Here is a 56,335-nt window from a genome sequence, read left to right as displayed (position 1 = left end):
CGTACCTGCAAGGAGTGTGCGCTGCTCATACGCACGCTGCTTGCACGAAGAACTGCAATATTTCCGCTTGCGGCCACGCCCCTGGTTGATTTCAATCTCTTTACCGCACCACGCGCAAACGTTTGTAGTCTCGTTTACTCTCCGCTTCCTGATCTTCACGGCGGCAAGTCTATTACAGGTGTCAAGCCTGGGTGAGGTCAGGGAACAAAACGAATTAGTGGACCGTTATACTTGAGCGATTGCTGGGCAACCGGGCAATAACGACGACAAGGATGGAGACAACATGGCTGATCGAGTGCTACGCGGTAGCCGCATGGGTGCCGTGAGCTACGAAACTGACCGCGACCATGATCTCGCGCCGCGTCGCATGGCGAAGTACCAAACACCCAATGGTGAGGTGTTTGAGGTTCCGTTCGCCGATGAGGCTGAGATCCCCGAAGAGTGGATGTGCAAGAACGGCCAGACCGGCACGCTCATGGAGGGCGAAGGCGTCGAGTCGAAGCCGACAAAGCCGCCGCGTACCCACTGGGACATGCTGCTGGAACGTCGCAGCATTGAGGAGCTCGACGTGCTGCTTGAGGAGCGCTTGGAGCAGCTCCGGAAGCGCCGTCGCACCGCGGCCCGCCTCGCTAAGGAGCAGGCCGCGCAGAAGGAAGGCTAATTCCTTACTTCGAACCGGAATTGAATACGTGAAGGACCTGACGCACGGTTTCCGTCGTCAGGTCTTTTGCCGTCTGGGCACCTTCAGCTACGCGACGGCCAACCCTATCCAGGTTCTTGCCGGAGAGCTCGTACTTGGTCAAGGAAGCAACCTCGTTAGCCAAGTCAGCTACCTGCGACGGAGCCTTGGTCGCACGATTTGGAAGATCTGCAAGCTTTGAGTTGGCGGCAGCGTACTCAATCTGTCGCCAGGTTTCGCTCGCCAGGTTGCCCACGAAGGAAGCCTTTTCCTTCGCTCCCCACTTGGTTACCTCCGCAAACGATGCGGCAGCGAAGCTTGCATCCAGCTTCGACTCGCCAAGCTTGCGGTCTTCAAAAGTGATGGGGACTTCAACAACCCCGAATCCAGCGTCTGCGACCTTGTGGGCAATCTCCACCTGGAAGATGTAGCCCTTGTTGGACAGCGCATCCAGGTCGAGTTCTTCCAAGACTTCGCGGCGGAACGCACGGTAGCCAGCGGTCATGTCCTTGACATCGTCGCCAAGCGCGATCGAGATGTACTCATTGCCCAGCTTGGACAGCAGGTAGCGGCTGCGCGGCCAGTTCTTTACTTCCCCACCGTCGACGTAGCGCGAACCGATTGCCAGATCTGCGCCGTTGGCTACTGCGTCGAGCAAACGCACGAGTTCCTCAGGGGCATGCGAGCCGTCTGCATCCATTTGAACGATGACCTCGTACTCGCGCTCAAGGGCCCATTCGAAGCCGGCACGGTACGCAGCCAGCAGGCCGTCTTTTCCGGTGCGGTGGAGCACGTGAACTTCATCATGAGTAGCTGCGAGCTCGTCAGCCTTTGCTCCGGTGCCGTCAGGCGAGTTGTCATCGACCACAAGGACGTCCACATCCTTGTTGGCATCCAGCACGCGTCCAACGATAAGCGGGATGTTTTCCACTTCGTTGTAGGTCGGGATAATCACCAGGGTTGTATTCGCCACGGTGCTACGTCTCCTCGTTGTCACACTTATTTATTCCTTGGTGCAGCATACCCGTGCGCCCGGGTACGTGCGGAAACGCCTGCCACAGCCATCAGCATGATCCCTGCCGCGACAAGCAACCACTCCAGAATCTTTCCAAATCGCACAGCCGGGGTGACAGAATCGCGCAGCGGCAGCTTTTCGACGAGATGATCTGCCGTGAAGATTTCCGTCTGCTGCGATACTGAGCCGTCGGGATGGACGATGGCGGAGACACCCGAGGTGGCTACAACAACCACTGCGCGATCGGTCTCCAGTGCACGCATGCGGCTCATCGCCAATTGTTGATACGTCATGCCGGTGAATCCAAACGTGGCGTTGTTCGTCGGTGTGCTGAGCAACTGGGCGCCGTTGCGAATCGCCATCCGGTAGGCCTCGTCCTCCGCCACCTCGTAGCAGGTCGCCACACCGACTGCGATGTTGCCGAGGTGCACCACACCGTTGCCGTCACCAGGTTTGAAGTTGCCAGCCAGGTCAACCATGTCGGAGAACCTCCGGAAAAAGTCACGCATGGGCATGTACTCGCCGAACGGCTGGAGGAACCGCTTGTGGTGGTACTCCCCTGGCCCATCCTCTGGATCGAAGACGACCATGGTGTTGCGGGACCCAACGTCGTCACGTGTGAGTGTGCCAACGAGCAACGGTGCGTCGATGCCGCGCACGGCGACGTCGATAAGCGCTCGTGCTTCCGAGTCGGTGAACGGATTGACGTCAGAGGAATTCTCTGGCCAGAAGACGGCGTCGACATCCATGTTTTGCGCGCGGAGGTCGTCGCGAAGCGCAAGAGTTTCGTTGACGTGATTGGCCAGCACCGCGCGGCGTTGCGCGTTGAAATCGAGGCCCATGCGAGGGACGTTGCCCTGTACCGCGGCAACGGTTGCTTCGCCCACTGTCGAGGCAGGGTTATTGACCCCGATCTGCGCCACGGTGCCGAGACCGAGGGGCAGTACTGCGGCTACAAGGCCGGCCCAGCGTTGCGTCCCACGCTGCAGAATGGCCACGGTGAGACCTGCCCCTGCCAGCGCCACCGCAAGTGAGATCAGCGCCGGACCACCCCAAGGTGCGAGAGCAGCTAGTGGAGCATTGATTTGCCCCCACGCCAGGCGTACCCAGCTAAACCCGCCGAAAGGAAACGACGAGCGGCAATACTCAACCGCAAGGTAGATCAGCGCAAACGCGAGGAAGCCAAAGCGCCAGCGCGCGACGATCACACCAAACACACCTGTAGCGATGCCGTAGAGCGCGAGGAAGATCGACAAAGCGACATACGGCATTGCGCCGACAAACTCCCCGATCCACGGCAGCAGGTAGAGGTAGCAAAACGCAGCCTGCGTAAAGCCCAGTAAGCCACCGAAGACTGCGGATGGACGATCAGTACCCGGCCAGCGTTGCCACGGCATGAGCGCAAGATAAAACACGGATATGCCGACGATGGCGGAGAACCAGTGTCCGTGCGGTTCGTACGAGAAGAACACCAGCCAGCCAGAGCAGGCCGCGAGTACGAACCGGAGGAAGCGGGTAAGGGCCGTCACCTACTTCTCCCCCGGCTCATTGCCGCTGTTGCGGAACCATTCCTCCAACTCGTCGGCATCAATAACGACGTCGTCAGCATCCGCTCCTTTCTGCGGAGAAGGCTGGTTGGGGTTCGTAAACGAACCGTAGGAGGTGGTGAACTGCGACATCGGGGTGGCCTCGTAGAGGCGCGCGCCGAGGTCCTCCATGCTGCGACGGGCGCGTTTGGTCATCGAACGACGCGCGATTGCTCGTGTCGGACCGAACACTAATAGCAGGCCGATGGCCGAGCTGACGAAGCCGGGGACGAGGCTCAGCGCCCAGCCGGCCATCAGCAGTGCGGAATCGCCAGCCAACTTGCCAAGGCTGGTTCGTCCGCGAGCCATCTGCATGAGTTCACTGCGAAGCGACATGCTGGCGGCGAAGCCGCCGAAGATCATCAGTGCAAAAATTGCCAACAGAGCCCAGCCGACACCAATCCACTTGGCAACGAGAAAGAACGCGATCGCTTCAACAACGAAGTAGGACAACAGGAGCACAGGCATGGGCCAGAGACTACCCGTTGAGCCGATCGAGCAACCAACCCACGTCAGTTGCAGCGTAGAGAAAATACGGGCCGAAGTGGTTTGTGCCAGTCCTGCCACGGATACGCCTGGCCGTACGTGAGAGGAACTCCACTCCCCAACTCTCTGCCAAGGCTGCGACATCTGAGTGCGGGACAAGGTCGTCGTATGGCGAACTCCACAGACGAATCGGAATACCTAGCGGGCGTTTGGTGCCTAGGCGTGTTGCATCAAGGTGGCTGCTGGTCAATGGGAGGTCGTCGAGAAGAGATGCCATGCTCACTCCGGTGCTCGTCCAAGAGCGAGTATGCGACCATGGGCGATGCAACACTGCCCCTAAAGCACACGTGCGCGCCCCGTTCGCAATGGCCGCAACACCTCTTGGGCTCAAGTGCGGAGCAATCTCGGCAGCAATTGCGTCGTCGCTGGCCATGAGACCCGCGACCGCGTAGAGGATCACTACGGAGGCAAGCGCGCCATCGACATGGTGGAGCATGCTGACCATGTCCACTGGCGGAGCTGCGACCACAGCTGCCAGCAGTTGGAGATCGGGTGCGTACTCAGGTTCCTCGAGCCACGCTGCGGCGGCTCCCCCGCCCTGGGAGAAACCCCACAGGCCGAGTTTGGCTGTTCCTACGCCGAGATTGGTGCTGGCGCGCACGGCATCGGCGAGGGAGCGTGCTGCCGCAACGTGGTCGCAATAGAGCTCCACATCGTCCCCGGGGTCGCGTGGGTAATCGGTGATGACTACGTCGGCGCCGGCTGCAAGGAACAAGTTGATTACGGGTTGTTCATACGCGGCGATCAAGTCGATGGGCTTAATACGTGGTCCGATGCCCACGGTGCATGAATATGACGGGTCGCAACGCCGTGCAACGCCCTGCGTTGATGGCGCAAACGCGATCGTGGGCCGATCACCTTTCCCCGTCCACGGCGTACGAGAGCGAAACACTGCGCCTGTCGCGGATAAGATCCGGCCTTGAGTATCGCTCGTGGCGTATTCGATTCGCCAGGAGTCTGAGGGGTTCAACAGTCCGCTTGCTCCTACCGGTCGGATCCGTACGGCCTTGAGAAGGGACCCCGGCGTCACGCCCATAAGCCAGGTAGCTCGGCCGAAGTCTGGCCCGGTTCGTTGAGCAGGACGAACTAAGTCAAGGCCGAGCCCGACAAGGGAACGCACACGAGGAAGGAGCAACGACGCCATGATCTACCTCGGCATGTGACGCCAGATTGGACGTGGAACCAAGCGCATAATCATGGCCAAAACAGTGAGGCGACGCGGGATCCACACTGTCGTGCTCCGTCCCTTGGCCGCAGCGTCAACGACAGCATCTGCGACGACATCCGGGGTTACCGACATGACGGCGGGCTTCATCCCCTCAGTCATCGCACCGATGACAAAGCCCGGGCGCGCCAGGATTAGGTTCAGGCCTGTCCCATGGAGTTTGTCGGCGAGTCCTTGGCAAAACGCGTCGAGGCCTGCCTTCGTCGATCCGTAGACGTAGTTGGCGCGACGTGCCCGCCAGCCAGCGATGGAAGAAAAGGCGAAGATCTCGCCGCGTGCCATTTCGTCGGCAAGGACGGTGAGCATGTTGACCTGTGCCACGTAGTCCACCGTGGCAATGCGAGCGGCCTCGCGTTCATCGCGCTCTGCCAGTTCCTGATCGCCCAAAATGCCGAAGGCCACGATGGCGGACGTGACCTCCCCCGCCTCGCGGACGATGCGGCGATGCGAGTCGAGGTCGGTAGCGTCAAAATTAACGGCTCTGACAACAGTCGCGCCCGCTGCAAGCAAACGACGTTTCACGTCGTCGAGGCCGTCGCTGCCACGCGCTGCGAGTACGACTTCACGACCACTGCAGATGCGCACAGCGATCTCGCCGCCGATGTCGCTGCGAGCACCAAGCAGGAGCACTGTTCCGGGGTTAGCCACGCGCTGCATCCAGGTCGCGGCGAGTGGTGTTAAAGGTCTTCATGCCGGTAGCAGTCAGCGTCACGATGTCTTCGATGCGCATGCCCCACTCACCTGGCTTATAGATGCCCGGCTCGATGGAAAAAGCCATTCCCTCGCGCAAGATAACGTCGCTACCTGCGATGATGAACGGCTGCTCATGGCCCGACAATCCGATACCGTGACCAAGACGGTGGGTAAACCACTCGCCGTAGCCGGCCTCCTCCAGTACGCCTCGTGCGACGGCGTCGAGTTCACCTGCGGTAATGCCGGGTCGGGCTGCGTCGCAGGCCGCCTGGAATGCGCGCTGAAGCGCGTCGTACGCCTCCAGGAAGTCTGGCTTCGCCTTGTTCCTGCCACCCACGACGTGAGTACGGGTGCAGTCCGATTGGTAGCCAGATGGCAGCGCACCGCCGAGGTCTACGACCACCGGGTCGCCCTCCTCGAGCACACGGTCTGAGAAGTCGTGGTGGGGATTCGAGCCGTTTGGTCCCGAACCGACGATGACGAAGGCTACCGTCTCGTGCTCTTCGAGGATCAGCGCGTTCAGTTCTGCAGCGACCTCGCGTTCCGTACGGCCCGGCTGAAGCAGCTCCGCAGCACGTTCGTGCACACGGTCGATTGCCCTGCCTGCGGCCTCGAGTTGTTCAAGCTCTGCAGGGTCTTTCACCATGAACAATTCCGCGACCTCAGTCGCAGCCAGATCTGTACGTGGCAGCAGGTCTTGGAGTGCGAACACGTGGTCGGCGGTTAAAGAGGAGCCGAGACCGACCGGGCCATCCGGAAGCGAGTCAGCAACGAGGCGGTACGGGTTCTCACCATCGCGCCAGCCGATCACCTCGACGTCGTCCGCGCCGTCGAGCCCCAACGAAAGCAGGTCTGTCATCGGTGCGACGACACGCGCGCCATCGGCGGAGATGACGAGGGCGGTGAGGCGTTCGTGGGAGGACGCCCAGGAGCCGGTGAGGTAGGCAAACTCTGCACCAGTCCCGATCACCAATCCGCTCAAGCCACGTTGCTTTACCAAGTCGGCAGCCATTTGTCGGCGCTTCGCGTACACACTTGCATCAAACGTCATGCTGGCCATGGTAGATCGATACCATCGCTGCTGTGTCTGAATCCCTCGCACGATCAATCGCCCGCATCAGTATGCCTGGACGTAGTTACTGTTCAGGCGCGCTGATCACGCCCGATACGGTGCTCACGTGTGCGCATTTCTTTCGCGGTGTGGATGAATCGAAGGTGCGTGTGCGTATCGACGACACCACGTACCGCCTCAAATCCGCCGCACCGATTCCCGGTACTGATATTGCATTGGCAAGGCTCACCGAACGCTCATCGGCTCCGCTGCTTGCGATTGGGGCTCCTCCGAAGATTGGCGCATCGACGCTGACGGTTGGCTTCGGCGGACGTGCGGAAACTCCTCAGGGAAAGCCAGGTCTCTACCTGGGCAAGCTGCCGTTTTCTGCGTCACGGTCGTTTGCCACGCGTATCCGCCCCGCGGGCTTGGTCTACGCCTCTCCCCCGGCGATCAAAGGAGACTCTGGCGGGCCGGTCTTTGCACACGGCAAGGTGTTCGCAGTGCAGTCGCTCATCATGGATCCGATGAACCGAAACCTGCGCATCGCCACCGTGTCGCTATTGCCCGCTAGTTACCGATAGCCACCACACCGCGGCGGATCGCGTCGACCGCACGGTTGGCGTTATCACGAATCTGGTCCGAGTAGCCGGTCTTCTTAATCTGCTCGAGCAGGTCGATGACTTGGCGGCACCAGCGCACGAAGTCGCCAGGTGTCAGTTCTGCGCCGGATTCTGCCGCAGCTGCGAGGGCGTAGCCCAAGGGGGCACCCGCGGTCCACTGATGCATGGACAGGCTAAACCCGGCATCCGGAAGGCGTGTTGCGGGAAGATTATGGCGTTGCTCATCAGACACCAGTTCTCCATAGATGCGCATGGTGTCGTTCATCGCATCAGCCATCGCGTCGGTTGCCGCCTCCGGCGAACCCTGGGTCGCACGACGGTTTTCGAACACCACCATGGATGCGACACCGGCGAGTTCCGCTGGATCTAGCTCGTCCCAGATGCCGCGCTTGAGACACTGTGCGACCAGAAGGTCTGAGACGTTGTGAATACGCGATAGACGCTCGCCCTCGTCGGTGACGTTGGGTTCGCCGTCGACTAGTTCGACGTAGTCCATCTCCGTGAGCAGCCCGATGATGCGCTCAAAGGTTCGGCCGAGGGAATCAGTCGACGAGTCGACCCGGCGTTCAAGTGAGGCAAGTTTGCGTTCGTCGCGCACGATGTCTTCAGCGGTCCGGGCAAGAAGCTCGCGGTCGTGGGTTGGCCAGTGATGAACCGGGTGGTTGCGAAGCGCCTCTTGAATCGCCAGCACCTGCTTGTTCGGACGGGTCCTTGCCTTCTCACGCAGTCGCTTCGGCGCGTTGAAGTGGCCACGGTGCAGCATGTCTGCCACCTTGCGTGCGTGTTTTCGTGGCTGTTGCTGCATGTGACGTGGCACCTTGATGCGGCCGACGACCATGGGTGGGTTGCGGAACGAGGCGGCGTCGATACGCGCCGACCAGCCGCGCTCTGTGGTCACCCAGGGACGCGGGTCGTGCTGCTTCGCCGCGGGTTGCACCACAGCGGCCAGTTCCGGCTTCCGCTTGCCTGGCAGCGCGATCACCTCGCCGACTTGAAGGCGGGCAAGGATTTTCACCGTCTCCGTGTGACGGTTCTCAATCGCTTCGCGGCGCGCCTTCTTCTCCGCATCATTGAGGTCACGACGCAGCCGCGAGTACTCCACAAGCTCCGCTGCGGGATCTTCGGACGGCGGCGCGAACGCGGAGATGTCGCGCTCCAACTTCTCGCGCAACGTCCGCACCTTAGCCTGCAGGCGCTCAATGTCACGGACCTCGCCCACCACGGAGCGGTCCGTTTGGAACTGGGCGAAGGACTGCTCGATAAGCCGAATCGAATCGTCGAACCCATTCATGGCCAGCATGTTGATGGCCATGTTGTAGCCAGGCTGAAATTGCGAAATCAGCGGGTATGTGCGGGTCGAGGCCAACCCGGCAACCGCATGGGGGTCCAGCGCCGGTGCCCACTGCACGACGGCGTTGCCGATGTGGTCGATGCCGCGGCGCCCCGCACGCCCGGTCAGCTGCGTGTACTGGCCAGGAGTCAGATCGACATGGGCCTCGCCGTTGAACTTGACCATCTTCTCCAGCACGACCGTGCGCGCCGGCATGTTGATGCCCAACGCAAGCGTTTCGGTTGCGAAGACCACCTTGACTAAACCGCGTACAAAGAGCTGCTCGACGATGTGCTTAAACGCTGGCAGCAGACCTGCGTGGTGGGAGGCAAAGCCACGCATCCAAGCGGTGCGCAACTGTTTAAAGTTGAGCACTTCAAGGTCTTCGTCGGGAATGCCTTCCACGCCGTCGTCGATAATCTGCTCGATTTCGGAGCGCTCCTCCGGAGTCGTCAGTTCTTTGCGGGAACGCAGGCACTGGAACAGTGCGCCGTCGCAGCCGGCGCGGGAGAAGATGAACACGATAGCGGGCAGCATGTCCTGGCCCTGCAGGACGGAGACGACCTCCGGGCGCCCTACTGGACGCACTTTGTCCTGGCCGCGGGTACGGCCGCTGCGGGAGCGCGAACGGAAGCCACGGCCTTCCTCGAAGTCGCGGCGACCCTCATTGGAATGGCCGGACTCGATGCGCTCAATGGCGTGCTCGAGGGAGCGGTTGACCCGCCCGTCCGTGCCGGGTTCAAACAACGGGAACATCTTGCGCCCCACCATCATGTACTGGCTCAGCGGAATCGGGCGGTGCTCAGAGACGATCACCTCGGTGTCACCGCGGACGGTAGAGAGCCATTCGCCGAACTCCTCGGAGTTTGACACCGTCGCCGAAAGACCAATGAGGCTGACCGAGTCGCTCAAGTTGAGGATGATCTCCTCCCACACGGCGCCACGGTCCCGGTCGGCCAAAAAGTGGATCTCATCCATCACCACATGGGTCAGTCGATCCAACTGCGGCGACTCGGCGTAGAGCATGTTGCGCAGCACCTCAGTGGTCATCACGACGATTTCAGCCGAACCATTGATGCTGGTATCACCGGTGAGCAAACCAACAGCCTCCTCGCCATGCTCGGCGACGAGGTCGTTGTACTTCTGGTTGCTTAAGGCTTTAATCGGCGTGGTGTAGAAACACTTCGTCCCCCGGTGCAGCGCGAGCGAGACTGCGAACTCGCCAACAATGGTTTTGCCTGAACCAGTCGGCGCGCAAACCAGCACGCCGCGGTCCTCCTCGACGGCTTTGCAGGCGTCAATCTGGAAGTCGTCGAGATCGAAAGGCTTCGCGGCGGCGAATTCCTGCAAAAACGGCGTGGAGTTCTCAGGGGAAAGCATACCCCCTACAGTACGTCCCCAAAGTCAATGTCGTTTTCGAAGCCCCGCTTCTGCGCGGTTTGCTGCGAACTGTTCTGCGGCGACTCTGGCGTGCGGCGCACAGGTTGTGGTCGCTCGATCGGTGCAGCCTTGATGCTTATCGACGACCCAATCCGGCTCGCAGCCCCAACCGGCGTCGGCGCTTCGATGGGACCGGAGCCTTGTTCGTCGTCAAGATCCATCCAGTCTGGGCGCTCACGCTTGCGCTTGCGGTCGTTGAAACGGCAGAACTGGAACGCGATCTCCACAAGCAAGTTGATCGAAATCGCTAGTGCCACCATCGAGAACGGATCCTGCCCCGGCGTCATCACGGCCGCGAAGATGAAGATCAACACGATGATGAATCGACGCTTGTCCTTCACATGCTCGTAGCGCAGCACGCCGACGAGATTGAGCATGATGATGATCAGTGGCAGCTCGAAACTGACACCGAAGATCACGATGAGGGAAAGCAGGAAGTTGTAGTAGCGCTCACCGGTTAATGCGCCGATCTGGAACTCGGAGCCTATAGACATCAGGACGTATAGGCCTTGGTCGAGCACGAAGTACGCCAGCAGGGCGCCGAGCACGAACAAGAACACCGCCAAAGAGACAAACGTCATGGTGTAACGACGCTCGTTCTTGTGCAGACCGGGCGTGATGAAGTTCCAGATCTGCGTCAGCCAGACCGGGGATGCCAGCACGAGACCAGCCAGCGCCCCGACTTTCAGGCGCAGCATGAACATCTCAAACGGGCTTGTAGCCAGCAGTCGGCATTCCCCGTCAGCCGTGAATGAGGCCCGCAGCTCTTGCGGCAAGTTGCAGTATGGGCCTCGGATGATCTCACCTAGCGGCATCAACCGCCAAGGGGCGTACTGGTACCAAATAAAGCCGATAACCGTGCCGATGGTGATCGCAATAAGCGACACAATCACACGGCGGCGAAGCTCCTGAAGGTGTTCAACCAGCGACATTTCGCCGGTTGGGTTCTTCCCTCTTCTCTTTAACTTCGTCATCAGACGCACCTAGGCGCGCGGCTGATTCTCCGGGTGCTCCCAGAAATCGGCATCCTGTGCGGCGCTGCGCGTTTCCTGGGCAGCAGCAGACTCAATCTGGTGCTGCTGCTTGGGCTGCTCTGCCGCTTCGTCGTTCTTCATCTCCTTCACCTCGGACTTGAAGATACGAGCGGAGCGCCCCATGGAGCGTGCAAGATCCGGCAGCTTGTTGGCGCCGAACAGCAGGAGCACGACAAAGAGGCAGATAAGGATTTCTGCCCAACCGATGCTTGCCATTGCATTCCTTTCAACAACAGACGAGTTAAGGGTTCCTAGTCTAACGCTTTGAGTGCAGAATTCACGCGCGCCTCGAGTTCGTCGGCGAGATTCACAGGCTCTTGGATGCGTACGCGGTCGGCTTGACCTAGGCAGAACCGGATCAGCCAGTCGCCGCTGCCGTAGTGCATGGTGGCCGGAATCCACCCCGTTTCGGAGTCAATTACGTCACTTTCGATATCGATGTCCCAGTAGTCCGCCAGCCACGTCGCGTCCGGATGAATTAACAGCCGAGCCTTCGCCTGCTGGGCCATGCCGAAGGGATCGGCGCTGTCGAAGTCGGTGTCTGTGGCGGTGGACGGCTCGTCGAGAAGCACTGCTTCCCGGATTCGGTCAAGCCTGAACGTCTTCATCTCGCCGGCATCTGCGGCGCGGAGGTACGTGTTGCCGTCTTCGTGGAAGAGGCTCGCAGGCTCAATTGTGCGCTTACTCGTCGTGTCTGAGGTTGCCGAGTAATACGTCACCTCGAGTTGCTGCTTGGCAGAGAGTGCCTCGGCGACCGTAGACGCAATACTCGACGTCGTGGGGTGCTCCGCATCGCCAATGCCGCTGGAGGTTGTCGCGGTACGGATCTTGTCGGCTGCGGAGCGGACCGCGCGGGCATCCACAAGCCCAGGCATTGTCTCTAACGAGTCGAGCAGCACCAGCAGCGCACTTGCCTCAACTGGGGTGAGGCGGAGCGGCTTGGTCAAACCTTGGTCGTCGATGATCCGCACGCCCTTCCAAGAGTGCTCAAGCTCGATCATCTCCCCCGGCCCGGTGCCAACTCCCGACATGTACAGCAAGTCGAGATCATCGCGCACCTGCTGTGGATCTGCGCCGAGGTCTCGCGCGATTTCCATCACCGTCAGATCCGCGTGGTTGGATGCGTAAGCAACGAGGTTGAGCAAACGCACCACGCGCTCTTGACGCTGCAGATCAGTGCTCATGAGGCTCCTTTCCCGTCACAGAGCGCAGAAGCTTGACGACGTCCTCCCGTACCCCAGCTGGCTCCACCGCAATAACGTTGCCCGCGATGCTGGCAATCGCGCGAACGACCCAATCGCGGTCGACGGAGGTGAGCGTGATGGTGTCGTCGATACGCTTGCCGCGCATTGCGAGTTCTTCACCGGCGCCATTGGTAACGGTGACGGTGGCATCGACCAGGTCACCTCGCAGCGATGCCTCCACAATGTTTTGGAGCTCGCCTTCTTGCTCGTGGAACGGCTCTGAAGCGTTGACACGTTTCACCTGGGAAATTTTCTTCACGCGGAAGACACGCTCGGCGCCGCGGTCGATGTCGTAGCCGACGAAGTAGGCGCGGTTGTTCAGCGATACCACGCCCCACGGATCCACTACGCGACGCTCAGGATCCTTGCCTGGTGCGCGGACGAAGTCGAAGGACATGCGCTGCTTGTTGCGCACACACGCAACGATGGCGCGCAACGTCTCTGGGCGGAGTTGGAAAATATCGTTGGACACCGACACCAACGTCGGAGCATCAAGGTTCCGCGTCGCACCCGATGCAGCGAGCTTTGTCCATCCCGAACGCGCGAAACTGCCAAGCGAGCCCGGCTGGGAAAGATCAACTGCTAGCCCGACGACGGATGCTTCCTCGGCGGTGAGATCCACCGGCGGAAGTTCGTAGAGGTCTTTGTCTACCCACACTTCTCCGTCTACAAAGTGGGCGGGCACCCAGAGTCGGCGCAGTTCTGCGACGTCACGGCGGATGAGATGACCTGCAGCGTCACGGCTGCGACCTCCGTATCCGTCGACGTGGCGCTGTACCCACGCGACGTCCCGCTTTTCAGGTGAGTTGAGCAGTGCAAAGGTGAGGCCGACCTGGCGGATGATCATGTCGGAATCGTCGGCCATGCGCTACTCTCCTTCCCCCGCGTGAGCGTTGACGTAGTCGATGAGGTCATCTGCCTCGGCGCTGGTGTTGGCGAATGGGTCGAGCAACTCAATCGTGCGCGGCTCCGGACGGTTGACCTTCAGGTGCACCCAATCGACGTTGTGTGGCGTATCTGCCTGACGTACTGCCGCGAGGAACCTCCCGCGGATGGCGGCACGTGTGGTTTCAGGCGGGTTCGCCACAGCCTGTGCGATCTGGTCGTCGGTAATCCAGCGCTTGGCAAGACCTTTGCGCTCCAGCAGGTAGAACAGTCCGCGCTTGCGGTTGATGTCGTGGTAGGTCAGGTCGATCTGGGCGAGTTTTGGGTGGTCCCAGCCGCAACCGAGCTTGGCGCGGAACTGCCCAAGCAGTTTGCGTTTAATCACCCAGTCGATCTCTGTATCTACCTGGGAGAAATCCTGTGTCGCAATCGCATCGAGGGTGCGCTCCCACAGGTCCACGACTCGGGCCATCTCCTCGTTCGGCGTGCCCTCGTCTGGGCGTTGCGCCAACCAGCGCTTTGCAGACTCAAGCGTTGTGCGCTGCACCTCCAGAGCGGACACGGTGCCACCCGCAGCTAGGTCGAGTGGCGTCGACCCGGTCGGGTCCGCTGCGATGTCTCGGATATGCGCAATCGGGTCTGTGAGCTCCATGTCGGGCAGGTCAAAGCCTGCCTCGAGCATCTCAATGACCAGCAGCATCGAGCCAACCTTCAGTGCAAAGGTGGGCTCGGACATGTTGGAATCGCCGACGATGACGTGCATGCGACGGAAACGGTGCGAATCCCCATGCGGTTCGTCGCGGGTGTTGATGATCGGGCGGGTGCGCGTCGTCGCAGAGGACACACCCTCCCATACCTGGTCGGCGCGCTGCGAGATGACGAATGTGTCGCCTGCGATCTTGCCGGCGCCGCAGATGAGCTGGCGTGTGATTAGAAACGGCAGCAGTTGCTGACCGAAGGACTTCAGCGCGAGTTCGCGGCTGACCAGGTAGTTCTCGTGTGCGCCATAGGAGTTGCCACGGGAGTCCACGTTGTTCTTAAACAAATAGGTCGACCCACCGAGACCATCTGCTGCAAGCGCCTTGTCGGCCGTTTCTGCAAGATCCGCATAGATCCACTCGCCCGCCTTATCGTGCGCGAGGAGCTGGGACAGCGAGTCGCACTCCGCTGTCGCGTACTCCGGGTGCGAGCCGACATCGAGGTAAAGACGCGCAGCGTTGTCCACATACACGTTGGAACTGCGGTGCTGCGCTACTACCGGGCGGAAGAGGTACCTGGCGATCTCTTCCGGGGTGAGCACTTGGCGGGCACCGTCATAGGCAGCCACGCCGAATTCTGTTTCGACGCCCATGATGCGCCGTGGGTACCCAGCCACCATTGCGTTTACTGACCGCCCTTTTGCACGAAGGACTTCACAAACTCCTCCGCGTTGGTGTCCAGCAGCGCGTCGATCTCGTCGAGCAGATCATCCGTACCGGTCGTGTTGATTTGAGCTTGCCCGGCGCCTTGCGATGCGTCGAAGTTGTCACCGTTATCTTCACCGCCACCACCTGCGGCGTGCATCTGTTGCGTAGCCATGGCTATCAGCCTACCTTTACCTATTCGTTTTCAAGCCCAGTCCGGCCAGCAATTCGGACACCGTGTTGGATTGGGCGATCAGTTCTTCGGTGTCCGCCGCGGTGTGCTCCCCGATCAGGTCGAGCGGGACCCGGTAGAGCTGCTCGTCGACAGAAAACAGCATGGATTGCCAGCTGGAGGCGACCAGGTTTTCGCCGAATTTTTGGCCGGCAGTGCCGCGGAAGTACGCACGGGTATCGCGCGGTGGTTCTGCAGCGGCGCGTTTGATCGTTTCCGCATCAACCAGCGTGCGCATAGCACCCTTGCGGACAAGCGCGTGATACAGCGACTGCGACGGGTCAATGTCCGAGTACTGCAGGTCAATCGCCTGCAGTTTCGCCATCGTCGCGCCGCGCTGCTCGAAACGCTGGATCAGCGACCACTTTGCGGTCCAGTCCAGCCGGTCGGCCGTCGATAGCGGATCGCGCTCCAAGTCATCGAGAATCTCGCCCCACATTTCGAGCACTTGCTTATCGACGACCCCAAGCCCCTCAAGGCCTGCACACCGCTCACGGTAGATCCGCAAGATGGAGATTGCGGTGCGCGTGGTGTCGTCGACAAGCGAAAGCTCGTGCGTCAGTGCCGGATCGTGGCTAACCGCATGGATCTCCGCGACGGGGTCCTTCAGTCGCAGATCCGAAAAGTCCACGTCCTGCTCAATGGCGTCGAGCACCAACTTCGTCATACCGAGTTTGAGGAAGTTCGAGTACTGACTCATATTCGCATCGCCCACGATGACGTGGAGGCGACGGAAGTCCTCCTCCGGTGCATGTGGCTCGTCGCGCGTGTTCACAATGCCGCGGTTGAGTGTCGTCTCGAGCGAGATTTCCTGCTCGAAGTAGTCGGCGCGTTGCGAGATCTGGAAACCAGGCTTCTCCGATGCCTGGCCGATACCGACACGCCCGGCGCCAATGATCACCTGGCGAGTGACGAAGAATGGAATCAACGCCTGCGTGAGCCGCTCAAAATTGGTGTGGCGCGAGTACAGGTAGTTTTCGTGACTGCCGTAGGAGCGACCCTTGCCGTCGACATTGTTCTTGTAGAACTTCAGCGGCGGACACGGATCGTGATTAGCCAGGACGGAGACCTGCTCTTCCCACAGGTGGCGGATGTCAGCGGCGGCGTCATTAAGAATGTGATCGCCGGCTGCGTCATAAATCATGGTGTCCAAAGCGTTCGAGCATTCTGGGCTTGAGTACTCGGGGTGGCCGTGGTCAACGTAATAACGCGCACCATTAGCGACGACAACGTTCGCCACCCCGATCGCATTCGCGTCCACCACCGGCACACTGCGGTAGCGCTGCAGATCGAACCCACGGGCGTCCTTCAGCGGGGCTTCTTCCGCATAGTCCCATCGCGTACGCGCTTTTGTGCGCAACGCCGCGTACGCCACCACCGCGTGAGTGGAGGTAACTAGCGGGCTGATCAGCGGATTATCGGGGCAAGTGATGCCGTATTCGGTCTCGGTACCCATGTAGCGCAATTGGTTATTACTCATCACTTCAACAGACTACAGGCCGGGGGCAAATTGTGAGTATTCTCACTATTGTCGCAGAATAGTAACCCATGCTATATTTTTTACACCAGTAATTTTCTGATGGAGGTGCTTCACCTCCGAACTTTTTAGGAGTAACGAACATGCAAGCTTCAAGGCGCCAAATCTTCGCCATACTGACAGCAACCGCAATTGGTATGTCATTCCTCTCGCCCATATCAGACGCATCGCCAAGCAGTGGCGTCTCCTTGGAACCTTCTCAGTGGTCCGATTCGCCCACCACATCGATGACTGACGATGTTTCAGAGATTGTTCCGTACGATTTCCGCGAAAGTGGAGCGCCGGGAACCTGCCGTTTGGTTGTCTGGGATGTCGGTTGGGACAAGTCCACAAATTGGCTGGGCATCCAAGGCGGTCGGGAAAACTGCGCGAACAATGCTGAATTTTTCTTAGAGCTGCGCAAGGATATTCCTCGGGCACCGGACCCACTCATTGGTTCTGTCAGGGGCGTAAACAATCAAATAGTTCGAGCTTTTGGGGCATGCAAGGGACCTGGAAGCTACTACGGCCGGGTGGCCAGCAGCACAGGAAACTCGTTGCGTGGAGATAACTCCGGGGCCTGCCGATAAATAGGAAGGAAGCTCCTTGATCCGCACCAATTCCTTAAGCAAGACTTTCAAGTCACGCACTGGCACTACGGAAGCAGTCAAAGACGTGTCTGTAACGTTCCCGCCGGGTCTCTCGGTCCTGATAGGCGGCAACGGCAGTGGAAAGTCTACGTTGATACGTCTCCTGTGCACCATAGAAAAGCCGACACGAGGTGGATTTTCGGTCGATGGAACGGAGATCGCAGGAAGAGCGTTAGTTAACTATCGGCGTCGTATTGGCTATGTACCCCAAGATGTACGTTTCGCCTCGACTATGACATGCCGTGACGCCCTTGCATACGCAGGCTGGGTTGCAGGGCTTGATAGACGCGCCTATTTGCGACGAATCCCGGAAGTATTGGAGATGATCGAGCTCCCAGAGATTGAGAATTCCCGAGTCAGCAACCTGTCTGGAGGACAAACTCGGCGCGTTGGAATTGCAGCTTCCCTGATCCATTCGCCCGATATTCTATTTTTGGATGAACCTACCGCAGGTCTTGACCCGCAGGCGAGGATTGAGGTGCGACATCTCCTAAATCGTCTCAAAGATAGCGCAACAATCATTCTCTCCACGCATCTGCAGGATGATCTCGAGCATGTGGCTGACAACGTGGTTGCGCTCCACAACGGTCGCATCGCGTACGAGGGAGAATGGAATCGGTTAAAAGCTGTTTCGGCAGACAATTTTTCCTCGGTGTCAACCGATCCCCTAGAACGCGCCCTCGCTTACGTGGCATCGAAACATTAATTCAGGACTTCAGCTTATGATCACTAGAAAATTTGGCTCACCAGTGCTCATGGTGCTCGGTGTCCTTCAGGTGGTATTCGGTGTTGGGGTTTCCTTTTGGGTGACCTCTAAACAAATGCAATTTGCGTATCCGCGAACTGCGGATATCGCTGAGGCATTTCGAGATGCAACTGCTTTATCCTGCTTTGGACTAGCAGTCATCGTCTCCTACAACGTGGCAGCGTTAGCTTCTCCTCGCGTGGGAACTGCCAACTCACTTGGCCGATACCCGCTAAAACTGCAGGTTCTATTCTTGACCCTCGCCCCAGCATTAATTACAGCCGCGTCAATATCACTTGGGGCTATTCCTGCTTTTACCGATGCTATCGCTAAAAGTGCAGATGGATCCGTCTGGATTCTGCTGGTAGTCGCTGTCAGCACTGTTTTTCTCTCCACGGTTGCTGCGCTGTCCGCTTTCGTTGCGCTTGCCTTTCGCAAGTTTCATCCCGCTGTCTCGCCATTGATTGCAGTTATTGTCACCTACTTTGTTGTCGCGTTCGGTGCTAACAGTGCCAAAACTTGGGCAGTCGCTCCAATTGTTTTGCAGGCGGTTGATCCGACTGATCTCACTGAGCCTCGAAACCTGGTAGTTGCCTTGGGTGTAAGCGTTTGCCTCGCACTGGTAGCTGGTGGACTTCTTTTGTTGGCTGCTGGTGCTTCGAAAAACATTAGTCTTAGCGGAGTAATTGCTATTACGGCGATTGTCGGTGTTGCAGGTCTGTTGCAGGCAGCTGCAGGTCCCGTCGCGATCGTCGATCGAGACTCTTGCGCATTCTCGTCGGGCGGGTCAGAGATATGTGTGGATTCGGCCGATGAGCCCGGGCTTGAGCAAATGACTCGTGATATCTCCGCCCTCGAAGAATATTTACCGGACGGCGTAAGACCGAGGAAACTCGCCAGCAATTCGGCTTACCGGATCAAGTCCGGGGACCACGGTTACCAAAACTTTACGACCGCCGGCGAGGATCGGCGCCTAGACATCAGTGGGCTTCTTCTCGATGAGCTCGGAATCGAATCGTGTACAGATCCGACGTCCGAAGGAGCCTTTGTGATCGACCGAGTTGGGGTCTATATCACTAAGCGCACTGGTGTTTATTCCAAGAGCGTTGAGAAAAATGGTGCTTTCTACAAAAGCATTTCCGAGAGCGGTGAGACGGATCCAGCACCGGAGGACGTGCTATCTTCCCTTGACCACAGCGTGGTTGACAAAAACATAGCGAAGAACTGGAGAGCAATTGTGTCTTGTCAAGCTACATGGGAAATGTTGACGGAGGAGTCCTAGGTCAACCATTGACCATCGTTTAGTTACTCAGAGGTAGCCCGATGCCGATCCGTAGTATTCTCTTGTCCACCCCGTGGCACATCATTTGCCTTTTGGGGGCATTTTGCGGAGTAATGATTCGTTTAGTTCGTGGGATAACGTTTGAGGTCGGAGGTAGTCCCACTGAGACCTTTGGCATTACAGCTGTTGAGCTAGTTTCGCTTCTTTTCGCTTTGACCACGGTTGTGCTTGTAACACCTTCGATGCCTCACATTGATCTGCGGAGACGACGGGCTCAGTGGTTATCAGTATTTAGACAAACCTTTGGTGCGATGGTCGTCGTGATTGTCGCCTATTTCGCCTCGATCCAGAGCAATGTTGCTTATCATCTTGAGCCGGGGACCGATCCCGCCGTCAGTCCAGAGAGCGAACTGATTATCAACAACAGTGTGTTGATATTTGCGGCAGGTGCAATACTGATCACGCAGTGGGGAAAATCACTGGGGACACTCGCCACCATTATCCTGTGGGCGCTTTGTAATACGCCTTTGGTTTTCTTTACCAACTTCACCCCATGGCCTTTTGCGGTACTTCTAGATGCTGGACCGTGGTTCTCTCCGGAGCACCTATGCACTACAGGGCTAGTACTGATTGCGAGTTTTCTGGTGCAGTTCCGCACTGCCGGTGCTAGTGCTTTCGCAATTCGAAGAGACACATAGATTCGACCGCCCAATTCGAGTGGTTATGAGGAAATAGTCTTCACCCCCAAGTATCACGCATGACCTGGGGGCGATGTGTTTGACAGGTTCGAGTCGCAGAGAACTTAGGGTCGTACAACTATGGCCATTCTCAACCGGTTAGTCGATGCACGAATAAATGCGTCACCAGCCGCGCTCAGCCAGGCGGTGCGGTGCCGGGAGGTCGGAGACGTTGATGCCCACCATCGCCTCGCCCAGGCCACGGGACACCTCGGTGACTACCGCGATGTCGTTCCAGTTCTGCGTCGCCTTCACCACAGCCTTTGCGCGGGCCTCAGGGTTGCCGGACTTGAAGATGCCGGAGCCGACAAACACACCGTCCGCGCCGAGTTCCATCATGAAGGCCGCATCAGCCGGGGTGGACACGCCACCAGCGACAAGCAATGGCACTGGCAGCTTGCCGTTCTCGGCAACCCACGCTACAAGGTCGTACGGAGCCTGCAGCTCCTTGGCGGCCACGTAGAGCTCGTCGCGGTTGTTCTCCCAAATAGCCTGGAGGCCAGCGATCTCGCTGGTGATCTTGCGGATGTGCTTGGTGGCCTCGGACACGTCACCCGTGCCAGCTTCACCCTTGGAGCGGATCATGGATGCACCTTCGTTGATGCGGCGCAGTGCCTCGCCGAGGTTGGTCGCGCCACAGACGAACGGCACGGAAAAGCCACGCTTGTCAATGTGGTTGACGTAGTCCGCCGGGCTGAGCACCTCGGACTCGTCGATATAGTCCACGCCCAGGTGCTCGAGGATCTTCGCCTCCACCGTGTGGCCGATGCGGGCCTTGGCCATGACCGGGATATCGACGGTGTTGATGATGCCTTCGATCAGATCCGGATCCGACATGCGGGCCACGCCGCCCTGGGCGCGGATATCCGCGGGGACGCGCTCGAGGGCCATCACAGCGACCGCGCCGGCGTCTTCGGCGATCTTCGCCTGTTCTGGGGTGACGACGTCCATAATCACGCCGCCGAGGAACTTCTGGTTCAACTGTTCTACATCAGACATACCGCTTAGTCTGCACCTCCAACTGGTAGATTCCAAGAGCCAGTTATATTTAGATTCTTTGGACCAGTTGATGCTTCTCGACGTCTCACGCGACTATCCCACGCCCATTCCTGCTCAAATCGCGGCAGGGATCCGCGACGCTGTTGCCACCGGCGCGCTTTCGCCTAACGACGCAATCCCGTCCACCCGTGTTCTCGCCGAGCAACTTGGGGTATCGCGAGGCAGTGTGGTCACTGCATACGACCAGCTCGAGGGTGAGGGCTACCTGCTGACCAGCCAGGGAGCGCCCACGCGGATCCACCCAGACCTCACCGTCGCCGCACGGATGCCTGAACGCACCACCGACGCGCCGCCCCGCATGACACCGAAGGCCCAGATCTCCCTGAAGCCTTCTCCCGGCAACGCCGGCACCATCCGCCCCGTCACTTGGCGCAAAGCGTGGCGCGAGGCCGCCGCAGAACCCGATAACTCCATGGATAAGTCCGGGGAACCAGAGCTACGCCACGCGGTGGCTGAACACCTCCGTCTTGCACGCAGCATGCACGTTTCTCCGGATCAGATCGTGGTCACCGGCGGCTCACGCGAAGGGCTGATGTGCATCCTCTACGCGCTAGGTGCCGCACTGCGCGTCGGCGTGGAGGACCCCGGACACCCAGGCCTGAGGCGAGTGATCCCGCTCGGCGGCCACGAGGTCGTGGAATGCTCAACCGACCACGAGGGCATTGTGGTCAGCGAACTCCCTGACACTCTGGACGCTCTGCTGGTAACCCCCTCCCACCTCTACCCGTTCGGCGGCGCCATGCCCGCCGCCCGCCGCGTAGAGCTCCTGGAATGGGCGGCTCGCACCGAAACCGTGGTGATCGAAGACGACTTCAATACCGAACTGCGCTACCGCATCTCCCCACAGCCTGCGCTGTCCTCGCTGGCCACACGCGCGGACGTGCTCACCCTCGGCACGTTTTCCACGCTGCTCTCCCGGGAACTCGCGGCCGGCTACGTCGTCGCCTCACCAGCAACCGCAGAAGTGCTGCGCGAGGTACGCAGCGTCCTCGGCATGCCAGTTTCTTCGGTCACCCAGCGTGCCATCGCATACTTGCTTAACGACGGCGTCGCTCGCCGCTCATCTCGCGCCGTGCATCGTGGGCTGGCACAGCGACGCAAAGTACTCAACGAGCGACTGGTTCCGTTAATCAACGGTGCCGAACTCGCGCCCGGCGATGGCGCAGACCTCACGGTGCGTTTTGACACACGAAACGAACGGGATGAGTTTGAACAACGCCTGCTCGAGGCAGGTATCGAGTCTGGTCACGAATCTGCACTGTGGACCAACAGCGGCGACGGGCTGGTGTTGAGCTTTGCCCACTTGAGTGCAACTGACTTCGACCTCGCCGTTGAGATCGTCACACGGATTGTGTGATCTCATTGACACGCCCGTTCAATAATGAATAGAGTTGTACAGGAAGTTGTACTTATCGGGGTTATTGGAGGCAAATGATGAAAGTCATGTCTTACTCGGAATCTCGTGCAAACTATGCGGAGGTTCTGAACACAGTTGTTGACGATTGCGAGGAGGTCGTCATCACCCGTTCCGGCCACGATCCGGTTGTCATTGTCTCGCTGGCGGAATACGAATCGATGAAGGAGACCTCTTATTTGCTTCAATCCCCAGCGAATGCTCGCGTACTCAAGGAGCGAATCGAACGCTTGGAAAAAGGAACGTCGGTTCAGAATGAGCTCATCGAGGAAGATAGATGATTCTGTCTTGGGACGAAGATGCCTGGGCCGAGTATGTCGAATGGCAAACCACGGACAAGCGTGTGCTCAAACGCATCAACATGCTCATCCGCGATATTCAACGCAACGGCAATCAAGGCATCGGCAAGCCTGAACCGCTCAAACATGAGCTCAGTGGCTATTGGTCCCGGAGGATTACCAGCGAGCACCGACTCGTGTACAAAATGACCGAAACCGAGATCCGAATTGCGGCTTGTCGCTACCACTACGGGGAATAGACTCCTCTACTACCCGATGACCTCGGCGGCGACGACTCGCTTGCCGTGACGGCCAGTAATACGCGCCCACTCGTCTGGGTTCGCGGTGTTCGGCATGTCTTCACTTTCGTCTTGCTCGTCGCGTACTGCTTCGCGCAGGTGATCAGCGGTGACACCCGCGGTAGATACACCTGAGAGGTGGTCCTTGATCGCAAGCTTCTTCGCGCGATCCACCACGTTGGCAATCAAAGCGCCAGAGACGAAGTCGGAGTAGTGCAGTACCTCGGCGGTGCCGTCGACAAGTTCGAGGCGCACGAAGGGGCGCGGGGCGAACAGAGCGGCAGCGGCTGCGTCGATAAGTTCTTTGCGAGGAGCCGCGAGTGGGATCTCGTCAGTGAGGTAGCGCGCAAGGATGTCCTTGGCTTCCTCCTTGTTCGGTCGCGACACGCGGACCTTGATGTCGAGGCGACCCGGGCGCAGGATTGCGGGGTCGATGAGTTCCTCGCGGTTGGTCGCGCCGATGACGATGACGTTCGCGATGTCCTCCACGCCGTCGATCTCAGTCAGCAGCTGCGGCACCACGGTGGTCTCCATGTCGGAAGAAACACCGGAACCGCGGGTGCGGAAGATCGATTCCATCTCGTCGAAGAAGACGATGACGGGGTTGCCCTCAGAAGCGAGCTCGCGAGCGCGCTCGAAGATAAGGCGAATGCGACGCTCGGTCTCGCCGACGAACTTGTTCAGCAGCTCGGGGCCTTTGACGTTGATGAAGTGCGCCTGTCCCCCGTCGCCAATACGCTGCGACAACGAGTTCGCCACAGCCTTTGCAATCAGCGTCTTGCCGCAACCCGGAGGGCCGTACAGCAACAAGCCCTTCGGCGGGGTGAGGTCGTACGCGGCGTAAAGCTCGGGGTGGGAAAACGGCAGCTCGACGGAGTCCTGGATCGTCTCAATCTGGGAGGACAGCCCGCCGATATCTTCGTAGGTCACATCCGGGACCTCTTCGAGCGAGAGTTGGTTGACCTCGGTTTTCTGGATGCGCTCAAACGCGTAACCAGCGGATGAGTTCACCAGCACCGTATCGCCTGCACGCGTGGTTTTGAGGAGCGGTTCGGCGAGCATGACCAGCGACTCCGCGCCCTGCTGATCGGCGACCACGGCGCGATCTGTGCCGATGCGTTCCACCATGGTGGCGATCTGCCCAGTTGGGGTAAACCCGCAGGCTTCCACCACAACGGTCCCCTCGCCGAGGCGCACAAGCGTGCCCGGTACAAGGGCTTGCGGCTCGACCAAAGGCGAGATTTTCAGACGCATCCGCCGACCGGACGTGTGTACCTCCGCTTCCCCATCGCGAGTACCCGGGGCGAGGTAGATGCCGTAGGTGGACGCGGGCTCGCCGAGCTCCTCGACCTTGACGTAGAGGTCATTGAGCTTGTCGCGGCTGGACTTCAGCAACTCCGCAAGCCGCTTGTTGCGCGCCCCCAAATCTTGATTCTCGCGCTTGAGGTTGCGCAATTCCGGCCCGAAAGCATCGTCTTCAATGTGTCCAACCATGGATCCGAGCCTACCTATCGCCGCTAAGACGCAAGTGCTTATCGACGAGCCTTACGCTGCGGACGCGGCGGCGTCACACCATCAGCGAGCCTACGGGTCCAGACCAGAAACGCGGTGTGTGCGTTCATGCGGTGCTCCGGGCGGGTGGCCAGGCCGTCGACCTTCCACTCGCGCAGCAGGGTCTCCCAGGCGCGCGGCTCAGTGAAGCACTTCGCCTCGCGGATAGCCTCCATAATGTTCATCAGCTGTGGCACGGTGGCCACGTACGTCATGAACACACCACCTGGGATGAGCACGTTCTTCACGGTGTCGATGAAGTGCCAGGGCTCGACCATGTCCAAGATGACGCGATCCACCTGGCCGTCGAGGTCTTCCGGGGTGACCTCGCCGAAGTCGCCGAGGCGCGGCGTCCACCATTCTGGTTCGCCGCCGAAGTATTCAGCGACGTTGTCTTTGGCGAACGCCAGGTGGTCGTCGCGAATCTCGTAGGAGTACACGTGCCCCTCGGGTCCGACCGCGCGCAGCAGCGACATGGTCAGCGCGCCGGAGCCGGCACCCGCCTCCAGCACGCGTGCGCCCATGAAGATGTCGCCCTCAACGAGGATCTGGGCCGCATCCTTCGGGTAGATCACCGCAGCGCCGCGCGGCATGGACAGGACGTGATCCACCAGGAGGTGGCGGAAGCAGAGGTAGTCCGAACCCAGCGTGGACTTGACCACCGTGCCCTCGTCGGCACCGATGATGTCATCGTGACTGACGATGCCCTTGTGGGAGTGGAACTGGCCACCCTCCTTGAGCTCGATGGTGAAGTGGCGGCGCTTCGCGTCAGTGAGCTGCACCTTGTCGCCTGGCTGGAACGGTCCCGAATACATGCCGGTAAGTATGCCCTACTGTGCGCCGGTGTAAAAAGCCGACAGTGCGCGCACGAAGTAATCCATGTCGTCCACTCCGCACAGCTCGCGCGCGGAGTGCATGGACAAAAGCGGCACACCCACATCGACCGTCGGAAGGCCCAGACGCGTCGAGGAAATCGGGCCAATCGTCGACCCGCACGGCACAGCGTTATTGCCCACAAAGGTTTGGTGCGGCACGCCGGCAGCGCGGCACGCCAGGATCCACTCGGCTTCCGTCGCTGCATTGGATGCGTAGCGCTGGTTGGCGTTGATCTTCAGCACCGGGCCCTTGTTGATCAACGGATGGTGCGTCGGATCGTGCTTGCCCGGATAGTTCGGGTGCACCGCGTGCGCCGCGTCGGCGGAAACCTGGATGGAGTTCGCGATAATCTCAGACGGTTCGCCGAATGCTGCCGCCACCTTGGTCAGGACGCGCTCTAGCATCGGGCCACCGGCTCCGGCGGTGGATGCAGAGCCCACCTCCTCGTGGTTAAACGCGGCAAGCACCAGAATGTCCTGGGCATTGTCCTTGGCTGCGAGCATCGCCTCGAGCGACGCCCACACACTGGTCAGGTTATCCAGGCGACCAGCGGCCAGAAGATCACCGATGACCTCGCCCCGCTGTGCGTCCGCGGTGATAAGTTCGTGCGCCACGATGTCGTCTGCAGCAAGGCCCGCCGACTCCGCCGCTAGCTCGAGCAGCGGACGGTCAACCCCCAGGATCGGCTGGGTATGCACCTGGCGGTCGATCTCCGGCATGTCACCCCGGTAGAGGTGGATAGCCAGGTTGGGAACGCGCGCAACCGCACCCGTGTTCACGAGGTGTTCCTTACGGTCGGTGGTCACCACTCGTCCTGCGAAGGTGAGGTCGCGATCAAACCAGCTCGCCAGGATCGGTCCGCCGTAGACCTCGGTGGCAACCTGGCGGAACCCTTCGCGCACGACATCCGGATCGGGCTTGGCCATCAACCCAGGCGAGTCCGTGTGCGAGCCGACAACACGGAACCGCGGGTTGGGGTTTTCCGGGACCCACCACGCAATGACGGCGCCATCGTTGATGATGAGGTGGCCACCGGGGCGGGTGGCGTCGTCGTCAAGCAATGCTCGACGAGTAAACCCTGCTGCCTCGAGGCTTTTGGCGACGTTTTCCGCTGCGTGATAGGCGGATGGACTCTGGCTGATGAAATCGATGAACGGCTGTGTCATACCCCCACTCTAAGATGTTGGGCACCATGACTCCCAGCAATACGCCACGACCACTCGCCCTGTCCCCCTCCCGCGCATCCGATTACAAGCGCTGCCCGCTGCAGTATCGGTTCCGCGCGATCGACCGCTTGCCGGAACCATCCACGGAAGCGCAGGTGAAAGGCACCCTGGTGCACGCCGTCCTGGAGGAGATGTTTTCCTGGCCCAGGGAGGAGCGCACCTACCCCGCCGCCGTGAAGCGGCTCAAGCCGACGTGGGAGCAGATGCGTATCGACGACCCCACCTGCGCCGAACCCGTCGAAGACGACTACCAGCTGCTCGTGGATGCCCGCACGCTCCTGCGTGGCTACTTCACCATGGAAAACCCGCTCGGCTTCGACGCGCACGCACAAGAAATGCCGGTCGATTTCACACTGCCCAACGGGGTTCCTGTGCGCGGCTTCATCGACCGAGTGGACATTGCGCAGACCGGCGAGGTACGTGTTGTCGACTATAAGACCGGCAAGAAGCCACTACCCCGCTACTCCCAGGACGCGCAGTTTCAGATGCGCTTCTACGCGCTGGTCTATTGGCGCCTGTTCGGCGTCGTTCCGACCCAGCTGAAACTGATGTACCTCAAGGTGATGGACTCAATGATCCTCACGCCTTCGCGCGAGGAGCTGGAGTACTTCGAGCGCGACCTCGCGGAGTTGTGGTGGAATATCGAGGCCGACGGCAAAGCTGGCTCGTTCCGCCCGCAGCAGTCGAAGCTTTGCGGGTGGTGCGCCTTCCAGTCGCTGTGTCCAGCGTTTGGTGGCACACCACCCGAGTATCCCGGTTGGCCCGGCTCCCGCGCAGAGGAAGAGCCGGCCCCAGAGAAGGACTAGAACAGTCCGCTGACTACGCCGTTCTCGTCGACGTCGATGTTGTTGGCAGCCGGCTTCTTCGGCAGGCCAGGCATGGTCATCACATCACCGGTCAGCGCGAGGACGAAGCCTGCGCCAGTGCGCGGGATGAGGTTGCGCACGTGCAGGGTGTGGCCCTCTGGCGCGCCAAGTTCCGTCGGGTCGTCGGAGAAGGAGTACTGCGTCTTGGACACGCAGACCGGCAGGGTGTCAAAGCCGTTGTCCTTCAACGTCTTCAGGTCCTTCAGAGCTGCAGCGGAGTACTGCACCTCGCCTGCGCGGTAGATCTCCTTGGCGATGGTTTCGATGGACTTCTCCACGCCCTCAGCCGGGTCGTACAACGGGTGCGATTCGCTCTCAGTGAGGTTCGCCAGCAGGGTTTCAGCGAGCTCGGTGGCGCCGGCGCCGCCTTCGGCCCACACGTTGGCGTCGGCAAGCGCAATGCCCTTGGACTCTGCCCAGTTACGCACGAAATCGAGCTCGGCGTCGGTATCGGTGACAAAGCGGTTGAGCGCAACCACCGGGGTGACGCCGAACTTGCGCACGTTTTCCACGTGGCGCTCCAGGTTCACGATGCCCTCTGCCAGCGCATCGACGTTTTCAGCCTTAAGGTCTTCCTTCGCAATGCCAGCGTGGTGCTTGATCGAGCGGATCGTAGCGACGATCACCGCACCTGCGACATCCAGATCACCGTAGCGTGCCTTGATGTCGAAGAACTTCTCCGCACCCAGGTCAGAACCAAAGCCGGCCTCGGTGAGCACGATGTCGGCGTAGTCGAGTGCCGTGCGGGTTGCGATGAGCGTGTTGCAGCCGTGTGCGATATTGGCAAACGGTCCGCCGTGGATAAACGCCGGAGTGCCGCCGAGCGTCTGCACCAGGTTCGGGTTCACAGCGTCCTTGAGCAGAGCGGCCATCGCGCCCTGTGCCCCGATCTCACCGGCAGTGACCGGCTTGCCGTCGTACGTCAGACCGATGGTGATCGCCGCGAGGCGACGCTTCAGATCCTCCAGGTCCGTGGCCAGGCCAAGGATCGCCATAATCTCGGACGCAGCCGTGATGGTGAAGCCGGTCTCTGCCGGAACGCCCGAGGTCGGGCCTCCGAGGCCGGTAATGACGTTGCGCAGCACGCGGTCGTTCACGTCCACGCAACGCTGCCAGGTCACGCGACGCGGGTCGATGTTGAGCTCATTGCCCTGATGGATGTGGTTGTCGATCAGCGCAGCCAGGGTGTTGTTGGCGCTGGTGATGGCGTGGAAGTCGCCGGTGAAGTGCAGGTTGATCTGCTCCATCGGAACGACCTGGGAGTAGCCGCCACCTGCTGCACCACCCTTGACGCCCATGACCGGGCCGAGCGAAGGCTCGCGAAGCGCCACCATCGCCTTGTGGCCAAGCTTTGCCAATGCATCGGTCAAACCGATCAGCATGGTGGACTTGCCCTCACCAGCCGGGGTTGGGGACACACCGGTCACCAGGACGAGCTTGCCCGGCTTGCCCTTCGGGGTTTTGTTGATGTCCACCTTGGCCATGTACTTGCCGTACGGGATGAGCGCATCCTCATCCACGCCGGCCCGGGCGGCAATGTCGGTGATGGGTTCGAGTTCGTGTGCTTGAGCGATTTCGACGTCAGTCAACGGTTGTGCAGTCATGCATCTCACACTACCGCTGCACCGATGAGGTATCCCAGGATTACGCTGACTAAAATGCAGACCACTCCGGGGATGAGGAATGGGTGGTCAAACACGTACTTGCCAATGCGTGTCGAGCCCGTGTCGTCCATCTCTACTGCCGCGAGCAGCGTTGGGTATGTGGGCAGGACGAATAGTGCGGAGACCGCCGGGAATGCTGCAAGTGCGGTGAGTGGGCTTACCCCGATCGCCAATGCGGCGGGGATGAGCGCTTTCGCCGTAGCGGCTTGTGAATACAACAGTGATGCGGCGACGAAGAGCACGACCGCGAGCAGCCAGGGTTTTGACGTCAGCACGTTACCGGCGATGTTTTGGATGTCGTCGATGTAGTAGTTGATATACGTCGTACCCAGCCACGCCACGCCGAGAACGCAGACACATGCGGACATGCCAGATCGAAAGACTTGGGTGTTCAGAATCTCCGCGGCAGCAGTGCGGGTGCTCATAATGATGACGACCGCGGCGCTGAGCATGATGGCCATGATTGCCTCGTTACGTGGCACTGTTGGCTCCGCAATCAGGCCAATCTGATCCGAAATCAGCGTTGCATAGACCATCACAATGACGATCGCAGCCAGAAAGATAGCGACCGAACGCTTCGCACCTGGTGCGGGAACGTAATCATCGTGACCTTGATGCGTTGCGACGAGCCCAGCGGCCTTGCGTTTGCGGTACACGGGGTCGTCGTCAAGCTCACTGCCCATGTGATTGGCAACCCACGCCGTCGGGAAAATTGCCAGGAACGTCGCAGGAAGCATCACCGCAAGAATCTGGAGATACCCCACCCCAAGTGGTTCCAGCGCTGACGCCATGAACACAACTGCTGCAGAGATTGGTGAAGCGACGATCGCCATCTGCGAAGCGATCACGGCCGCTGACAGCGGGCGCGAAGGACGAACGTTTCCTTCCTTAGCTACCTCTGTAATAACCGGCATCGTGGAAAATGCCGTATGCCCCGTTCCCGCGAAGACTGTCATCAACCACGTCACCACCGGGGCGTACACAGTGATGCGCTTAGGGTTCCTGCGTAAGAGTCGCTCCGCAAGATCCACGAGATACTGCATGCCACCCGCGAGCTGCATTGCAGAGATGGCTGCGATAACGCACATGATGATGCCGATGACATCAAACGGAATTGCATCTGCGGTGACCGGCATACCGGTTGCGCCGAGAAGCAGCACCCCCAATCCCCCGGCGAAACCGATCGCGATCGAGCCAATGCGTGCACCCAACACGATTGCCCCAAAAAGAATGAGGGTGTGCAAGGCAACCAACATGGTGTGCGCTCCTTCATTACGGGCTAGTAAGAACTTCCGCCATTATCCCGTATTGATCACACCAAAAGGAAACGGGGCAGGTGTGAGATTGGCTACCACCCTGCCCCGGTTCACCGCTGACGCGGAAGGAAATGCGGTTTTAAAACCTAATTAGCGTCGTCCTCATCAACGTAGAGCTTGCCGCGGAATTCCGGGTGCATGAGGTTTTCCTTGCTCAGCAACCGCTTCAAATCCTCTTCCTCAATAAGGCCCTTCTCCAGCACTAGGTCATAGACACTCTTACCGGTGGAAGCAGCCTCACGGCCAATGATGTCGCCGTTATGGTGACCAATCACCGGGTTGAGATAGGTGACGATGCCGATCGAGTTAGTCACGTAAGCCTCGCACACGTCCTTGTTCGCAGTGATGCCCACAACGCACTTCTCGCGCAGCGTACGTGCCGCATTGGCCAGCAGACGGATCGACTCAAACAAGGACTGAGCAATGACCGGCTCCATGACGTTGAGCTGGAGCTGACCTGCCTCAGCAGCCATGGAGACCGTCACGTCGTTGCCGAAGACCTTGAAGCACACCTGGTTGACAACCTCCGGGATAACCGGGTTGACCTTGGCCGGCATGATCGAGGAACCAGCCTGGCGCTCCGGAAGGTTGATCTCGTTCAGACCAGCGCGAGGACCGGACGACAGCAGACGCAGGTCGTTACACATCTTGGAGAGCTTCATTGCCGCACGCTTGATAGCGCCGTGCATCATGACGTAGTCGCCGGTATCCGAAGTGGCTTCGATCAGATCCGGAGAGGCCTGGATGTCCAGGCCGGTGACCTCGCGAAGTGCCGTGACAACCTGATCTTTGTAGCCGTTCGGAGTGTTAATTCCCGTACCGATTGCGGTTGCGCCAAGGTTGACTTCCAGCAGGGACGTCGCAGCGTTGCTGATGGTGCGCTGCTCTTCATTGAGGTTTGCGCCAAACGCAGTGAATTCCTGACCCAGCGTCATCGGAACCGCGTCCTGCAACTGAGTACGACCCATTTTGATGATGTCGGAAAACTCGTCGCCTTTCGCGCGCAGTGCCTTCTGCAGCTCGTCGAGCTCCTCAAGCAAGCCCTGCACCGCGTAGTACACACCGAGACGCAGACCAGTCGGGTACGCATCGTTGGTGGACTGGGACATATTCACATCATCGTTCGGATTGATGATGTCGTAGGAGCCCTTCTCAGCACCAACGTATTCCAGTGCGAGGTTAGCCACCACCTCGTTCGTGTTCATGTTTGCCGAGGTACCCGCGCCACCCTGGAACAGGTCGATCGGGAACTGATCCATGCAGCGTCCCTCTTCCAGAATCTGGTCGCAGGCCCACGCAATTGCTTCGGCTTTCTCGCGCGGCAACACATGCAGGCGACGGTTCGCAATAGCGGTAGCTTTCTTGACTTGGGCCATGCCACGGATGAACTCCGGCAAATCGTTCAGGGTGCTGGCCGACAACTTGAAGTTGTCTACTGCTCGCTGCGTATGCACTCCGTAGTACACATCAGCGGGGACTTCAGCCTTGCCAAGCAGGTCTTCTTCAATACGAGTGCTCATGGCACACCACTATACGTAGCAAAGCGAAGCCTCTCGACGATTGTGCGCGTGACACCTACGCCCCGCAGGCTGCAGCAAACCAGCGGTAAACGTCGTCGGCACTGGCCCCCACAAACAGGTGGGGATCAAACCGATACACACCGGCAGGTACATGATCCGCGAGCCCCAACACTGCACATCCCGCTGCAGCCGCAGCTGACATACCACTGAACGAGTCCTCGACCACGAGACAGTCTTGCGAAGCGGCGCCGACGCGCCGGGCTGCTTCGAGGTACATGTCGGGGGCAGGTTTCGGGTGGATCACTTCGTCGCCAGTAATGGTGCCGGTGAAGAACGCACGCCCAATCGCATCAATGCACGGATCTGCCAGGACGCGTTCTGTATTCGTCGTCACGAACATAGGCATGTGGTCTTCCTTCAGCGACTGCAGCACTTCAAGAATCCCTGGGTTGCATTCGATACCTGCAGAAAACAGTTCAGCCATTCGACCGAACATCCAATCTTTATATCGCTGTTCGTCGCCGTCAGTCAGTGTGTGCTCCGCCCACTGCGCCACAATGCGAAGCGTGTTCGGGAAACTCCCGCCAATGGTGCGCTCGCGAACCTCTGGGGTCAGTGGCCGACCAAGCAACTCCCCTAACTCGTAGGTCGCCTGTCCCCAGAGCGGCTCTGTGTCTATCAGCGTGCCGTCCATATCCCAGAAGACGGCCGCCGGACGCTGCCTACTCAAATTCCGGCAGCGCTTCTAGCGCCTCATCGGTCGCGCCCGCCGCGGTGCACACCCGAATCACGAGCGTCTCAATATCTGCTTTTTCTTCTGGCTCAAGCACCGCGTCCGCATGACGGACATTGAACGCCTCCAAGCGCTCGTAGAACGGGCCAACTAGCCCCACCAGTTGCTGGTCCTCTGGCTGGGAACCGAGTGCGTCGACCTCGTCGAGGTAATGCTCGAGCATTTTCCGCAACTCAGGCAACACGGACGGGTCGAATGGCTCGTCCCACAACTCCTTGTCTTCCTCAGAAAGGTAGGAGCCTGAGGCGAACATCGTCAGGTCATCGATAAACTCGTCGACCTCAGGCTGGAACTGGGCACGAATCGTGTGTGCTGCTGCGCTCATGACCACCATTGTGCTGGATGAGGCCTAGAGATGCACACCAAGCAGTCCATCAAGTGCTGTTGCAATCACACCGTCGTAGTCGCCCCGTGCTTCATCGACCACACGAAGAGCTGTGGGCGTGTCAAGGTCGTCTGCCAGCGCAGCGCGCAATTTATCGACGACACCGAGCGCCTCGTCTTCAGACACCTCGTTCGCCAGAGCCTCACGCCACCGGTCGAGTCGCTCCTCAGCAGTGTGAAGAATCGCGTCGGAGAAATCACGGTCTTCCCGGTAGTGCTGGGAAAACACCGCCAGCCGGATCGCGGAAGCCTCGTGGCCTTGCTCGGTGAGCTTGTGAACAAAGACGAGGTTACCTAGTGACTTCGACATCTTGACACCATCAAGTGCGATCATGCCCGCGTGCACATAGTGGCCGGCCATCCGGTCCACGTGCAGCGCGGCCTCTGCGTGCGCGGCTGAGAACTCGTGGTGCGGAAACGCCAGGTCCGAACCGCCACCTTGGATCGCGAAACTTGCCCCTAAGCGGTTCGTCGCAATCGCGGAGCACTCCACGTGCCATCCCGGACGACCTGGGCCGAACGGCGAGTCCCAGGCTGGCTCGCCCTCACGGTGACCACGCCAGATCAGCGCGTCAAGCTTGTCGCGCTTGCCTTCACGCTCCGGGTCGCCACCGCGTTCAGCGAAGTACTCCTCCATCGTTGCTCGGTCGAGGTTCGACTCGTAGCCAAACTGCTCGGTTGCATCGATCGAGGCATACACATCGCCATGGTCGAGTGTGTAGGCCACGCCTTCGTCGAGAAGCTTCTGCACCATCTCGATGACCTCATCGACAGACTCCATCGCGCCGATGTAATCGCGCGGCGGGATGACGGAGAGAATCTCCATGTCACTGCGGAACAGATCGATCTGGCTTGAGCCGAGTTCGCGCCAATCCACACCGTCACGCTCGGCTCGCTCGAACAGAGGGTCATCAACATCGGTGATGTTCTGTACATAGTGCACCTTGTGACCGTTAGCGATCAGCTGACGCTGCACAAGGTCGAATGTGAGATAGGTGGCAGCGTGTCCCAGGTGGGTCGAGTCGTATGGAGTGATACCGCAGACATACAACCCCACTTCGCCCTTCGCATCCGGCGTGGTATCCACAGGTTTCACCTGCTGATCAGCGGTGTCGTAGAGCTTCAGTGGCACCGAAGTGCCGGCAACGTTAGGAACAATTGGGTTCGGCCAAGCTTGCATGCGCCCAACCCTACACAGGCTGCATGACACCAGTGCCAAGCAGAATCATCACAATGACACCGAGTGGGATGCGGTAGGCAGCGAACCAGGCAAACGAGTGGTTAGAAACGAACTTCAGCAACCACGCAATGGAGATGTAACCGACGATAAAGCCAATTCCGGAGCCGACAAGCAGCTGCATTCCGGAGGCAGCCTGTCCCGCTTGCGGGTCAAACGCATCGGGCAAGGAGAACAGACCAGACGCGAGTACCGCGGGGATAGCCAGAAGGAAGCTAAACCGGGTAGCAACCTCGCGGTCGAGGTTGAGGAACAAACCACCCGAGATCGTTCCGCCGGAGCGCGACACACCAGGAATCAGCGCTAGGCACTGCCACAGGCCCATGAGAACGGCGTCCTTCATGGTCAGCTCCTCAAACCCACGAGACTTCTTGCCGCGGCGTTCCGCAAGAATGAACACCAGAGAGAACAAAATGAGCACGGTCGCGGTGATCCACAAGTTGCGGAAGTTTTCGCGAATCAGGTCCTTCAGCAACACACCTGCCAACCCGACTGGGATCGTGCCGGCGATGACCATCCAGCCCATGCGGTAATCAAACCCTCGCTTGGCCTTGTCGAACAGTCCAGCGAACCACGCGGTGAGAATCCGCCAAATGTCCTTGGCAAAGTACACAAGTACGGCAAGCTCGGTACCGAGCTGGATCACAGCGGTAAAACTTGCGCCAGCGTCCTCCCCCCAAAACAACTCTGAGACGATACGGAGGTGACCCGACGAGGACACCGGGAGAAACTCCGTCAAGCCCTGCACGATGGAGAGGACGATCACCTGTAGCCACGACATCATGGCTGCACACCCTACTCCGCACCGCGCTTGATCACTGAACGCAGCAGGCTGATTGCTAGGCTTACGTGCGTGATTGTTCGACGTACTGCTTCCCGTTTTACTGCCGCACTCTGCCTTAGCGCGGTGTTACCGCTCGCGCTGGCAGCATGCAGCGCCACCCCGAACGCAAAAATCGAGGAGGCGGGTGGCGACGCCGCAGCCAACATGGGCAGCGCCGAACCCGCCCAGTCCCCTGCGAGCGAGAACCCGGCTGGGCGTGTAGTGCAGTTTGAGGCTGTGCGCGACCTCGACACGACAAACGGTGTTGTCGGGGTGCGCACAGAAAACGCTCTACTGATTGGGTCGATCGACGACATTGCCAACGGCAAGGCTGAAGAGCATCCACTCGACGCGTCGTGCGGGGATGTATCTGCCAGCGATGGGTCGTTCGCAGTGGCGTGTGATGGGGCTGTCAACGTCTTCGGCCAAGCCGCGCAAACTATTAGCACCGACCTTCCGGTGACTTCGGCGACTGTTGTTTCCAGCGGTGAAGTGCTCGCTGCAAGCGATACGGAGCGCAAAGTGTGGGTGTTTAAGGACGGGGAACTGTCGGACACGATCGATGTTGCCCGCGAGACCGACCAGCTGCAGGCGGTTGCCCTTGACGGCCAAGATGACGCGGTAGTTCGCATCAGCAGCTTCGACACCACCATCCAGGATATCGACTGGCAGGGCTCCCGCCAGGGTGGCACGCTGCGCGTTGGCCTTGGCGTGGGCAAGGTTGCCGCAGGCGAGCACGGGCTTGTGCTCGCCGCCGATTCGACTGGCAACCAGATCCACGTCTACACCACCGACGACATCATTCGTCTCCAGCAGAGCGCACCTGTGCCGGAAGGCCCGTGGGACGTCGCGTGGGATTCGTCGCAACGCCTTGCATGGGTAAGTTCCTTGGCTGAAAACACCGCAACCGGATACGACATCTCCCAGGGTGTGCCGATCGAAAAGAAGAGTTTCGCCACTGTCGCGAACGCTCAGAGCATCATTTCGCTTGATGACGGCACCGTCGTCCTCGCATCCGCCACCGGCGATGGTATCCAAATCGTCGCACCCGACGAGCAGATTAACTAGGAGACCAACATGAGTCTTTACGACCGCGCCCTGCAACTGATGTTCCGCATCCCGCCGGAGCGCATCCACGGCATCATCAGCGGTGGCCTGCGTGTGCTGGATGCCGCGAGTCCCATCAACCGCGCACTCGAGAAGGTTGTACGCGTCCACGACCCCGTGCTGCGCCAGACAGTGTTCGGCGTTGACTTCCCTGCCCCGCTCGGACTTGCGGCTGGGTTTGATAAAAACGCTGAAGCTATCGACGCCTGGGGCGCCGTTGGCTTCGGCTACGCAGAGATGGGCACGGTGACCCCGAAGCCGCAGCCGGGTAATCCCGCCCCACGCCTGTTCCGCCTTCCCGCGGACAAGGCAATTTTGAACCGTATGGGGTTCAACAACAAGGGTGCACTCGTTGTCGCAGATAACCTGCGCAGCAGGAAGTCCGACGACATCGTCGGGATTAACATCGGCAAGAACAAGACCGCCGAAGACGCTGTCGCCGACTACCGCGCAACCGCTACCGCCCTTGGCCCGCTGGCCGACTATCTCGTGGTCAACGTGTCCTCCCCGAACACGCCGGGTCTTCGCGACCTGCAGGCGGTGGAGGAGCTTCGCCCCATCCTTTCCGTGGTGAAAGAGTCGACCACCACCCCGGTGCTGGTCAAGATCGCGCCAGATCTTTCGGACGAGGACATCGACGCTGTTGCAGACCTCGCTGTCGAACTTGGACTCGACGGCATCGTGGCGACCAACACCACGATCTCCCGCGACGGGCTGCACACCAATGCAGACGAGGTTGCAGCCATGGGTGCGGGTGGCATCTCTGGTGCACCCGTTGCGGCACGCTCACTCGAGGTGCTCAAGCGCCTCTACGACCGCATCGGCGGCCAATTGGCGATCATCAGTGTTGGCGGTATCTCCACACCCCAACAGGCGTGGGAACGCATCACTTCAGGTGCCAATCTGTTGCAGGGCTACACGCCATTCATCTACGGCGGCCCGGGTTGGATCCGGGATATCCACCGGGGCATTGCTGCACAGATTAAGGCCCACGGTCTGAACTCTATTGAGCAGGCCGTGGGCAGTGGGCTTGAGTGGAAAGCGCTCTAGGCCTTCGGTTGCACGCTGCGCCGTAGAATCACGGCGCAGAAGCCCGCAGCGATAGCCCAAGCGACAAGCCACACCGGCGTCGTCGTGAATAATGCGGTGTTCGGCAAAATTACCCCAAGGCCGATCAAGACGATCGCGATGAAAAGGGCGATAACCTGCGTGCGCGAGCCTTGCTGCTCTTTGTTCGTGGTCGCAAACGCACCGACGAGAGCGACAGCCACAAGCACCGTGAGCACCTGAGGGGTGATCACAAACCCCTCATCACCACGGGTAAATCCGACGACTGCATAGAGGACGAGTGCGGCGGCAAGACCTAAAAAGGCGCCGCCGACGCGAAGCTGCACAGGTACCATTCGCCGAATACTACTGGTTCTCGTACCAACCCCAGATGATTGCCCGGCCCAACGAGTGGAAGTTCAGGTTGAACCCGAGCTGCGTTGGGTTCGCGATCTGATCTGCCGGCAATTCCGTGTCCACCGCGTGGACTACGAACAGGTAGCGGTGCGGCCCGTGGCCTGCCGGCGGGTTTGCGCCGTAGAACCCTTTAACTCCGGAATCACCGGTGAGCACAACCGCGCCGACGCCCAGGTCCTCCTTGGCGCCTGCGCCAGCAGGCAGCTCGGTAATATCTGCCGGGATGTTGAACGCGGACCAGTGCCAAAAACCTGACGCGGTTGGTGCGTCCGGGTCGAAGCACGTCACTGCGTAGGTCTTCGTCCCCTCAGGCGCACCTTCCCACGCAAGCTGCGGGCTGGTGGCGTTATCGCCGGCAAGTGTGTCGTTGAGACGCTCGCCGTCAACAATGTCATCCGAGGTCACCGTGAACGAAGGCACGTCCGCCAGGGGCGCATACGGGTCGGGGCCGGGGAAACGGTCTGAAACATAGGAAGCAGTCATAGACCCATTCCTACCCGAAAATCAGTGACCCTCGCCACTCCACGCCTCAAAGAGTTGTGCGTATCTCCCGCCGGCAGCAAGAAGCTCGGCATGGGTGCCGTCTTCGATAATGCGTCCTGCTTCCATCACCAGGATGCGATCAGCGGTTGCAGCTTGATCGAGGCGATGCGCGACAACCAACGCCGTCGTGCCTTCAGTAATCCTTGCAGCAGCATCTTCGAGCATGTTTGTGGCATCACTGCCCGCCTCTGCTGTCGCTTCGTCCAGGATGAGGATCTTCGGACCTGCCAACGCCACACGCGCGAGCGCGACCTGTTGCTCCACCTCGGGTGGGAGGTCATCTGCGCCTGCTCCCACAGCGGTGTCGAGCCCATTGGGGAAGAGTCGGGCAAACTGCGTGCTGTTCGGATCCAACCCGACACTGGCGAGCGCCTTGAGCAAAACAGTGTCGTCACTTCCCGGAGCAGCCATAGACAGGTCTTCGCGCAGCGTGCCCGCGAAGATATGCACGTCCTGGGTGAGCAGGGTGACGTTCTTCGCAGTCCAGACGTCGCTGACTTGGGAGGTATCTACCCTACCAACTCGGATGCTCCCCGAAGTCGGCTCCACCAAGCCTGCGATAAGCGCTGCCAGCGTGGATTTGCCCGCGCCAGAAGTGCCGACGAGCGCCGTCGTCGTGCCCGCTGCGAGCGTCACCGAAAGGTCCTCAAGAACGTTAGCTCCGCCGGGGTAGGCAAAGGACACGTGGTTGATCTCAACGTCTTCAGGCGCATCGAGGTCATCGGGTACCACGGTGGCCGCTCGGCCGTCCGCTAGTTTGGCCAAACTCACCGCGCGCCCAACAGACGTGGCGGCGCTTTGGAGCTCTCCGATGAAAAACAGCGCATTAAACACGACGACCTCAGCACGGATCACCATGAACACAGCAGCGCTGGCCTCCCCAGGTGTCACAGCGCCTGTAGACACCAACCAGGCACCCCCACCAAGAGTGAGCAGCACCCATGCTGCGAAGGCGAACTGTCCGATGCCCATGAGACGAATGAACCAGGGCACACGATCCATCGTCGCCTCCACCGCACCCCAGGAGGTGCGACGCATGCGCCCAAGCGCCCAACGTTCTAGTCCGAACGCGCGAAGCGTCGGCAGGCCACGCACCGTATCAAGCAGCACTGCGTTTCTACGAGCCTCCGCCACACTCACTGCGTTTGATGCAGCAGGGATTGCACGCACAACGGCTCGCGCGAACGGGTACGTGCAGATACCGACTATGACGAGGATGAGGGCAAAGCGGACGTCGATAAGCAAAAGCCCGAGAAAGGTAATCGGAAACACGAAGGCTGTGGTGAGGACCCTGGATCCGATCGCGGTGATCGTTTGCACCACATCATCGATGTCCTTCGTCATGCGCGTAATCACGTTGCCGGTGCCCAACTCCATCACCCGCGGCACAGGCGCGCGCAAGATAGCGTCGAGGCAACGACGGCGCAGATCGATCGACGCACGGGCGACCTTCTGGCCCACCACATAGTTGCCCAGACCACGGAGGGACAGCTCGATCAGCATGCAAAACATTGCCAATGCGATGGCCCAAATAAAAGCACTGCTGCCAGAGCCGAGCCCGGGTATCGAGCCACCGATCAACGGGTCAACGCTGCGCCCAAACAGGTTCGACTGTGTCGTGTTCACAGCAACGATCACAGCCTGGATACTCAACAGCATTACCCACCACCGACGATCCAGTGCGTTCGGCAGTTCCGCAAGGTACGCGAAGGTCTCCTTCACCCCAGCGGGGGCAACGGCATCGACGCGCTCGTATTCACGCTTCATTTACTGCACCTCCAATGCGTTACCTGCAGAGCGCCACGCGGCATTTCCAGTGATCACTATGGTTGTTTTGTCCGCGCGTAGCGTCTTAACCGCCGCAACGACGTCAGCTTGGGTGACAGAGTCCAGCCCTGTTGTTGGGTCGTCCAAAATGAGCACGTCCGGATCCGCTGCGAGTGCGCGTGCAAGTGCCACACGTTGCCGCTGCCCGCCCGACAAATTCAGCCCCGCCTCCCCCAGCGGCGCATCAGGCAATTCACCGTTCTCTCGGACACCTCCGAGGCGACGCAGAATGTCCTGGCAATGCGCCGCAGCGAGCGCCTGCTTGACGACGACTGCCGGCAAATCACCGCGCGGATTCACGTTATCCGCGATCGTGCCCTCAAATACGTTGACGGTGTGCGGTGGGAACAGCACCCCCTCACGCTCCGCCCATGCCTCAACGACCGCAAACGATCGCTCATCCGGAGCGAGGATCCACAGCCCTGGACCGGGGATCGCGTTGGAGGTTGGCTGCGGCTCAGACACCTTTTCGGCTGCATGGTGCAACTCCACGATGCGCTTGCCACTGGCAACCGCCCTGCCCCACCCACTAGCTAGGTCACCGAAGGCAAATCCCGCCATATTCAGCGCAGGCGGCACTAGCAGCGCAACCGATGTCATCTGCCCAGGCGTGATCTCTCCGCGAAGCGTCAACCAGGCAGCAAGTGCCACGATCGCCAGATTGCACAGCCAAGCCACCACAAGACGAACAAAGCCCAGCCCGACTTCAACCTTCAGGTGCTTCAAGATCAATGTCCTGGCGTTGGCCGTCTCAACTGCAAAACGTTGTGCAACAGATGCACCCGCGCCAAGGCCCTTCACAGCACGAATGCCTTGAGAGACATCCGTGGCCAAGCCCGCGACATCCGCTTCCGCAGCGCGACGCTTCAACGAGATCCGTGTCACTGGTCCTGCGGTCCACGCCGCAAAAAGCCCAATGATCATCGCGCTAACCGGAATGGCAAGTGCCACCCACGGGGACACAGACCACATCGCCACCACTGCACCCGCGGCATAACCGATCGCCATAAGCGGAAACGACAGCAGTTCGCGGTACCGTCCGACCGTGCTTGCGTCTGCATCGATCGTGTTGAGCACCGTACCCGGGCTCATCGCGCCTGCACCATCGCGCAGCACTCCGGAGGATAAGTGTAACCGGGCGTTGTGGGTAACCCGGCCAACCGACGCTGCCGCAAGGCCGTCGCCGGTTGCCTCACCAATGAACGACAAAACAAAAATGCCCACCAGTACCGCAAACAGCCACCACGCGTTAAACGTTTCTTCGCCAAGGAGACCGTCCACGATCATGCCGACCACCACCGGCACGAACGCTGCGATACCGGAGCCAAAAAGGTAGCTCAGAATATGCAGTGCGAGCACACCCGGATACGCGGAAACCATGTCCCGAACGACCCGGTTACCTTCCTCCCATCGCGCCGGGTGGAGCCGGGCGGGGTCATGAGCAGGCGGAACTTGTGGGACGAACCAGCGGTACGTCAGCATTCTGCGCGGTGGAGCTATCACCCCGCAAAATTTAGCAGAATCTGCGCGTTATGCTGGCGATTTGGTACCTGCAAGAACCGACCCTATAGTAGTGCAGGTGCCCAGCCGAGAGGCTGAACAAACACCCTAGCCCGGGTGGCGGAATGGCAGACGCGCTAGCTTGAGGTGCTAGTGTCCTATTAACGGACGTGGGGGTTCAAGTCCCCCTCCGGGCACAGATAAGTCCCGCTCAGCAGTCAATAGAACTGCGGAGCGGGACATTTATATTTACAGACATGGTCGAGGAGTGCGTATGCCCAAGATATCGGGTTCCGCCCGCAACAAGCTCGTACTCGCAGCGCTTATCGTCGTGTTCATAGCGGGCTGGGTGTTTCTCGACGTCCCACCACTCTCCACACTTCGCACCTGGGCTGACACACTCGGCCCCTGGTTCCCAGTAGCGTTCTGGCTGCTCTATATCTTGATTACCCAATTCCCTATCCCGCGCACCGTGATGACCGTCTCTGCCGGCATTCTTTTCGGTTCGGTACAAGGGATCTTGATCGCGATTACCGCGACGACAGTCAGCGCAGTTATCTCACTGTTGATCGTGCGCACTCTGCTGCGGGATTGGGTAGAACCGCGGCTGACACATCCTGCTGTTGAGCAGATCAACCGGCGCCTCGAAGAACGCGGCTGGCTCGCGATTTTCAGCCTGCGCCTCATTGCAGCCGTTCCATTTTCCGTCCTCAACTACGCAGCAGCGCTCACGCGCGTTCCGGTGTTGCCGTTTGCCATCGCAACGTTTGCGGGTTCACTTCCAGGAACCGTGTTGGTCACTATCTTTGGCGACACCCTCACGGGTGAGGCAAACCCTGTGGTCATCGCAGTGATGGCTGTATTGGCAGTGATTGGCCTTAGCGGGTTGATTCTCGACGCACGACTTCCGGCGCGTAAGTAAAGGCTCACGGGTAGACCCGCGTAGTATTGGCAGCCATGATTGCCGTGCATGCGAAATACAGGGGCCGCGAAAAAGGGCGTGCTGCCGTCGTCGAGCGTTCCGCGGAGGCGCTTGGCACTCTCCCAGGCATCAGCCCGTTTGAAGTGCTCGGTGTTGAAGATATCCGCACCCTGGTGGATGACGCTGAGGCTTCGTTAAACCTGATCATGGCGCTGCTCTCCGACGGCAACTGGGCCATCGGCCTAGGGGTCGCTGCAAGCAACAGCGATGCCTTGAAAGCTGCCTCAAAGGCGGTTGGGGTGAAAGCGGGCCAGGTGCGTGTGGTCGTCGACAAGCAAGGCGCAACTACTGAGGCTGCGGATATCGCTGCCGCATTCGCCCTGCTAGCCCACGTGCTGCACAAGCGGACATTCGAGGGACGAGAAGCGACCTCGCTCGTGCGCCGCGGGCTGAATCAGAATGAAGCAGCAGCCGAGCTCGGCATATCCAAGCAGGCAATCAGCCAGAGGCTCCAGGCAGCGGGATGGCCAGCCGAACAAGCCGGCTGGCAACTGGCCCTCAACCTGATTACTCGGGCTGCTGATCTGGCTGATTAAGCGGGTTCGACACCTGGTCATTGAACCCGAAATCGGTCGGCTTGTTCGCAGGGGCACTGATCTCTCGCAACCCCGAGTCGCTGGAAGCCGTGCCAGCGGTAGGTTGGGTCGGATCTGGATCGTCTACGTGTTTGTTCGCCACCGCGCGGGCCTCTGCAAGCGCCTTGGCTAGCTCCGGGTCGGTCGAGGTGTCGAACCAACGCTCCGGATTGCCCTCATCGGCCATCTCAAGATCGCGCTCGTCAACCTGCGCCGCCTCGTAGCGGAACACTCCGTCGTCGTCCTTGTTGGCAAACGCCTTGGCAAACTGCTGCAACGAATCGCCGAACTGGGACGGAATCATCCACATCGTGGCCGCCTCGTTGTTGGCAATCTTCGGCAACTGGTCCAGGTACTGGTATGCCAGGAGTTCCGGCGTCACTCCAGAGGACTTAATCGCGGCGTTCACCTTTTGGATCGCACGCGCCTCACCCTGCGCAGCGAGGTACTTCGCGGCACGCTCACCTTCGGCGCGCAGCATCATTGCTTGACGCTCAGCCTCAGCGGCGAGAATCGCTGCGTGCTTCTCACCCTCGGCAGAAAGAATGCGAGCCTGCTTTTCACCCTCAGCGGTTTTGATGTCGGACTCGCGCTTACCTTCAGCGGTGAGGATCATCGCGCGCTTTTCGCGGTCCGCCTTCATCTGCATCTCCATGGACTGCTGAATCGACGGTGGCGGATCAATCGCCTTGAGCTCCACGCGGCTAATGCGCAGGCCCCACTTTGCGGTCGCAGCATCTAGCTCACCGCGCAGGCGGCGGTTAATGGTTTCGCGAGAGGTCAGTGTCTCCTCAAGCGTCATGCCACCAACGACGTCACGCAGCGTTGCCGTCGAAATCTGCTCCACACCGACGAGGTAGTTGTCCACGCCGTAGATGGCCTTCGCAGGCTCGTTGATCTGGAACGTCACCACCGTGTCAATCGCCACGGTCAGGTTGTCCTGGGTAATTACTGCCTGGGGCGGGAACGACACCACGCGCTCACGCGTGTCTACGCGCGCACGGATGCGGTCGATATACGGCACCAGGAACGTCAACCCACCGGACGCAGTGCGCGTGTAGCGTCCCAGACGCTCAATAACCGCAGCTTCTCCCTGCGGAATCAGTTTGATCGACGCTGTAAGCAGCGCGATAAACAGAATAAGTATGACGGCGAAGGTGACTAACCCACCCATTTAGGACTCCTTCCAAACGACGGCTACGGGTCCGTCGATATCGTAAACGGTCACGTGGGAACCTGCAGGAATAGTTTTTGCCGGATCCAGGGCGCGTGCCGACCACAGGCTGCCGTCGAAACGCACTTGCCCACCCCCGGGGCCGATGTCCTCGACAACCTCTGCACGACTTCCGACGAGCGCGCGTGGCGTCTCATCGAGCACCAGCGGCTTATCCATCCGCTTGCGCAGACGTGGCCTTAGGAAGAACCAGAACAGCAACGAGGAAGCGATAAACACCGCGACTTCAGCTGCAAGTGGAACGTCGAATAAGGCGACCCCCGATGTTGTCAACGCACCCGCAGCGAGCATGAGCAGCGTCAATTCGCCCACGCCAAGCTCGAGTAGCGCGAAACCTGCCGCGACAATAAACCAAATCAATGCTCCCACGGCGCAAATCTTACATGTGTGTGAGATCTTCCTTCGTGAGCTCGGGATTAGTGACGAAGTCCACCAGTCTCTCAACTGCACCGATAAGTGTTGAATCCAAGTCGCGGAAAGTGCGCACGGACGATGAAACGCGGCGCCAGCCTTCCTTTGGATCAGACCAACCCAAGCGACGGCACACGCCCGTCTTCCAGTCTTCGCCGTACGGAACCTCCGGCCAGGCGGCGATGCCGACGCTCTTCGGTTTCACCGCAGCCCAGATATCGATGTAGGGGTGCCCCGTCACCAACACATGAGGTCCTACATTTTCGACGAGCCGAGCCTCCTTAGTCCCCCTAATGAGGTGATCGGCGAGCACACCGACGCGACGGTCCGGTCCAGGCTGGAACTCGTCGAGACGCATCTGCAGGTTGTCTAGCCCTTCCAGATACTCGACGACAACCCCCTCAACACGCAGGTCGTGCCCCCACACCTGCTCAACGATCGCAGCATCGTGGATGCCCTCCACCCAGATGCGTGACGGCATTGCAACCTTCGCCTGCACGTTAGCAACCTTGCGTGAGCCCGAGTTGGAGCGCTTTGGTTCGTCGTTACGCGGTGCAACATATCGGGTGAGGGTGACACGCTGCCCTTCGACCATGAATGCCCCCGGCAGCATTTTGAACAGCCGCTGGGTTCCATAGCGGTCCTCCAGGCGGACGAAGTCGCCGTCGTAGGTTCGCTCGAATCCAACCACTGCGCCGACAAAGTCGTTGCCGACGATCTCCACGATGATGCCTGGCTCTGCAGGCATCTCTGGATACGTTGGCCTCCTCTTGCGCGCGTGGCCTTGAAAAATATCTCCGCTATACCGGCTATCTCCCATAGTGGCTCCGTATTCTATCCCCCTAGCTAGACTCAACTGGATGCACACGCGCGCTCAGATTTACTCGCCTCTCCAAAACACTGCAGTCTGGCTTGCCGCCTGGCTGTACAACGTCGAATCCACGGACGACACCCTCGACGCGTTAACAGACCTCGGCGGCACCCACACCTATTGCGACGCCCCCATGGTGCAATTGCTTAGCGACGTCCGCGCCGCCGCCGACCTTGAGTCTCCGGATCCAGTTATCCGCTTGATTCTGTGGGGGCCAGGACAGGCACCGCACCTCCGAGCTGGATCCCCCGCAATGGACGCCCTCTCCCAGGCTGGTGCGTTGGTTGTCCGGGGAGATGGGATCAGCCACATCCTTGTCCCCGACTACTCGGGGGCGGAAGTGCGCTGGCGTTGGTTTGAAGAAACTGAGCGGCTGCCGGAACCGGATTGGCTAACTCCGGGTGAGGCAGATCAACTGCTGTCGCGCGCAACCGATGAGGCCGCCGTTTTGATTGAGGCGGCTGGTGGCACCTCGAAGGAATTGCCAAATCCCCGGCTTACCGTCGGCACGCTCGCTGATTTCTACGACACCCCTGGGCTGCCGGCTGGGGTGACTGCGCGAGCGGCAAAGCTTTTTGCCAGGGCTGACCGTGTTGCCGCGACGATCGAGACGGTAACGGAGCGCCTCGACGACCACTCCTTCGACCCTCACCTGTTTGCACTGTGGCGGCACGTCCGCACCGCCCGCATGGCGGGGGTCGCAGACGCAGTGATCGATTACCGGCGCGAATATCTAGCGAATTAGTTTGCGCTACCCGGTCGGCCCGGGTGCTTCAACGGCTCGCAGCAATGCGGCTTGCACGGCGCGCCGTTGACGGTACAACCCTGAACAGTAACGTTAGACAAGGTTTCAGGCTTGTCACCATCGGTGATAGCTCGTGCGATATCGACGACCATGCCAGCGAAATCGGGCTCGAGCCCCACCGTCGCAACGCGATCTAGCGTGATGTTGCGTGCCTCGCAGGCCTGTCGCAGCTCGGTGTCGAGGTCCCAGATCACCTCCATGTGGTCGGTGATGAAGCCGAGTGGCACACAGATCAAGTGTGTAAAGGTGTCGTCTTGATCATGAAGCTCCTCGGTGCGATCTACGATGTCCGGCTCCAACCACGGCGTTGCCGGATTGCCGGAGCGAGACTGCCAGACAACCTCGTACTCTTCGACGCCGGCCTCTGCAGCGACCAGCCGGGCCGCCTCATGCACCTGCCGTGAGTACAGGTTGGCATCCTCCGGGCCACCTGAGACATCATCCGCAGCATTCGGAACACTGTGAGCAGTGAACAGTACTTTTGCACCAGCCGGCGCTGCATCGACGGCGCTACGCAACACGTTCGCCATAAGCCGCACGAACGTCGGGTGGGCGTAGAACTGCCAAAGCTTGGTGTACTCAAGCTGCGGCGTCACTTCGCGGATCCTCTGGATGTCTTCGTCGTACTGTCGGCAGGCCGAGTACCCACCCCATGCCGAGGTCACGAACACCAGCACGCGCTTATGCCCGTCAGCCTCCAGCTGCTTCGCAGTATCTTCCGCAAAGGGGTGCCAGTTCCGGTTGCCGAAGTACACCGGAAGTTCAATCCCCCGAGCCTCCAACTGCTTTTCGATGTTGCCAATCAGCACTCGGTTCTGTTCATTGATCGGGCTAACACCACCGAAGTGGAAGTAGTGTTCCCCTACCTTGGCGAGCCGCTCACGCGGAATCCCGCGGCCACGGGTGACATTCTCTAGAAAAGGAATAACCTCGTCCTTTCCTTCGGGTCCACCGAAGGAAAGGACGAGGAGTGCGTCGTAGTCGTTGAGAGCCATAGCCTTGAGCCTAGACTGTGGCCCCGAAAAATTAGAGCAGGCGGACCGCGTTCGGCGCCATGCCGGACCAACGGACCGGAGAAATCTGCACGTTCATGCCAGACTGCGGTGCCTCGATCATGGTGCCGTCGCCGAGGTAGATGGCAACGTGCTGGTTGCCGCCCGGACCCCAGAACAGCAAGTCGCCGCGCTGCGCTTCGCTCGCCGGCACATGCGTGCCGCGCTGGTACTGGTAGCCCGTGTAGTGGGGCAATGCAATGCCAGCGCCGGCGAATGCGTAAAGCACGAGGCCAGAGCAGTCGAAGCCAGCTTGGCCGCCACCTTCCAAGCCCGTGGTTGGACCGTTTGCATCGCCACCGCCCCAGACATACGGCGTGCCGATCATCGACTGAGCGCGTGCGATAACCGTCTCAACCTGCGAGGCGTCGGATACGGCCGCAGAGGCAGCACGAGCCTTCTCAGTAAGATCTGCCGCAGTCTGCACCTGCGGCAATACGTCAGCCACAGTGCCTGAGGTGCTATCGACATTGCCCAAGGCACCAGTGAGCCCTTCTGCGAACGCAGTCACAAGTTGGCCTGCGTCACCGCTATTCACTGCATCAGAGAAGGAGCCATGGTTCGCAGCAACGCCGCCAACCAGGGCCACGCCGACGGCGATGGCGCCAGCCTTCGCGATAGCGTCGTCGTCAAGCTGTGGCAAGCCTGCTGCCGAAGAAAGCGCAGCAACCTGGGACACGTCGTCGGACGTCGTATCTGAAGAAGAAGTCTGGGCGACAACACGCACGGCATCCACGATGGCCTCACGGCTCGGCTCGCCGGCTTCAGGGGAGGTACCAGAGATGCGCTCCCGAACACGGTCCACGACCTCTTCTGGGATCTCATAGGTGGCATCGCCGCGCGAAATGGTCAGGGTTGAAGCGTACGGGCTGGCCACAGGGCCCTCCGTTGTCTCATCGGATGCTTCCTGCTGCTCAGGCGCACGCTGCTCCTGGAGATCAGATTGTGCTGCTTCGAGCTCGCGTTGCGCGGCGTCGCGCTCAGCCGTGCTTGCCTCGAGCGCTGCGCGGTTGTCGTCGAGAAGCTGACGCGCTTGCGCCTCCGCAGCCTCGGCTTCTTGAGCAGCCGAGTCGGCAAGCTCACGCGTCTGACGCAGCGTCGACTCTTCGTTCGCCGCCTCTGCACGGGCCTGCTCCGCTTCCTGCAGCTTCGCACGCTTTTCTTCAGAACGCTGGCGCAGGAACAGCGAGCGATCCAGCACGTCGCGCTGCGTGTCCCTACCGCTAATCGACGTGAGCACATCGCTTGTCGACGCCCCGCGATACTGGGAGCGGCTTAACTCATCAAGCTCGGCGCGCAGCTTTTCGACGCGAGCCTGAGCCTCGTCCAGGCGACGCTTAGCTTCCTCTTCGCCGAGGCGGGCCTGCTGGGCCTTTGCATGAGCGTCGTGCAAATCGACGAGCGACTGGTTAACCGCCTCTTGCAGTTCGCCGAGGTTCAAGTTTCGGGCGTCCACGTCCGCTTGAGCGCGGGTGACTGCGGAAACGAGTTCGCTGACGGTAGACGTCGAGCTCTGACCAGAGGCAGCCGGGCTGACGAGGCCCACCGCCAACGACACGGTAACGACACACGCGGCAGTACCGAACACATTACGTGCACGTCCAAACCGGGTGCCCCTAAGTGGATTTGCCACGAAGGTGCTCCTTCACGCCGCACGCGCATACCGTGGCAGGCCTGCAGGTGATCAAGAAACCTGCAGGCGCGCCAAGGCACACATAAACCCTGACTAGGGGTAGGAACGTGCGGCCTCGATGTTGACTACTAACGCGGCAGCGCGAAGAAGTAGCCACCACAAGAATCCGTGGCGCTTCAACAATGTTTCAGGATCTCGGCGTGCTTCCCCACAAGCCCGATCCATCAGTCGAACGCTTGACTAGAGCGCTCAATGAAGCTTCACGCGAAACGTGTGACAACTATCGACCCGCGAGCCGATAGGAGCACCATACGTCAAGCCAACCGACTTGTATCCCTTTCGTTACATAAAGTTGATCAAGTCAAGTCTTGTCACATGATTCACACGCGCCTCACCTGCATGTATTGACACGCTTATTTGATGTGTGAGTTTGCTCACATCCAAGGTTACCGAACCGTTACTTATATGTTTTGACGTGGGCAAATGGCGAAATAAGGGCCGCGGAGCAGGCACCCTTCAGCAACCCGAGATGCTCCTGGCATTAATTCCGTCAAGTCTTGCAACTTGTCTAGCGCGACGGCTTTGGGCGCCGCGCAGCGATCGCGAGGAGGGCAAACGCGACCAGCACCACCCCAACAACTACCGGCCACATTGGAGAGAAGGAACTCGCCTCCCCTGTAAACGCTTTCAGTCCTTCGACATAATCCGCATGCGACATCATCGCGAGCTCCCCTGTCTCTATCTGCGCACGACTCAACTCTTCGCTTACCCCCACTGCGGTGTGGGGTGTGCGGATCAGCACCGTTGAATATTCCGTAGCGTTTGCAATGTCCTGGGCAAGATCTCGGAGCTGGGCAACCTTTTCTGGAGTACGCTCTAAAACGACTACTGCGGCAGGGTCAATCGAATCCGAATGCGGCGAGCTCAGCACGCCTTCAATGCCATTTCGCAGGTCATCGTTTACCGGATTCTCCGTACCAAAAGCCACGGCAGAGGTTTCAAGCTGGCCGATTAGCTCGTCCAATGTCGTCTCCGGCTCCACGATTACTCCTTCATGCCAAACTGCTGGGCCGATTCTAATCTGAGTGATTTTGCTGTAGTCGATAAGCAAAATATGAAAACATAACGAACGTACTGTTATCATCAGTACGGATCTATGGCGGGTCGCTTAGTATGGGACTTGACCATAGGGTCATCATCCCTGTTTTTGATTACGACGAGGAATGGAGCTCACCGTGGCAGAAAGCAAGAATTCCTTCGGTGCCAAGAAGACGCTCGAGGTTGGCGGTAAGTCTTACGACTACTTCGCTCTCGATGCTGTTGAAGGCATGGAGAAACTCCCCTACTCCCTTAAGGTGTTGGGCGAGAACCTCCTGCGCACCGAGGACGGCAAGAACGTCACCGAAGACCACATCAAGGCCATTGCAAACTGGGACCCGTCGGCAGAGCCGAGCGTTGAGATCCAGTTCACCCCAGCACGTGTGCTGATGCAGGACTTCACGGGCGTGCCGTGTGTCGTCGACCTTGCCACCATGCGTGAGGCCGTATCGTCGCTCGGCGGCAACCCGGATCAGGTCAACCCCCTGAACCCGGCAGAGATGGTTATTGACCACTCTGTGATCATCGAGGCCTTTGGTTCCACCGACGCCATCGAGAAGAACGTAGAGATTGAGTACCAGCGCAACGAGGAGCGCTACCAGTTCCTGCGCTGGGGTGCAGAGAACTTCTCTAACTTCCGCGTTGTCCCACCGGGAACCGGCATCGTCCACCAGGTCAACATCGAGTACCTCTCCCGCGTTGTCTTTGACAACGACGGCGTTGCATACCCGGACACCTGCATTGGTACCGACTCCCACACCACCATGGAAAACGGCCTGGGCATCCTTGGCTGGGGCGTCGGCGGTATCGAGGCTGAGGCAGCGATGCTTGGCCAGCCGGTCTCCATGCTCATCCCGCGCGTTGTCGGCTTCAAGCTCACCGGCGAGATTCCGACCGGCGTGACCGCAACCGACGTGGTGCTGACCATCACCGAGATGCTGCGTGAGCACGGCGTGGTCCAGAAGTTCGTCGAGTTCTACGGCAACGGTGTCAAGCAGATCCCGCTGGCAAACCGCGCCACCATCGGCAACATGTCCCCAGAGTTCGGCTCGACCTGCGCGATCTTCCCGATCGACGAGGAGACCATCAACTACCTGCACCTGACCGGTCGTAACCAGGAGGACATCGACCGCGTCGAGGCATACGCCAAGGCACAGGGCATGTGGCTTGAGCAGGACGCTGCGGAAGCTGAGTACTCCGAGTACCTCGAGCTCGACCTCTCCACCGTCAAGCCGTCTATCGCTGGCCCGAAGCGCCCGCAGGACCGGATCCTGCTCGCGGAGTCCAAGGAGACCTTCCGCAAGCAGCTGCCGGACTACAACACCGCTGGCGAGGGCACGTCCGAGCCGGTTCGTGCAGCAAAGGTCGACAGCGTCTCCTACAACGAGTCTTGGCCGGCAAACGGCGAGTCCGCTGCTGTGGGTGCTGAGGGCCGCGCTTCCAAGCCGGTCATCGTCGAGTCCCCGCAGGGTGGCGAGTACACCCTCGACCACGGCTTCGTCGCAATTGCTGCAGTCACCTCCTGCACCAACACCTCCAACCCGTCCGTCATGGTTGGCGCTGCCCTGCTCGCACGCAAGGCTGCTGAGAAGGGCCTGAAGGCTAAGCCGTGGGTCAAGACCATCATGGCTCCGGGCTCCCAGGTTGTCGACGGCTACTACGAGCGCGCAGACCTCTGGAAGGACCTCGAGGCTGTTGGCTTCTACCTGTCCGGCTTCGGCTGCGCATCCTGCATCGGCAACTCTGGCCCGCTGCCGGCTGAGGTCTCCGAGGCTGTCAACGAGTTTGACCTCACCGCAACCGCAGTGCTTTCCGGCAACCGCAACTTCGAAGGTCGTATCTCCCCGGACGTGAAGATGAACTACCTCGCGTCCCCGCTCTTGGTCATTGCATACGCAATCGCCGGCACCATGGACTTCGACTTCGAAACCCAGCCGCTCGGCCAGGACGCAGACGGCAACGACGTCTTCCTCAAGGACGTCTGGCCGTCCACCGAGGAGATCGAAGAGACCATCGCTGGCACCATCTCCCGTGAGATGTACGAGGCTGACTACGCCGACGTCTTCAAGGGCGACGCACAGTGGCAGGGTCTCGACATCCCGACCGGCAAGACCTTCGAGTGGAACGAAGACTCCACCTACATCCGCAAGGCACCGTACTTTGACGGCATGCCGGAGGAGCCGGAGGATGTCAAGGACATCGAGGGTGCTCGCGTTCTGGCGAAGCTGGGCGACTCGGTCACCACGGACCACATCTCCCCTGCTTCCTCCATTAAGCCGGGCACCCCGGCTGCGAACTACCTCGATTCCCACGGTGTTGAGCGCCAGGACTACAACTCCTTCGGCTCCCGTCGTGGCAACCACGAGGTCATGGTTCGCGGTACCTTCGCAAACATCCGTCTGCGCAACCAGCTGGTTGATGAGCAGGGTGGATTCACCCGCGACTTCACCCAGGAGGGTGCACCGCAGGCATACATCTACGATGCTGCGATGAACTACGCCGAGAAGAACATTCCGCTCGTCGTCCTTGCTGGTAAGGAATACGGCACCGGTTCTTCCCGTGACTGGGCTGCTAAGGGCACCAACCTGCTTGGTGTGAAGGCAGTTATCGCCGAGTCCTTTGAGCGCATCCACCGTTCCAACCTGATCGGTATGGGTGTTCTGCCGCTGCAGTTCCCGGAGGGCCAGTCCCACGAGTCCCTCGGCCTCGACGGCACCGAGACCTTCACCCTGTCCGGTATCACCGACTTCAACAAGGGTGACATCCCGGCAAGGGTTCACGTCAAGGCTGAGAAGGACGGCGCTGACGCTGTCGAGTTCGACGCTGTTGTCCGCGTGGACACCCCAGGTGAGGCTGAGTACTACCGCCACGGCGGCATTCTGCAGTACGTGCTTCGCCAGATGGTCAAGAGCTAGTCAGCTCTCCTGACGCCATCGCCGCGAAGGGGCCACCGCACTACGCGGGGCCCCTTCCGCATTTTTACCCCCTAATCCTTTGTTTCCGCACTCCGCTAGTCTTCGACCACTTTTGACCTAGAACTACGCCAAGGAGCACTGACATGCCTATCGTGAGCGAGGCCGAGCTCGCACGCCGCCGTAGCGAGATTATCGATACCGCACGCAAATGCTTCGCGCATTACGGCTACGAGGGCGCCACTGTTGCAAGGCTCGAGGAAGCCACCGGTAAAACCCGAGGCGCGATCTTCCATCACTTCGGAGACAAGGAATCACTGTTCCTTGCTATTGCGAAAGCGGACGCGGAGCGCCAGGCACAAGTGGTCAGTGAGCAGGGTTTGGTTGAGGTCATGCGTGGGATGCTCCACGACACTGAAGCAAACGATTGGTTCACCACTCGTGCGGAAATCCTGCGGAGACTGCGAACTGACCCGAAGTTCGAAGCACGCTGGCGGGAACATCAAGAGGTGCTCGACCAGGCGGTGCGCACGCGCTTGGAATCGAACAAGCATATGCGCGACGACGTCCCCGTGGAGGTAGTGCAGACCTACCTGGAGACTGTTCTCGAAGGGTTTATCACCAAACTCGCTGCCGGTGAGCCTGTGGAACGCCTCGAATCGATGCTTGACATCGTGGAGCAAGCCGTTCGGCACCCAATGAATCAGGACTAGACCGAGCGGTATAGAGTAGCCGGCATGGCTAAGCTCCTTTTCCTTTCACTTCGCAACGGCGAGATCGGCCCAGATGTCGCGCACGCCGAATATCACGACACGCTGCGCGCAACTGGCCTGAGCGAATTGGATATGGAGCTTCGCATCATCAATTCGCCTGACGCTGAATTAGGCCCGCTCGACACGGTCAGCGGGATTATCGTCGGCGGATGCTCGCTGAACGTCACCAATGAAGAACGTGGTGCCTGGCACCTGCATATCGACGACGTACTATCCACCGTGGTTGCATCTGGCAAGCCTGTCTTTTTCGTCTGCTTCGGCATCTCCTGGCTCGTCGACCACCTCGGCGGCACCGTTGGGTGCACCTCGCCTGAGCCTTCTGGACCTACCATCGTTGACGTGACAGCCGAAGGGGAGCTTGACCCCGTAGTCAGTGGCTCCGGCACGTTTACCGCGCTGACGGGACATACAGAGAACCCCGTAGAGTTGCCCAATTCGTTGACCGTGCTCGCTACAGGTCCCTCCTGCCCAGTGCAGATGGTGCGTTACGACGACCACGTGTGGGCCACACAGTTTCACGCCGAAATGGACGCCGACGCCATGCGTACACGCATGGATTTCTTCCACGACTACGGCTACTTCCCTGCCGAGGAGTACGCCCGCATCGTCGCAGATCTGCCCAATCACGACGTCAGCCGGGCGAACATGCTTCTACGCAACTTCGCCCGGCTGTGCCGCGAGGACTACTTCTCCCTCGACAATTAGAGGCCTGCGACTGCCCCGCTGCCCCCCTCAAAGTCCAGCGGGTTACGTGCAAACGGCTCGCCACGGCCAACCGATTCGACGATCACATCTGCTACGAGCTCTCGAGGGGTTTCGGATTCGGTGCCACGTGGTTCGTCGAGAAGCGCGATGCCCTCTGCTGGATCATCGGTCAGCAGCGTTGGGCCAAGGATCTGGTGTGGCAGGCTCGAATCAAGCAGTCGCCGATCAACGGCTTTCTTTGACTCAACGTAGGCGTACCACGAACCGCCATCATCCTCAGTGGAGGCCTCGGTAGCACCTGCATAGGACACCATGACGAGAAAAGGGGCGAACTCGTCTAGCTCTTCGAGCGCGTCGATCATCGTCATCGCAGCGTCGCGATCCACCGCCCAGGTCCGCTCCGCAGAACCCCCGCCTGCGCCCGCAGACCAGACAACCACATCGAATGGTGTAAGGAGGCGTGCCCATCCCTCCTGGTCGAGAGTGGTGAGATCGCGAACGATGACGGTGGCGCCATCGTCGATAAGCTGCTTGGCGTGGTCAGGATTCCGGACAAGAGCACTAACGTTATGGCCATTGCCCACTAGTTTGGGCACAGTGAAGCGCGAGACGTTTCCACCCGCACCGAGAACAAGTACATGCTGAGTTTTCATAAATGCGACCTTAACGCACATTTCCTGCCTATACTTTTCGCATGCATGCAATTATTACAACCACAGGTAAGGATCGCCCGGGCGTGATTGCAGCGGTATCGAAAACCGCAGCCGACCAGGGCCTTAACATCGTAGATGTATCGCAAACCATCATGGATGACTTCTTCACCATGATCATGCGCGTCGAGCTCCCCGAAGGAAATGTTGACATGGGTGTCCTCCAGGACGCCTTCGACGCCTGCGGCAAGCCGCTCGGCATGGTAGTCCGGATCCAATCTGAAGCACTCTTCAGCGCTATCAACGACATCTAAGGGAGTTCCGTGAAACTCGAGTTTTCTGACGCACGATTCCTCGACGTCATCCGGATGATCGAGGACTACCGCTTGGACATCCGCACCGTAACCATGGGCATCTCACTCATCGGTTGCACCCGCGCCACGATGGAGGCCACCGCACAGGCGGTTTACGACCGCGTCACCGAACGCGCCCGCGACCTCGTTCCCGTCTGTGAAGGCATCGAGCGCGAGCTCGGCATCCCGATTGTGAATAAACGCATCTCGGTCTCCCCCGTCGCACTTGTTGCAGCAGGTGTAGAGGGTAGCCCGGTCGAGATTGCGCGAGCTCTCGATCGCGCTGCAGCCGAACTCGGTGTGAACTTCGTCGGCGGCTACTCCGCACTCGTCGAGAAGGGCGGCACCCGCGCCGACAAGAACCTGATCTACTCCATCCCGGAAGCTCTGGCGGAGACCAACAACGTCTGCAGCTCCGTCAACATCGCATCCTCGCGCGCCGGCATCAACATGAACGCCGTGGCCAAGATGGGCGAGATTGTGAAGGAAGCGGCGGAACTGACCAAGGACCGCTCCTCCATCGCCTGTGCGAAGCTCGTCGTCTTCGCCAACGCAGTCGGCGACAACCCGTTCATGGCCGGTGCATTCCACGGCATCGAAGAACCAGACACCGTCATC

Annotated in this window: 56 protein-coding genes and 1 tRNA gene (2 of these 57 cut by a window edge); 20 read left to right on the top strand and 37 right to left on the bottom strand. The window is 59.9% G+C overall.

Going from position 1 to position 56,335, the window contains the following annotated elements:
* On the bottom strand, positions 1-159 hold the start of the coding sequence (locus HMPREF3145_RS10615; protein WP_244268723.1) for a hypothetical protein. It extends 189 nt beyond the left edge of the window; the window shows 159 of its 348 coding nt (coding positions 1-159); its start codon is at positions 157-159; its stop codon lies beyond the left edge, outside the window.
* Positions 160-283: 124 nt separating this feature from the next.
* On the opposite strand from HMPREF3145_RS10615, the gene HMPREF3145_RS10610 reads away from it, so the two are divergent.
* The gene (locus tag HMPREF3145_RS10610) at positions 284-661 is read left to right on the top strand and encodes an RNA polymerase-binding protein RbpA (RefSeq protein ID WP_070423193.1); all 378 of its coding nucleotides are present in this window, start codon (positions 284-286) and stop codon (positions 659-661) included.
* Between the two features lie 4 nt (positions 662-665).
* Here the strand turns inward: HMPREF3145_RS10610 and HMPREF3145_RS10605 are convergent, their stop codons facing one another.
* The 6 genes from HMPREF3145_RS10605 to HMPREF3145_RS10580 form a co-directional block, all read right to left on the bottom strand.
* Positions 666-1,652, bottom strand: coding sequence for a polyprenol monophosphomannose synthase (locus HMPREF3145_RS10605; protein WP_070423192.1), 987 nt, complete (start codon positions 1,650-1,652; stop codon positions 666-668).
* A gap of 26 nt (positions 1,653-1,678) precedes the next feature.
* Positions 1,679-3,223 carry an apolipoprotein N-acyltransferase gene (lnt, locus tag HMPREF3145_RS10600; RefSeq protein WP_070423191.1) on the bottom strand — a complete coding sequence of 515 codons (1,545 nt, stop codon included), beginning with the start codon at positions 3,221-3,223 and terminating at the stop codon, positions 1,679-1,681.
* Positions 3,224-3,748, bottom strand: a complete 525-nt coding sequence (locus HMPREF3145_RS10595; protein ID WP_070423190.1) for an FxsA family protein — start codon at positions 3,746-3,748, stop codon at positions 3,224-3,226. It lies immediately after the preceding gene.
* A gap of 10 nt (positions 3,749-3,758) precedes the next feature.
* Positions 3,759-4,607, bottom strand: a complete 849-nt coding sequence (locus tag HMPREF3145_RS10590; RefSeq protein ID WP_246817586.1) for a lipase family protein — start codon at positions 4,605-4,607, stop codon at positions 3,759-3,761.
* A 366-nt stretch (positions 4,608-4,973) separates the two neighbouring features.
* Positions 4,974-5,699 (bottom strand): SDR family oxidoreductase, encoded by a 726-nt coding sequence (locus HMPREF3145_RS10585; protein ID WP_371325714.1) that lies wholly within the window; start codon positions 5,697-5,699, stop codon positions 4,974-4,976.
* Complete coding sequence (locus HMPREF3145_RS10580; protein ID WP_070423187.1) at positions 5,692-6,804, bottom strand: M24 family metallopeptidase; 1,113 nt, start codon at positions 6,802-6,804, stop codon at positions 5,692-5,694. Before HMPREF3145_RS10580 ends, HMPREF3145_RS10585 begins: the two co-directional genes overlap by 8 nt.
* Before the next feature lie 23 nt (positions 6,805-6,827).
* Between HMPREF3145_RS10580 and HMPREF3145_RS10575 the strand changes: the two genes are divergently transcribed.
* On the top strand, positions 6,828-7,379 hold the full coding sequence (locus HMPREF3145_RS10575) for a S1 family peptidase (RefSeq protein ID WP_246817584.1): 552 nt from the start codon (positions 6,828-6,830) through the stop codon (positions 7,377-7,379).
* On the opposite strand, the gene HMPREF3145_RS10570 is transcribed toward HMPREF3145_RS10575, so the two are convergent.
* From HMPREF3145_RS10570 to dop, 8 genes are read right to left on the bottom strand one after another with little or no spacing between them, the layout of a single operon-like run.
* The gene (locus tag HMPREF3145_RS10570) at positions 7,366-10,128 is read right to left on the bottom strand and encodes a DEAD/DEAH box helicase (RefSeq protein WP_070423185.1); all 2,763 of its coding nucleotides are present in this window, start codon (positions 10,126-10,128) and stop codon (positions 7,366-7,368) included. The two genes, HMPREF3145_RS10575 and HMPREF3145_RS10570, sit on opposite strands and share 14 nt — an antisense overlap.
* Before the next feature lie 5 nt (positions 10,129-10,133).
* Positions 10,134-11,162, bottom strand: coding sequence for a twin-arginine translocase subunit TatC (tatC, locus tag HMPREF3145_RS10565; RefSeq protein WP_246817583.1), 1,029 nt, complete (start codon positions 11,160-11,162; stop codon positions 10,134-10,136).
* A 9-nt stretch (positions 11,163-11,171) separates the two neighbouring features.
* Positions 11,172-11,438 carry a Sec-independent protein translocase subunit TatA gene (gene tatA, locus HMPREF3145_RS10560; protein ID WP_070423183.1) on the bottom strand — a complete coding sequence of 89 codons (267 nt, stop codon included), beginning with the start codon at positions 11,436-11,438 and terminating at the stop codon, positions 11,172-11,174.
* Positions 11,439-11,473: 35 nt separating this feature from the next.
* On the bottom strand, positions 11,474-12,406 hold the full coding sequence (locus HMPREF3145_RS10555) for a helix-turn-helix transcriptional regulator (protein WP_070423182.1): 933 nt from the start codon (positions 12,404-12,406) through the stop codon (positions 11,474-11,476).
* Positions 12,396-13,331: a helix-turn-helix transcriptional regulator gene (locus HMPREF3145_RS10550; RefSeq protein ID WP_070423181.1), complete on the bottom strand. Its 936-nt coding sequence runs from the start codon at positions 13,329-13,331 to the stop codon at positions 12,396-12,398. Before HMPREF3145_RS10550 ends, HMPREF3145_RS10555 begins: the two co-directional genes overlap by 11 nt.
* A 3-nt stretch (positions 13,332-13,334) precedes the next feature.
* Positions 13,335-14,702, bottom strand: coding sequence for a Pup--protein ligase (gene pafA, locus HMPREF3145_RS10545; RefSeq protein ID WP_371325713.1), 1,368 nt, complete (start codon positions 14,700-14,702; stop codon positions 13,335-13,337).
* 32 nt (positions 14,703-14,734) lie between these two features.
* Positions 14,735-14,929, bottom strand: a complete 195-nt coding sequence (locus tag HMPREF3145_RS10540) for a ubiquitin-like protein Pup (RefSeq protein ID WP_070423179.1) — start codon at positions 14,927-14,929, stop codon at positions 14,735-14,737.
* 16 nt (positions 14,930-14,945) lie between these two features.
* A complete protein-coding gene (gene dop / locus HMPREF3145_RS10535) occupies positions 14,946-16,466 on the bottom strand; it encodes a depupylase/deamidase Dop (protein ID WP_070423178.1) in 1,521 nt (506 codons plus the stop codon).
* 642 nt (positions 16,467-17,108) lie between these two features.
* Here dop and HMPREF3145_RS11540 point away from each other — a divergent pair.
* The 3 genes from HMPREF3145_RS11540 to HMPREF3145_RS10520 all read left to right on the top strand — a co-directional run bounded on the left by HMPREF3145_RS11540 (position 17,109) and on the right by HMPREF3145_RS10520 (position 19,877).
* Positions 17,109-17,858: an ABC transporter ATP-binding protein gene (locus tag HMPREF3145_RS11540; RefSeq protein ID WP_083279525.1), complete on the top strand. Its 750-nt coding sequence runs from the start codon at positions 17,109-17,111 to the stop codon at positions 17,856-17,858.
* 16 nt (positions 17,859-17,874) lie between these two features.
* Entirely contained in the window at positions 17,875-19,179 is a 1,305-nt protein-coding gene (locus HMPREF3145_RS10525; protein WP_070423176.1) for a hypothetical protein, read from the top strand.
* A gap of 113 nt (positions 19,180-19,292) precedes the next feature.
* Positions 19,293-19,877 carry a hypothetical protein gene (locus tag HMPREF3145_RS10520; RefSeq protein ID WP_141750679.1) on the top strand — a complete coding sequence of 195 codons (585 nt, stop codon included), beginning with the start codon at positions 19,293-19,295 and terminating at the stop codon, positions 19,875-19,877.
* A 162-nt stretch (positions 19,878-20,039) separates the two neighbouring features.
* Here the strand turns inward: HMPREF3145_RS10520 and pdxS are convergent, their stop codons facing one another.
* A complete protein-coding gene (gene pdxS / locus HMPREF3145_RS10515; protein WP_070423174.1) occupies positions 20,040-20,915 on the bottom strand; it encodes a pyridoxal 5'-phosphate synthase lyase subunit PdxS in 876 nt (291 codons plus the stop codon).
* A gap of 58 nt (positions 20,916-20,973) precedes the next feature.
* Between pdxS and HMPREF3145_RS10510 the strand changes: the two genes are divergently transcribed.
* The 3 genes from HMPREF3145_RS10510 (at position 20,974) to HMPREF3145_RS10500 (ending at position 22,927) form a co-directional block, all read left to right on the top strand.
* Positions 20,974-22,332, top strand: a complete 1,359-nt coding sequence (locus tag HMPREF3145_RS10510; protein WP_245168081.1) for a MocR-like pyridoxine biosynthesis transcription factor PdxR — start codon at positions 20,974-20,976, stop codon at positions 22,330-22,332.
* Between the two features lie 77 nt (positions 22,333-22,409).
* The gene (locus tag HMPREF3145_RS10505) at positions 22,410-22,670 is read left to right on the top strand and encodes a type II toxin-antitoxin system Phd/YefM family antitoxin (protein WP_070423251.1); all 261 of its coding nucleotides are present in this window, start codon (positions 22,410-22,412) and stop codon (positions 22,668-22,670) included.
* Entirely contained in the window at positions 22,667-22,927 is a 261-nt protein-coding gene (locus HMPREF3145_RS10500) for a Txe/YoeB family addiction module toxin (RefSeq protein ID WP_070423172.1), read from the top strand. Before HMPREF3145_RS10505 ends, HMPREF3145_RS10500 begins: the two co-directional genes overlap by 4 nt.
* A 9-nt stretch (positions 22,928-22,936) precedes the next feature.
* Here HMPREF3145_RS10500 and arc read toward each other — a convergent pair whose 3' ends face one another.
* From arc to HMPREF3145_RS10485, 3 genes are read right to left on the bottom strand one after another with little or no spacing between them, the layout of a single operon-like run.
* Complete coding sequence (arc, locus tag HMPREF3145_RS10495; RefSeq protein WP_070423171.1) at positions 22,937-24,460, bottom strand: proteasome ATPase; 1,524 nt, start codon at positions 24,458-24,460, stop codon at positions 22,937-22,939.
* A gap of 38 nt (positions 24,461-24,498) precedes the next feature.
* Complete coding sequence (locus HMPREF3145_RS10490) at positions 24,499-25,332, bottom strand: tRNA (adenine-N1)-methyltransferase (RefSeq protein WP_070423170.1); 834 nt, start codon at positions 25,330-25,332, stop codon at positions 24,499-24,501.
* 15 nt (positions 25,333-25,347) lie between these two features.
* A complete protein-coding gene (locus HMPREF3145_RS10485; RefSeq protein ID WP_070423169.1) occupies positions 25,348-26,559 on the bottom strand; it encodes a M18 family aminopeptidase in 1,212 nt (403 codons plus the stop codon).
* 26 nt (positions 26,560-26,585) lie between these two features.
* On the opposite strand from HMPREF3145_RS10485, the gene HMPREF3145_RS10480 reads away from it, so the two are divergent.
* Entirely contained in the window at positions 26,586-27,425 is an 840-nt protein-coding gene (locus HMPREF3145_RS10480; protein WP_070423250.1) for a RecB family exonuclease, read from the top strand.
* On the opposite strand, the gene HMPREF3145_RS10475 is transcribed toward HMPREF3145_RS10480, so the two are convergent.
* From HMPREF3145_RS10475 to HMPREF3145_RS10445, 7 genes are all read right to left on the bottom strand, one after another.
* Entirely contained in the window at positions 27,422-29,089 is a 1,668-nt protein-coding gene (locus HMPREF3145_RS10475) for a formate--tetrahydrofolate ligase (protein WP_070423168.1), read from the bottom strand. The genes HMPREF3145_RS10480 and HMPREF3145_RS10475 overlap by 4 nt on opposite strands.
* A gap of 5 nt (positions 29,090-29,094) precedes the next feature.
* On the bottom strand, positions 29,095-30,405 hold the full coding sequence (locus tag HMPREF3145_RS10470) for an anaerobic C4-dicarboxylate transporter (protein ID WP_070423167.1): 1,311 nt from the start codon (positions 30,403-30,405) through the stop codon (positions 29,095-29,097).
* Positions 30,406-30,551: 146 nt separating this feature from the next.
* Positions 30,552-31,985 carry an aspartate ammonia-lyase gene (gene aspA / locus HMPREF3145_RS10465; protein WP_070423166.1) on the bottom strand — a complete coding sequence of 478 codons (1,434 nt, stop codon included), beginning with the start codon at positions 31,983-31,985 and terminating at the stop codon, positions 30,552-30,554.
* 55 nt (positions 31,986-32,040) lie between these two features.
* A complete protein-coding gene (locus HMPREF3145_RS10460; protein ID WP_256365579.1) occupies positions 32,041-32,715 on the bottom strand; it encodes an HAD family hydrolase in 675 nt (224 codons plus the stop codon).
* Positions 32,708-33,103, bottom strand: coding sequence for a hypothetical protein (locus HMPREF3145_RS10455; protein WP_070423164.1), 396 nt, complete (start codon positions 33,101-33,103; stop codon positions 32,708-32,710). Before HMPREF3145_RS10455 ends, HMPREF3145_RS10460 begins: the two co-directional genes overlap by 8 nt.
* Positions 33,104-33,127: 24 nt before the next feature.
* On the bottom strand, positions 33,128-34,342 hold the full coding sequence (gene mshC, locus HMPREF3145_RS10450) for a cysteine--1-D-myo-inosityl 2-amino-2-deoxy-alpha-D-glucopyranoside ligase (RefSeq protein ID WP_070423163.1): 1,215 nt from the start codon (positions 34,340-34,342) through the stop codon (positions 33,128-33,130).
* Between the two features lie 10 nt (positions 34,343-34,352).
* The gene (locus tag HMPREF3145_RS10445) at positions 34,353-35,180 is read right to left on the bottom strand and encodes an undecaprenyl-diphosphate phosphatase (protein ID WP_070423249.1); all 828 of its coding nucleotides are present in this window, start codon (positions 35,178-35,180) and stop codon (positions 34,353-34,355) included.
* Positions 35,181-35,252: 72 nt separating this feature from the next.
* Here HMPREF3145_RS10445 and HMPREF3145_RS10440 point away from each other — a divergent pair, with 72 nt between their 5' ends.
* Positions 35,253-36,290, top strand: coding sequence for a YncE family protein (locus tag HMPREF3145_RS10440; protein WP_244268727.1), 1,038 nt, complete (start codon positions 35,253-35,255; stop codon positions 36,288-36,290).
* A gap of 9 nt (positions 36,291-36,299) precedes the next feature.
* Positions 36,300-37,379 carry a quinone-dependent dihydroorotate dehydrogenase gene (locus HMPREF3145_RS10435; protein ID WP_070423162.1) on the top strand — a complete coding sequence of 360 codons (1,080 nt, stop codon included), beginning with the start codon at positions 36,300-36,302 and terminating at the stop codon, positions 37,377-37,379.
* On the opposite strand, the gene HMPREF3145_RS10430 is transcribed toward HMPREF3145_RS10435, so the two are convergent.
* Genes HMPREF3145_RS10430 through HMPREF3145_RS10415 form a run of 4 tightly spaced genes read right to left on the bottom strand, consistent with a single transcriptional unit; the run spans position 37,376 to position 41,543 of the window.
* Positions 37,376-37,732 carry a hypothetical protein gene (locus HMPREF3145_RS10430; protein ID WP_070423161.1) on the bottom strand — a complete coding sequence of 119 codons (357 nt, stop codon included), beginning with the start codon at positions 37,730-37,732 and terminating at the stop codon, positions 37,376-37,378. The two genes, HMPREF3145_RS10435 and HMPREF3145_RS10430, sit on opposite strands and share 4 nt — an antisense overlap.
* Before the next feature lie 10 nt (positions 37,733-37,742).
* On the bottom strand, positions 37,743-38,276 hold the full coding sequence (locus tag HMPREF3145_RS10425; RefSeq protein ID WP_070423160.1) for a YbhB/YbcL family Raf kinase inhibitor-like protein: 534 nt from the start codon (positions 38,274-38,276) through the stop codon (positions 37,743-37,745).
* A gap of 21 nt (positions 38,277-38,297) precedes the next feature.
* Entirely contained in the window at positions 38,298-40,103 is a 1,806-nt protein-coding gene (locus HMPREF3145_RS10420) for an ABC transporter ATP-binding protein (RefSeq protein ID WP_070423159.1), read from the bottom strand.
* Positions 40,104-41,543, bottom strand: a complete 1,440-nt coding sequence (locus HMPREF3145_RS10415; RefSeq protein ID WP_349018360.1) for an ABC transporter ATP-binding protein — start codon at positions 41,541-41,543, stop codon at positions 40,104-40,106.
* Between the two features lie 231 nt (positions 41,544-41,774).
* On the opposite strand from HMPREF3145_RS10415, the gene HMPREF3145_RS10410 reads away from it, so the two are divergent.
* The 3 genes from HMPREF3145_RS10410 (at position 41,775) to HMPREF3145_RS10400 (ending at position 43,181) form a co-directional block, all read left to right on the top strand.
* A tRNA-Leu gene (locus tag HMPREF3145_RS10410) sits at positions 41,775-41,860 on the top strand.
* A 77-nt stretch (positions 41,861-41,937) separates the two neighbouring features.
* Entirely contained in the window at positions 41,938-42,585 is a 648-nt protein-coding gene (locus tag HMPREF3145_RS10405) for a TVP38/TMEM64 family protein (RefSeq protein WP_070423157.1), read from the top strand.
* Between the two features lie 35 nt (positions 42,586-42,620).
* A complete protein-coding gene (locus tag HMPREF3145_RS10400; protein ID WP_070423156.1) occupies positions 42,621-43,181 on the top strand; it encodes a MarR family transcriptional regulator in 561 nt (186 codons plus the stop codon).
* On the opposite strand, the gene HMPREF3145_RS10395 is transcribed toward HMPREF3145_RS10400, so the two are convergent.
* Genes HMPREF3145_RS10395 through HMPREF3145_RS10385 form a run of 3 tightly spaced genes read right to left on the bottom strand, consistent with a single transcriptional unit; the run spans position 43,153 to position 45,685 of the window.
* Positions 43,153-44,394 carry an SPFH domain-containing protein gene (locus HMPREF3145_RS10395; RefSeq protein WP_083279524.1) on the bottom strand — a complete coding sequence of 414 codons (1,242 nt, stop codon included), beginning with the start codon at positions 44,392-44,394 and terminating at the stop codon, positions 43,153-43,155. The two genes, HMPREF3145_RS10400 and HMPREF3145_RS10395, sit on opposite strands and share 29 nt — an antisense overlap.
* On the bottom strand, positions 44,395-44,823 hold the full coding sequence (locus HMPREF3145_RS10390; protein WP_070423155.1) for an NfeD family protein: 429 nt from the start codon (positions 44,821-44,823) through the stop codon (positions 44,395-44,397).
* Between the two features lie 10 nt (positions 44,824-44,833).
* Positions 44,834-45,685 (bottom strand): DUF3097 domain-containing protein, encoded by an 852-nt coding sequence (locus HMPREF3145_RS10385; protein WP_070423154.1) that lies wholly within the window; start codon positions 45,683-45,685, stop codon positions 44,834-44,836.
* A 40-nt stretch (positions 45,686-45,725) separates the two neighbouring features.
* Here HMPREF3145_RS10385 and HMPREF3145_RS10380 point away from each other — a divergent pair, with 40 nt between their 5' ends.
* Positions 45,726-46,481, top strand: a complete 756-nt coding sequence (locus HMPREF3145_RS10380; RefSeq protein ID WP_070423247.1) for a hypothetical protein — start codon at positions 45,726-45,728, stop codon at positions 46,479-46,481.
* Here the strand turns inward: HMPREF3145_RS10380 and HMPREF3145_RS10375 are convergent.
* From HMPREF3145_RS10375 to HMPREF3145_RS10365, 3 genes are all read right to left on the bottom strand, one after another.
* A complete protein-coding gene (locus HMPREF3145_RS10375; RefSeq protein ID WP_070423153.1) occupies positions 46,478-47,536 on the bottom strand; it encodes a ferrochelatase in 1,059 nt (352 codons plus the stop codon). The genes HMPREF3145_RS10380 and HMPREF3145_RS10375 overlap by 4 nt on opposite strands.
* Positions 47,537-47,567: 31 nt before the next feature.
* Positions 47,568-49,226 carry a DIP1281 family NlpC/P60 protein gene (locus HMPREF3145_RS10370; protein ID WP_070423152.1) on the bottom strand — a complete coding sequence of 553 codons (1,659 nt, stop codon included), beginning with the start codon at positions 49,224-49,226 and terminating at the stop codon, positions 47,568-47,570.
* 568 nt (positions 49,227-49,794) lie between these two features.
* The gene (locus HMPREF3145_RS10365) at positions 49,795-50,268 is read right to left on the bottom strand and encodes an Rv1476 family membrane protein (protein ID WP_083279523.1); all 474 of its coding nucleotides are present in this window, start codon (positions 50,266-50,268) and stop codon (positions 49,795-49,797) included.
* A 193-nt stretch (positions 50,269-50,461) separates the two neighbouring features.
* Between HMPREF3145_RS10365 and acnA the strand changes: the two genes are divergently transcribed.
* From acnA to HMPREF3145_RS10350, 3 genes are all read left to right on the top strand, one after another.
* A complete protein-coding gene (acnA, locus tag HMPREF3145_RS10360; RefSeq protein WP_210384187.1) occupies positions 50,462-53,239 on the top strand; it encodes an aconitate hydratase AcnA in 2,778 nt (925 codons plus the stop codon).
* Positions 53,240-53,382: 143 nt separating this feature from the next.
* The gene (locus HMPREF3145_RS10355) at positions 53,383-53,949 is read left to right on the top strand and encodes a TetR/AcrR family transcriptional regulator (protein WP_070423150.1); all 567 of its coding nucleotides are present in this window, start codon (positions 53,383-53,385) and stop codon (positions 53,947-53,949) included.
* 24 nt (positions 53,950-53,973) lie between these two features.
* Entirely contained in the window at positions 53,974-54,714 is a 741-nt protein-coding gene (locus tag HMPREF3145_RS10350) for a glutamine amidotransferase-related protein (protein WP_070423149.1), read from the top strand.
* Here HMPREF3145_RS10350 and HMPREF3145_RS10345 read toward each other — a convergent pair.
* On the bottom strand, positions 54,711-55,367 hold the full coding sequence (locus HMPREF3145_RS10345; protein ID WP_070423245.1) for an NAD(P)H-binding protein: 657 nt from the start codon (positions 55,365-55,367) through the stop codon (positions 54,711-54,713). The two genes, HMPREF3145_RS10350 and HMPREF3145_RS10345, sit on opposite strands and share 4 nt — an antisense overlap.
* A 41-nt stretch (positions 55,368-55,408) precedes the next feature.
* Between HMPREF3145_RS10345 and HMPREF3145_RS10340 the strand changes: the two genes are divergently transcribed.
* Both HMPREF3145_RS10340 and HMPREF3145_RS10335 read left to right on the top strand, forming a co-directional pair.
* Positions 55,409-55,678: an ACT domain-containing protein gene (locus tag HMPREF3145_RS10340; RefSeq protein ID WP_070423148.1), complete on the top strand. Its 270-nt coding sequence runs from the start codon at positions 55,409-55,411 to the stop codon at positions 55,676-55,678.
* Between the two features lie 9 nt (positions 55,679-55,687).
* Positions 55,688-56,335, top strand: the 5' end (the start) of a protein-coding gene (locus HMPREF3145_RS10335) for a PFL family protein (protein ID WP_083279522.1). The gene runs 717 nt beyond the window's last position; 648 of the gene's 1,365 nt are visible here — the first part of the coding sequence; its start codon is at positions 55,688-55,690; its stop codon lies beyond the right edge, outside the window.

The organism is Corynebacterium sp. HMSC05C01 (assembly GCF_001807155.1).
Taxonomy (GTDB): Bacteria; Actinomycetota; Actinomycetes; order Mycobacteriales; family Mycobacteriaceae; genus Corynebacterium; species Corynebacterium coyleae.
The sequence above is the reverse complement of the archived record's forward strand: the minus strand, read 5'-3'. Positions and strand labels throughout refer to the sequence as shown.

Bases quoted from the DNA above. Each gene is read 5' to 3' on its own strand.
- HMPREF3145_RS10385 (WP_070423154.1), bottom strand. From the start codon at position 45,685: ATGGGAGATAGCCGGTATAGCGGAGATATTTTTCAAGGCCACGCGCGC.
- tatA (WP_070423183.1), bottom strand. From the start codon at position 11,438: ATGGCAAGCATCGGTTGGGCAGAAATCCTTATCTGCCTCTTTGTCGTG.
- dop (WP_070423178.1), bottom strand. From the start codon at position 16,466: ATGAGTAATAACCAATTGCGCTACATGGGTACCGAGACCGAATACGGC.
- HMPREF3145_RS10505 (WP_070423251.1), top strand. From the start codon at position 22,410: ATGAAAGTCATGTCTTACTCGGAATCTCGTGCAAACTATGCGGAGGTT.
- HMPREF3145_RS10350 (WP_070423149.1), top strand. From the start codon at position 53,974: ATGGCTAAGCTCCTTTTCCTTTCACTTCGCAACGGCGAGATCGGCCCA.
- HMPREF3145_RS10355 (WP_070423150.1), top strand. From the start codon at position 53,383: ATGCCTATCGTGAGCGAGGCCGAGCTCGCACGCCGCCGTAGCGAGATT.
- HMPREF3145_RS10485 (WP_070423169.1), bottom strand. From the start codon at position 26,559: ATGACACAGCCGTTCATCGATTTCATCAGCCAGAGTCCATCCGCCTAT.
- HMPREF3145_RS10340 (WP_070423148.1), top strand. From the start codon at position 55,409: ATGCATGCAATTATTACAACCACAGGTAAGGATCGCCCGGGCGTGATT.
- HMPREF3145_RS10550 (WP_070423181.1), bottom strand. From the start codon at position 13,331: ATGGCCGACGATTCCGACATGATCATCCGCCAGGTCGGCCTCACCTTT.
- aspA (WP_070423166.1), bottom strand. From the start codon at position 31,985: ATGAGCACTCGTATTGAAGAAGACCTGCTTGGCAAGGCTGAAGTCCCC.
- HMPREF3145_RS10500 (WP_070423172.1), top strand. From the start codon at position 22,667: ATGATTCTGTCTTGGGACGAAGATGCCTGGGCCGAGTATGTCGAATGG.
- HMPREF3145_RS10375 (WP_070423153.1), bottom strand. From the start codon at position 47,536: ATGGCTCTCAACGACTACGACGCACTCCTCGTCCTTTCCTTCGGTGGA.
- HMPREF3145_RS10555 (WP_070423182.1), bottom strand. From the start codon at position 12,406: ATGAGCACTGATCTGCAGCGTCAAGAGCGCGTGGTGCGTTTGCTCAAC.
- HMPREF3145_RS10610 (WP_070423193.1), top strand. From the start codon at position 284: ATGGCTGATCGAGTGCTACGCGGTAGCCGCATGGGTGCCGTGAGCTAC.
- HMPREF3145_RS10420 (WP_070423159.1), bottom strand. From the start codon at position 40,103: ATGAAGCGTGAATACGAGCGCGTCGATGCCGTTGCCCCCGCTGGGGTG.
- pafA (WP_371325713.1), bottom strand. From the start codon at position 14,702: ATGGGCGTCGAAACAGAATTCGGCGTGGCTGCCTATGACGGTGCCCGC.
- tatC (WP_246817583.1), bottom strand. From the start codon at position 11,162: ATGACGAAGTTAAAGAGAAGAGGGAAGAACCCAACCGGCGAAATGTCG.
- HMPREF3145_RS10435 (WP_070423162.1), top strand. From the start codon at position 36,300: ATGAGTCTTTACGACCGCGCCCTGCAACTGATGTTCCGCATCCCGCCG.
- HMPREF3145_RS10520 (WP_141750679.1), top strand. From the start codon at position 19,293: ATGATTCGTTTAGTTCGTGGGATAACGTTTGAGGTCGGAGGTAGTCCC.
- mshC (WP_070423163.1), bottom strand. From the start codon at position 34,342: ATGCAAGCTTGGCCGAACCCAATTGTTCCTAACGTTGCCGGCACTTCG.
- HMPREF3145_RS10380 (WP_070423247.1), top strand. From the start codon at position 45,726: ATGCACACGCGCGCTCAGATTTACTCGCCTCTCCAAAACACTGCAGTC.
- HMPREF3145_RS10595 (WP_070423190.1), bottom strand. From the start codon at position 3,748: ATGCCTGTGCTCCTGTTGTCCTACTTCGTTGTTGAAGCGATCGCGTTC.
- HMPREF3145_RS10345 (WP_070423245.1), bottom strand. From the start codon at position 55,367: ATGAAAACTCAGCATGTACTTGTTCTCGGTGCGGGTGGAAACGTCTCG.
- HMPREF3145_RS10480 (WP_070423250.1), top strand. From the start codon at position 26,586: ATGACTCCCAGCAATACGCCACGACCACTCGCCCTGTCCCCCTCCCGC.
- HMPREF3145_RS10405 (WP_070423157.1), top strand. From the start codon at position 41,938: ATGCCCAAGATATCGGGTTCCGCCCGCAACAAGCTCGTACTCGCAGCG.
- HMPREF3145_RS10525 (WP_070423176.1), top strand. From the start codon at position 17,875: ATGATCACTAGAAAATTTGGCTCACCAGTGCTCATGGTGCTCGGTGTC.
- HMPREF3145_RS10455 (WP_070423164.1), bottom strand. From the start codon at position 33,103: ATGAGCGCAGCAGCACACACGATTCGTGCCCAGTTCCAGCCTGAGGTC.
- HMPREF3145_RS10490 (WP_070423170.1), bottom strand. From the start codon at position 25,332: ATGTATTCGGGACCGTTCCAGCCAGGCGACAAGGTGCAGCTCACTGAC.
- HMPREF3145_RS10570 (WP_070423185.1), bottom strand. From the start codon at position 10,128: ATGCTTTCCCCTGAGAACTCCACGCCGTTTTTGCAGGAATTCGCCGCC.
- HMPREF3145_RS10415 (WP_349018360.1), bottom strand. From the start codon at position 41,543: ATGGTTTCCGCGTATCCGGGTGTGCTCGCACTGCATATTCTGAGCTAC.
- HMPREF3145_RS10430 (WP_070423161.1), bottom strand. From the start codon at position 37,732: ATGGTACCTGTGCAGCTTCGCGTCGGCGGCGCCTTTTTAGGTCTTGCC.
- HMPREF3145_RS10445 (WP_070423249.1), bottom strand. From the start codon at position 35,180: ATGTCGTGGCTACAGGTGATCGTCCTCTCCATCGTGCAGGGCTTGACG.
- HMPREF3145_RS10580 (WP_070423187.1), bottom strand. From the start codon at position 6,804: ATGGCCAGCATGACGTTTGATGCAAGTGTGTACGCGAAGCGCCGACAA.
- HMPREF3145_RS10470 (WP_070423167.1), bottom strand. From the start codon at position 30,405: ATGTTGGTTGCCTTGCACACCCTCATTCTTTTTGGGGCAATCGTGTTG.
- arc (WP_070423171.1), bottom strand. From the start codon at position 24,460: ATGGTTGGACACATTGAAGACGATGCTTTCGGGCCGGAATTGCGCAAC.
- HMPREF3145_RS10400 (WP_070423156.1), top strand. From the start codon at position 42,621: ATGATTGCCGTGCATGCGAAATACAGGGGCCGCGAAAAAGGGCGTGCT.
- HMPREF3145_RS10475 (WP_070423168.1), bottom strand. From the start codon at position 29,089: ATGACTGCACAACCGTTGACTGACGTCGAAATCGCTCAAGCACACGAA.
- HMPREF3145_RS10425 (WP_070423160.1), bottom strand. From the start codon at position 38,276: ATGACTGCTTCCTATGTTTCAGACCGTTTCCCCGGCCCCGACCCGTAT.
- HMPREF3145_RS10395 (WP_083279524.1), bottom strand. From the start codon at position 44,394: ATGGGTGGGTTAGTCACCTTCGCCGTCATACTTATTCTGTTTATCGCG.
- HMPREF3145_RS10540 (WP_070423179.1), bottom strand. From the start codon at position 14,929: ATGGCTACGCAACAGATGCACGCCGCAGGTGGTGGCGGTGAAGATAAC.
- pdxS (WP_070423174.1), bottom strand. From the start codon at position 20,915: ATGTCTGATGTAGAACAGTTGAACCAGAAGTTCCTCGGCGGCGTGATT.